General features: G+C 74.3%; 46 protein-coding genes, 1 tRNA gene and 2 pseudogenes (1 of these 49 only partly in view). 27 read left to right on the top strand and 22 right to left on the bottom strand.

The features are described from left to right. On the bottom strand, positions 1-976 hold the 5' portion of the coding sequence (locus IE265_RS25205; RefSeq protein ID WP_190037965.1) for a helix-turn-helix domain-containing protein. 368 nt of this gene lie to the left of the window's left edge; the window shows 976 of its 1,344 coding nt (coding positions 1-976); its start codon is at positions 974-976; the stop codon falls past the left edge of the window. Between the two features lie 546 nt (positions 977-1,522). Between IE265_RS25205 and IE265_RS25200 the strand changes: the two genes are divergently transcribed. Continuing rightward, entirely contained in the window at positions 1,523-3,685 is a 2,163-nt protein-coding gene (locus IE265_RS25200) for a TerD family protein (RefSeq protein WP_190037964.1), read from the top strand. On the opposite strand, the gene IE265_RS25195 is transcribed toward IE265_RS25200, so the two are convergent. From IE265_RS25195 to IE265_RS25180, 4 genes are read right to left on the bottom strand one after another with little or no spacing between them, the layout of a single operon-like run. Further along, positions 3,671-5,518, bottom strand: coding sequence for a SpoIIE family protein phosphatase (locus IE265_RS25195; protein ID WP_190037963.1), 1,848 nt, complete (start codon positions 5,516-5,518; stop codon positions 3,671-3,673). The two genes, IE265_RS25200 and IE265_RS25195, sit on opposite strands and share 15 nt — an antisense overlap. Beyond that, complete coding sequence (locus IE265_RS25190; RefSeq protein ID WP_190037962.1) at positions 5,508-7,220, bottom strand: transglycosylase domain-containing protein; 1,713 nt, start codon at positions 7,218-7,220, stop codon at positions 5,508-5,510. Before IE265_RS25190 ends, IE265_RS25195 begins: the two co-directional genes overlap by 11 nt. Next, the gene (locus IE265_RS25185) at positions 7,217-8,308 is read right to left on the bottom strand and encodes a sigma factor-like helix-turn-helix DNA-binding protein (protein WP_190037961.1); all 1,092 of its coding nucleotides are present in this window, start codon (positions 8,306-8,308) and stop codon (positions 7,217-7,219) included. The genes IE265_RS25190 and IE265_RS25185 overlap by 4 nt, the downstream gene beginning before the upstream one ends. 2 nt (positions 8,309-8,310) lie before the next feature. Further along, on the bottom strand, positions 8,311-9,282 hold the full coding sequence (locus IE265_RS25180) for a L,D-transpeptidase (RefSeq protein WP_190037960.1): 972 nt from the start codon (positions 9,280-9,282) through the stop codon (positions 8,311-8,313). A 116-nt stretch (positions 9,283-9,398) separates the two neighbouring features. Between IE265_RS25180 and IE265_RS25175 the strand changes: the two genes are divergently transcribed. Together IE265_RS25175 and IE265_RS25170 are read left to right on the top strand one after the other, a co-directional pair. After that, positions 9,399-9,908 (top strand): SigE family RNA polymerase sigma factor, encoded by a 510-nt coding sequence (locus tag IE265_RS25175; protein WP_190037959.1) that lies wholly within the window; start codon positions 9,399-9,401, stop codon positions 9,906-9,908. Beyond that, positions 9,898-10,671, top strand: coding sequence for a L,D-transpeptidase (locus tag IE265_RS25170; RefSeq protein WP_190037958.1), 774 nt, complete (start codon positions 9,898-9,900; stop codon positions 10,669-10,671). Before IE265_RS25175 ends, IE265_RS25170 begins: the two co-directional genes overlap by 11 nt. A 264-nt stretch (positions 10,672-10,935) precedes the next feature. Here the strand turns inward: IE265_RS25170 and IE265_RS25165 are convergent, their stop codons facing one another. The 3 genes from IE265_RS25165 to IE265_RS25155 form a co-directional block, all read right to left on the bottom strand. Further along, the gene (locus IE265_RS25165) at positions 10,936-11,364 is read right to left on the bottom strand and encodes a luciferase domain-containing protein (protein ID WP_190037957.1); all 429 of its coding nucleotides are present in this window, start codon (positions 11,362-11,364) and stop codon (positions 10,936-10,938) included. A 74-nt stretch (positions 11,365-11,438) separates the two neighbouring features. After that, entirely contained in the window at positions 11,439-11,939 is a 501-nt protein-coding gene (locus IE265_RS25160; RefSeq protein WP_190037956.1) for an SgcJ/EcaC family oxidoreductase, read from the bottom strand. Between the two features lie 126 nt (positions 11,940-12,065). Continuing rightward, positions 12,066-12,884: a hypothetical protein gene (locus IE265_RS25155; protein ID WP_190037955.1), complete on the bottom strand. Its 819-nt coding sequence runs from the start codon at positions 12,882-12,884 to the stop codon at positions 12,066-12,068. A gap of 189 nt (positions 12,885-13,073) precedes the next feature. Between IE265_RS25155 and IE265_RS25150 the strand changes: the two genes are divergently transcribed. Both IE265_RS25150 and IE265_RS25145 read left to right on the top strand, forming a co-directional pair. Beyond that, positions 13,074-14,912: a glycoside hydrolase family 15 protein gene (locus IE265_RS25150; RefSeq protein WP_190037954.1), complete on the top strand. Its 1,839-nt coding sequence runs from the start codon at positions 13,074-13,076 to the stop codon at positions 14,910-14,912. A 317-nt stretch (positions 14,913-15,229) separates the two neighbouring features. Further along, entirely contained in the window at positions 15,230-16,783 is a 1,554-nt protein-coding gene (locus IE265_RS25145) for a serine/threonine-protein kinase (RefSeq protein ID WP_190037953.1), read from the top strand. Between the two features lie 58 nt (positions 16,784-16,841). Here the strand turns inward: IE265_RS25145 and IE265_RS25140 are convergent, their stop codons facing one another. Continuing rightward, a complete protein-coding gene (locus IE265_RS25140; RefSeq protein WP_190037952.1) occupies positions 16,842-17,894 on the bottom strand; it encodes a PucR family transcriptional regulator in 1,053 nt (350 codons plus the stop codon). Between the two features lie 480 nt (positions 17,895-18,374). On the opposite strand from IE265_RS25140, the gene IE265_RS25135 reads away from it, so the two are divergent. The 4 genes from IE265_RS25135 to IE265_RS25120 all read left to right on the top strand — a co-directional run bounded on the left by IE265_RS25135 (position 18,375) and on the right by IE265_RS25120 (position 22,323). Beyond that, complete coding sequence (locus tag IE265_RS25135; protein ID WP_190037951.1) at positions 18,375-18,890, top strand: NfeD C-terminal domain-containing protein; 516 nt, start codon at positions 18,375-18,377, stop codon at positions 18,888-18,890. Positions 18,891-19,030: 140 nt separating this feature from the next. Then, positions 19,031-20,449, top strand: coding sequence for a flotillin family protein (locus IE265_RS25130; RefSeq protein ID WP_190037950.1), 1,419 nt, complete (start codon positions 19,031-19,033; stop codon positions 20,447-20,449). Positions 20,450-20,587: 138 nt separating this feature from the next. Next, positions 20,588-21,073 (top strand): cation:proton antiporter regulatory subunit, encoded by a 486-nt coding sequence (locus IE265_RS25125; RefSeq protein ID WP_190037949.1) that lies wholly within the window; start codon positions 20,588-20,590, stop codon positions 21,071-21,073. 5 nt (positions 21,074-21,078) lie between these two features. After that, positions 21,079-22,323 carry a cation:proton antiporter gene (locus IE265_RS25120; RefSeq protein ID WP_229916497.1) on the top strand — a complete coding sequence of 415 codons (1,245 nt, stop codon included), beginning with the start codon at positions 21,079-21,081 and terminating at the stop codon, positions 22,321-22,323. Positions 22,324-22,907: 584 nt separating this feature from the next. Here IE265_RS25120 and IE265_RS25115 read toward each other — a convergent pair. After that, positions 22,908-23,165 carry a twin-arginine translocase TatA/TatE family subunit gene (locus IE265_RS25115; protein WP_190037948.1) on the bottom strand — a complete coding sequence of 86 codons (258 nt, stop codon included), beginning with the start codon at positions 23,163-23,165 and terminating at the stop codon, positions 22,908-22,910. Between the two features lie 34 nt (positions 23,166-23,199). Next, positions 23,200-23,775, bottom strand: a complete 576-nt coding sequence (locus IE265_RS25110; RefSeq protein WP_190037947.1) for a TerD family protein — start codon at positions 23,773-23,775, stop codon at positions 23,200-23,202. 196 nt (positions 23,776-23,971) lie between these two features. Here IE265_RS25110 and IE265_RS25105 point away from each other — a divergent pair, with 196 nt between their 5' ends. Beyond that, the gene (locus tag IE265_RS25105) at positions 23,972-24,355 is read left to right on the top strand and encodes a BlaI/MecI/CopY family transcriptional regulator (RefSeq protein WP_229916496.1); all 384 of its coding nucleotides are present in this window, start codon (positions 23,972-23,974) and stop codon (positions 24,353-24,355) included. Positions 24,356-24,361: 6 nt separating this feature from the next. Continuing rightward, positions 24,362-24,954: pseudogene (locus tag IE265_RS39350) on the top strand (M48 family metalloprotease); the annotation flags it as partial. Positions 24,955-25,028: 74 nt separating this feature from the next. Here IE265_RS39350 and IE265_RS25095 read toward each other — a convergent pair. Continuing rightward, positions 25,029-26,096 (bottom strand): sporulation protein, encoded by a 1,068-nt coding sequence (locus tag IE265_RS25095; protein ID WP_190037944.1) that lies wholly within the window; start codon positions 26,094-26,096, stop codon positions 25,029-25,031. A gap of 352 nt (positions 26,097-26,448) precedes the next feature. Between IE265_RS25095 and IE265_RS25090 the strand changes: the two genes are divergently transcribed. Further along, the gene (locus IE265_RS25090) at positions 26,449-27,774 is read left to right on the top strand and encodes a hemolysin family protein (protein WP_190037943.1); all 1,326 of its coding nucleotides are present in this window, start codon (positions 26,449-26,451) and stop codon (positions 27,772-27,774) included. Further along, positions 27,771-28,811 carry a hemolysin family protein gene (locus IE265_RS25085; protein ID WP_190037942.1) on the top strand — a complete coding sequence of 347 codons (1,041 nt, stop codon included), beginning with the start codon at positions 27,771-27,773 and terminating at the stop codon, positions 28,809-28,811. Before IE265_RS25090 ends, IE265_RS25085 begins: the two co-directional genes overlap by 4 nt. A gap of 100 nt (positions 28,812-28,911) precedes the next feature. On the opposite strand, the gene IE265_RS25080 is transcribed toward IE265_RS25085, so the two are convergent. After that, complete coding sequence (locus tag IE265_RS25080) at positions 28,912-30,231, bottom strand: PP2C family protein-serine/threonine phosphatase (RefSeq protein WP_190037941.1); 1,320 nt, start codon at positions 30,229-30,231, stop codon at positions 28,912-28,914. A gap of 265 nt (positions 30,232-30,496) precedes the next feature. On the opposite strand from IE265_RS25080, the gene IE265_RS25075 reads away from it, so the two are divergent. After that, on the top strand, positions 30,497-32,095 hold the full coding sequence (locus IE265_RS25075) for a molybdopterin-dependent oxidoreductase (protein ID WP_190038053.1): 1,599 nt from the start codon (positions 30,497-30,499) through the stop codon (positions 32,093-32,095). Positions 32,096-32,235: 140 nt separating this feature from the next. On the opposite strand, the gene IE265_RS25070 is transcribed toward IE265_RS25075, so the two are convergent. Continuing rightward, positions 32,236-33,540: a lipase family protein gene (locus IE265_RS25070; RefSeq protein WP_190037940.1), complete on the bottom strand. Its 1,305-nt coding sequence runs from the start codon at positions 33,538-33,540 to the stop codon at positions 32,236-32,238. Between the two features lie 429 nt (positions 33,541-33,969). Between IE265_RS25070 and IE265_RS25065 the strand changes: the two genes are divergently transcribed. The 7 genes and pseudogenes from IE265_RS25065 to IE265_RS39140 form a co-directional block, all read left to right on the top strand. Beyond that, a complete protein-coding gene (locus IE265_RS25065; protein WP_190037939.1) occupies positions 33,970-34,704 on the top strand; it encodes a flavodoxin family protein in 735 nt (244 codons plus the stop codon). Positions 34,705-34,926: 222 nt separating this feature from the next. After that, positions 34,927-36,339 (top strand): FG-GAP-like repeat-containing protein, encoded by a 1,413-nt coding sequence (locus IE265_RS25060; RefSeq protein ID WP_229916494.1) that lies wholly within the window; start codon positions 34,927-34,929, stop codon positions 36,337-36,339. A gap of 236 nt (positions 36,340-36,575) precedes the next feature. Next, positions 36,576-37,007 (top strand): GntR family transcriptional regulator, encoded by a 432-nt coding sequence (locus tag IE265_RS25055; RefSeq protein ID WP_229916492.1) that lies wholly within the window; start codon positions 36,576-36,578, stop codon positions 37,005-37,007. Next, positions 37,004-37,903 (top strand): ABC transporter ATP-binding protein, encoded by a 900-nt coding sequence (locus tag IE265_RS25050; RefSeq protein WP_190037938.1) that lies wholly within the window; start codon positions 37,004-37,006, stop codon positions 37,901-37,903. The genes IE265_RS25055 and IE265_RS25050 overlap by 4 nt, the downstream gene beginning before the upstream one ends. Next, on the top strand, positions 37,900-38,856 hold the full coding sequence (locus IE265_RS25045; protein ID WP_190037937.1) for an ABC-2 membrane transporter-related protein: 957 nt from the start codon (positions 37,900-37,902) through the stop codon (positions 38,854-38,856). The genes IE265_RS25050 and IE265_RS25045 overlap by 4 nt, the downstream gene beginning before the upstream one ends. A gap of 270 nt (positions 38,857-39,126) precedes the next feature. After that, on the top strand, positions 39,127-39,933 hold the full coding sequence (locus tag IE265_RS25040) for a class I SAM-dependent methyltransferase (RefSeq protein ID WP_190037936.1): 807 nt from the start codon (positions 39,127-39,129) through the stop codon (positions 39,931-39,933). A gap of 18 nt (positions 39,934-39,951) precedes the next feature. Beyond that, a pseudogene (locus IE265_RS39140) lies at positions 39,952-40,617 on the top strand (glycosyltransferase family 39 protein); the annotation flags it as partial. Positions 40,618-41,556: 939 nt separating this feature from the next. Here the strand turns inward: IE265_RS39140 and IE265_RS25030 are convergent. After that, complete coding sequence (locus IE265_RS25030; RefSeq protein ID WP_190038050.1) at positions 41,557-42,468, bottom strand: RNA polymerase sigma factor SigF; 912 nt, start codon at positions 42,466-42,468, stop codon at positions 41,557-41,559. Between the two features lie 654 nt (positions 42,469-43,122). Here IE265_RS25030 and IE265_RS25025 point away from each other — a divergent pair. Together IE265_RS25025 and IE265_RS25020 are read left to right on the top strand one after the other, a co-directional pair. Further along, positions 43,123-43,569: a hypothetical protein gene (locus IE265_RS25025; protein ID WP_190037935.1), complete on the top strand. Its 447-nt coding sequence runs from the start codon at positions 43,123-43,125 to the stop codon at positions 43,567-43,569. A gap of 31 nt (positions 43,570-43,600) precedes the next feature. Next, positions 43,601-44,167, top strand: coding sequence for a hypothetical protein (locus IE265_RS25020; protein WP_190037934.1), 567 nt, complete (start codon positions 43,601-43,603; stop codon positions 44,165-44,167). Between the two features lie 115 nt (positions 44,168-44,282). On the opposite strand, the gene IE265_RS25015 is transcribed toward IE265_RS25020, so the two are convergent. Then, positions 44,283-44,356: transfer RNA gene (locus IE265_RS25015), tRNA-Gly, on the bottom strand. 319 nt (positions 44,357-44,675) lie between these two features. On the opposite strand from IE265_RS25015, the gene IE265_RS38550 reads away from it, so the two are divergent. The 3 genes from IE265_RS38550 to IE265_RS25005 all read left to right on the top strand — a co-directional run bounded on the left by IE265_RS38550 (position 44,676) and on the right by IE265_RS25005 (position 46,005). Beyond that, on the top strand, positions 44,676-44,837 hold the full coding sequence (locus IE265_RS38550; protein WP_229916490.1) for a hypothetical protein: 162 nt from the start codon (positions 44,676-44,678) through the stop codon (positions 44,835-44,837). Positions 44,838-44,917: 80 nt separating this feature from the next. Further along, the gene (dcd, locus tag IE265_RS25010) at positions 44,918-45,493 is read left to right on the top strand and encodes a dCTP deaminase (RefSeq protein WP_190037933.1); all 576 of its coding nucleotides are present in this window, start codon (positions 44,918-44,920) and stop codon (positions 45,491-45,493) included. 2 nt (positions 45,494-45,495) lie between these two features. Further along, positions 45,496-46,005: a phosphoribosyltransferase gene (locus tag IE265_RS25005; protein WP_373303006.1), complete on the top strand. Its 510-nt coding sequence runs from the start codon at positions 45,496-45,498 to the stop codon at positions 46,003-46,005. A 170-nt stretch (positions 46,006-46,175) separates the two neighbouring features. Here the strand turns inward: IE265_RS25005 and IE265_RS25000 are convergent, their stop codons facing one another. After that, a complete protein-coding gene (locus IE265_RS25000; protein ID WP_190037931.1) occupies positions 46,176-47,345 on the bottom strand; it encodes a sulfite oxidase in 1,170 nt (389 codons plus the stop codon). Between the two features lie 272 nt (positions 47,346-47,617). Here IE265_RS25000 and IE265_RS24995 point away from each other — a divergent pair, with 272 nt between their 5' ends. Continuing rightward, positions 47,618-49,009: an FAD-binding oxidoreductase gene (locus IE265_RS24995; protein WP_190037930.1), complete on the top strand. Its 1,392-nt coding sequence runs from the start codon at positions 47,618-47,620 to the stop codon at positions 49,007-49,009. A gap of 69 nt (positions 49,010-49,078) precedes the next feature. On the opposite strand, the gene IE265_RS24990 is transcribed toward IE265_RS24995, so the two are convergent. The 5 genes from IE265_RS24990 to IE265_RS24970 all read right to left on the bottom strand — a co-directional run bounded on the left by IE265_RS24990 (position 49,079) and on the right by IE265_RS24970 (position 56,586). Further along, positions 49,079-49,984, bottom strand: a complete 906-nt coding sequence (locus IE265_RS24990) for a Yip1 family protein (protein ID WP_190037929.1) — start codon at positions 49,982-49,984, stop codon at positions 49,079-49,081. 315 nt (positions 49,985-50,299) lie between these two features. Beyond that, positions 50,300-51,772 carry an FG-GAP and VCBS repeat-containing protein gene (locus tag IE265_RS24985; protein ID WP_190037928.1) on the bottom strand — a complete coding sequence of 491 codons (1,473 nt, stop codon included), beginning with the start codon at positions 51,770-51,772 and terminating at the stop codon, positions 50,300-50,302. Between the two features lie 494 nt (positions 51,773-52,266). Continuing rightward, positions 52,267-53,694 carry a VCBS repeat-containing protein gene (locus IE265_RS24980; RefSeq protein WP_190037927.1) on the bottom strand — a complete coding sequence of 476 codons (1,428 nt, stop codon included), beginning with the start codon at positions 53,692-53,694 and terminating at the stop codon, positions 52,267-52,269. Between the two features lie 157 nt (positions 53,695-53,851). After that, a complete protein-coding gene (locus IE265_RS24975) occupies positions 53,852-55,315 on the bottom strand; it encodes an FG-GAP and VCBS repeat-containing protein (protein WP_190037926.1) in 1,464 nt (487 codons plus the stop codon). Then, entirely contained in the window at positions 55,315-56,586 is a 1,272-nt protein-coding gene (locus IE265_RS24970) for an FG-GAP repeat domain-containing protein (RefSeq protein WP_373303014.1), read from the bottom strand. The genes IE265_RS24975 and IE265_RS24970 overlap by 1 nt, the downstream gene beginning before the upstream one ends. Positions 56,587-57,003 lie beyond the last annotated feature (417 nt).

Genomic DNA, 57,003 nt, shown 5'->3' with positions numbered 1-57,003 from the left:
GCTCCACGGCGACCTGGCTGGTGTAGAGCGCGGCCCGCTTGGCGGACAGCATCGCCTGGGCCTCGCGCAGTTCGCTCTCCGCGCGCTCCATGTCGCCGTTCTGGGCGTGGAGGTACCCGCGCATCCAGTGGCAGTTGGCGAGTTCCGTACGGATCTGGAGCTGCCGGTACAGCTCCGCGGCCTTCCCCAGCGAGACGTCGGCCTCGGCGATCCGGCCCTCCGCGATCATCGTGCGGGCGACGGACCGGTGCATTCGGGCCACCAGCGCGGGATCGCCGACCTGCGGGGCCAGTGTCAGGGCGAGTTCCGCGGCCTGGGCGGCCCGCGCGTGAGCCCCCATGTCCATGTACGGGGCGATCACCGCCGTGTACAGCAGCAGCAGCGCGTCCGGGTCGTGCAGCCCGCCCCGGTTCAGCTCGTCGAGCGCCGACTCCAGCAGGTAGCAGGCGTACCGGAGTTCGCCCGCCAAGTAGTGCGAGACGGCCCGGCCGCGCAGCGCGGGCACCCGCACCGGCAGCGGCTCGTCCGCGAGGCGCTGCTCGGACTGCTCGAAGCGCAGCCGTGCCGTGGCCAGGTCACCGGTGTCCAGAGCGCACTCGCCGAGTCCCAGCAGGGCGGCGGCGCACTCGGCGTCGAGGCCGTTCGCCTCGGCCTCCGCGAGCAGCGCGGTGTACTGCTCGGCGGCGACCTCCGCCTCGCCCGTCGCCAGCGTCCGCTGGGCGTCGGTGAGCCGCAGCCGCAGGTCCGTGGCGAGGTGGGCGGGCCGGCCGGTGGCCAGCTCGTCGTACGCGACTCCGAGGCGCTGGGCGATGTGCCGCAGCGCCTCCTCGGAGGGCCTTACCCGGCCCGCCTCCAGCGTGGAGACGTACGCGGGTGTGTAGGCGGGTTCCGCCAACTGCTTCTGTGTCAGCCCGCGTTCCGTACGCAGTTGCTGCACTCTGCGCCCGATGATTCCCGGGTCGTCGCGCTCGGCCATGGCGTAAGCATGCCAGTAAGCCGACTTACACCCGCGGGGTATCCAACTTCCGTCACGTAACAGCTCACTTGGCGCGCGCGGTGCGGCCGCCGAGTGGCTGAACTGCACTCTTGCCCCGGAGCCGAACTCGTCCTAGGTTAAGCGGCGCGTTAAGCGCACGATGACGCCGACTTAATACGCTGGCCTACGTTGACGATGCGAGGTTGCCGCCGTGATCCGACGCATTGCCGCGCGTTACCTCCCCGCTCGCTACGTGGCGGCCCTGGGTGCCGCGGTGATCGCCGTGGCCGCCCTGGTCAGCGCCGCGGCCGCCGGCCCGCACTAGCGCGGCCCGCGCCCTCGCGAGCCTGTCCTCCACACCCTCGCGCACCACGCCCTGCGCCCCTCGGCGGTCGGCCGGGGTATGCCGTTCCGGACCTGCGCCCCCGGTTCCGTCGCTACAGTTCCCCCAGATGCGCTGGGTGTCCGGCGCGTCACACATTGCGACGAACGGGCCGCTCGGGGATGCCCTGTGCGGCGGTGCATCCGGGGGGCCTCGTGCACGAGATGGTCAAGGGATCCAACGTCGGGCTCGCCTCGCTGAGCGAGGACGTGGGCTCGGTGATGGTGAGCCTGGGCTGGAGCAGTCCGACGGGCGAGGGGGACGCGGACGTGTCCGTGCTGTTGCTGGCGGCGGACGGCAGGGTCCGCAGCGACGCGGACTTCTACTTCTACAACAACCCCGTGGCGGCGGACGGTTCGGTGCACCTGCTGGGCAAGACGCCCACGGCGAACGGCAGCGAGGACCGCATCACCTTCGACCTGACGGCGATCCCCGCGGACGTGGAGCAGGTCGTCGTGGCCGCCAGCCGCTACAACGGAGCCCGGTTCGGCGACTTCGACGACGTCCGGATGACGCTCGCCGACGGCTCGGGGGAGAGCCTGCTCCGGTTCTCCATCGAGGACGCCGGGGCGGTCGGTGCCCTGCTCTTCGGCGAGTTCTACCGGCGTTCCGGGGACTGGCGGTTCCGCGCCATCGGACAGGGGTACGAGGCGGGGCTCGCCGGTCTCGCGCAGGACTACGGCGTCGACATCGACGACGACGCGGAGGAGGCGGAAGCAGCGGCTCCGCAGCCGGAGGGCCCGGCCCGGGCCGGGTACGCGGCGCCGGAGGCGGCATCCGCGGTGGAGGCCGCGGCCCCGCCCCTGACCGCGTCACGACCTGCGCCCGCACCCGCGTCGGCCCCGGTACCCGCGCCGGCGGTCGTGGCGGCGCCCGCCCCCGTCGCCGCGGCTCCACTGCCCGCCGCGGCCGCAGCGACAGCCGCGGTCTCCGCCCCGGCTCCCGCTTGCGCCCCTGCCGCACCCGCCGACCGGGAAGGCGGCGGGCCGTCCACCCCGGCCTCCGCGGCGGTGCCCCGCCCCAGGACCGCCAAGAAGAAGGTCACGCTGCCCAAGGTGGCGAGGAAGTCCCTCGCCGACAACGACACCTGGCGGGCCGCCCGGCTCTTCCCGGTGTCCGCGCTCAAGAACGACCGGGACCGGGAGACACGGGCGACCTCCGTGCTGCTGTCCGTGATGGCCCAGGTGCCGGAGTTCGGCAGGCGGCTCACCGCGGCGTTCGGCGCCCCCGCGGGACGGACCGAGACGTTCACGGAGGTCTCGCTGCCGAACGGCAACTCCCCGCGCAGGCCCGACGGGGTGATCCGCGTCGAGCGCGCCGGCAAGCTGTGGACCGCGCTGGTCGAGACGAAGACCAACGGCAACCCCCTCAAGTCCGAACAGGTGCAGGCGTACGTGGACATCGCGGCCCGGCGCGGATACGAGGCGGTGGTCACCCTCTCCAACGACGTGGAGCTGGAGGGCAGCCCGCTGGTGGAGGTGAAGGTGGACGGCCGCCGCAAGCACAAGGTGGCGCTCAGGCACCTGTCGTGGGCCGACGTCACCCACCAGGCCCGGATGCTGATCCGCCACGAGGGAGTGGGCAACGCCGCGCACGCCTGGCTGCTCCAGGAACTCCTGCACTACCTCCAGCACGAGAACTCCGGCTGCCACGGATTCCAGAACATGGGTCCGGCCTGGGTGCCCGTGCGCAACGGGATCGACGACGAGACCCTGTGCCAGGGCGACCGGCGGGCCGTCGACGTCGTCGAGAGCTGGGAGCGGCTCGTCCGGCAGGTGTGCCTGCGGCTCGGCGGTGAACTCGGGCAGAAGGTGCTGCCCGTCCAGCGGACGAAGCGCGGAACCGGCCCGAGCGAGCGCCGGGCCGAACTCGCCGACCGGCTCTGCCTGGCGGGCCGGCTGGACTCGGAACTCCGTATCGAGGGCAGCTCCGGCATCCTCGCCCTCGGCGCCGACCTGCGCACCGGCAAGCTTCGTACGTCCATCGGGATCGCCGCCCCCGAACAGGGCTCCCCGCTCACCTGGGCCAAGCGGCTGGTCCGCGACCTCTCGGACGCCCCGGCCGACCTGCACGTGGAGACGCTGCTAGCCGACGGGGCTGCGGGACCGCGCGGCACCCTGGAGCGGCTGCGGCGCGAACCGGGCGACATCCTCCCAAGGGACAACGCCGCGATCAGCGGGTTCCGGCTCTCCCTGTTCCGGGGCATGGGCAACACCCGGGGCAATGCCGAGTCCGGGTTCATCCGCAGCGTCGACGAGGCCGTGGACCGCTTCCACGACCACGTGGTCGTGCACCTCGACCGCCGTATCGGCTCAGTACGGCGGTGAGCCCGGCCAGTTGACCCAGCCCGCGGGGAGCCGGCTGGTGTCGTCCCGGTCCGAGCCGGGGGCCCTGGTGCGGGCCAGCAGGACGGCGACGTCGTCCTCGGAGGTCGACGGGTCGAGGTGGCTGATGACCGTGTCCAGGAGTGCCGGGAGCGGCTCCCCGGGGGCGAGGGGGAGCGTGGCGAAGGTGCGCAGGCCGGTCTCGATGTCGCGGTCGCGGCGTTCGACCAGGCCGTCGGTGCACAGCACGAGCAGCGACCCCGGCGGGAGCGGCACGGTGGTGGCCGAGAACGAGCCGAGGCCGACGCCCAGCGGCGGGGCGACGGGCAGGTTGAGCAGGGTGCGGGTGCCGTCGGGGGTGACGAGCAGCGGCGGTACGTGCCCCGCGTTGGAGAACGTGACGCGTTCCTGACGCGGGTCGAGGAGCGCGAGCAGGCAGGTGGCCACCCGGTCCAGCTCCAGGGTGAGGGCGGTGCGTTCGGCCTGGAGCAGGATGAAGTCGGGGCTGCTGCCCTGGATGGCCAGCGTGCGCAGCACCGAGCGGTACTCGCTCATCGCGGCCGCGGCCCGGATGCCGTGGCCCATGACGTCCCCCACCACCAGCAGCGTGCGGTCGTGCGGCAGCGCGAGGGTGTCGAACCAGTCGCCCCCCACCTCCGCCCCCGACCCCGCCGGGAGGTAGCGGCCCAGGGTCTCCACGCCCGGTCCTGTGACCGTGGGCGCGTTCAGGAACGCGCGCTGCATCTCCAGGGCCGTCTCGTGCTCGCGGGTGAAGCGGACCGCGTGGGCGATGCCCGTCGCGGCCCGGTCGGTGAGGTCGCCGAGCAGCCCGGTGTCCTCCGCCGTGAGCGGGGGCGAGTCGCCGACCCGGAAGACCATCACCGCGCCCACCAGGTCGTCACGGACCGCGAGGGGCAGGTAGATCCCCGAGTTCGCGCCCATCTGGAGGTAGTGCTCCTCCCCGCCGGACGACGGCGAGAACTGCCGCATCGCCTCGTCGTCGGGGTGGCTGAGGACGAGCGGGCTCCGGTCGGCCAGCACATGGGCCATGGGGGAGCCGGCCCGGTGCACGACGAACTCGCCGAGCCGGCCCATCCGGGACGTCGTCTCGGTCAGTTCGGGCGTCGTGGACAGCGCGATGCGGCGCAGCCTCAGCGGATAGCGCTCGGACGGGACCCGGGGGGTGCCCTCGGGGTCGACCACGTCCACCGCCGCGTAGTCCGCGAAGCGGGGGACGAGCAGGTCGGCGAGCGCCTGGCAGGCCCTTCCGAGGTCGAGCGTCGAGCCGGTGCTGCGGTTCGCCTCGTCGAGCAGCGCCATCCGGTTCCCGGCCCGTACGAGGTGCTCGCGGCCGCGCAGCGCCTCCGTGACCTCCAGGACGACACCGGCGACACCGAGGACCTCGCCGGACTCGTTGTCCAGCCGGTGGTACGCGCCCAGCCACCACCGCTTGTCCGGCGAGTCGACCGCCGGGGTCTGCCCGCCGACGGTGATGACCTGCGGCGCCCCGGTCCGCAGCACCTGGCCGAGGAGCTGCTCGGAGGACTCCAGGTCCGGCAGGATGTCCCGCAGCCTGCGGCCGAGGTGGTCCTCGGCGGGGAGGCCGTTGAGACGGGCGAGCGCGTCGTTGATGTACAGGTACCGCAGCTCGCTGTCCAGGACGGCGACGCCCGCCGGGCAGCCGTCCAGGAGCTGCCGGGTGAGCGTCAGCTCCGCGAGCAGCCGCTCCGCGTGCTCCTGGACGCCCTCGGAGCGCCGCACGGCCTCCGAGAGCGCCGCCAGGTCCGCCGGGGTGAGCAGGATGGGCGGCTGGGGCTGGACCTGGTCACCGGACACCACTCAACGGCACCACGGCACCGTCCCGCCCGCCACCCGGCGGGGTCCTCCCGGGGACGGCGGAACCGGCCGCCGCCCCGGGGACACCCGTCAGCCGCCACAGGTCCGAGGCCTCCCGTACCGCGTACTCGGCGGGACCGAGCCGGCCGGTGAGGCCCGCGACCCGGGCGGGTCGCCCGTTCCGCTCGGCGAACAGGGCGACGGTGAGCGCGAGCCGGGACGAGTAGAGGTGCTGCCAGACCGTGCGCGTGCCCGGACCGCTGCCCGCCCCCGCCGTGTGCGCGGTCGGCTCGCCGTCCTCGGCGGCGGAAGGTCCCGCCGCCGAGGACGGACCGCGCAGCAGACCGGTGATCACCGCGGCCTCCTTCTCGTGCAGCACCGTCCTGGTCGACGGGCGAGTGGTGTGGACGGTCCGGCCGCCGCGGGTGATCCTCGTGACGGTGTACGGGGCCGCGTAGCCGCCCCCGGCCGCCACCGCCGCGTACGCGGAGTTCAGCCGTACGGGAGTGGGCGCGCTCTCGCGCGGCAGACCGGCCAGCGGACCGCCGGGCCTGACGGCCGCGGAGGTGAACGGTTCGAGGGCGGTGCCCGCCTCGACGGCCCCGTCCACGGCGTCGTTGAACGGCTGGTGGGCGTAGTCAGCGCCGCCGTACAGCACCCGGACCGCGCCGTCGCCCGGGACCGTCGCGACGACCGCGGTGTGCAGCCGGGCGGCCTTCCCGCCGCCCGCGGGCGTACGGTCGCGCACCAGCTCCGCCGTCGCGTCCTGGAGCGAGAGGTCGAACGTGGTGCGCACGGTGTAGCCGCCGCGCGCCAGCTGGTCCTGCGTGATGCCGAGCCGGTCGGCGGCCTCCTCGGCGGCCACGTCGATCAGATACTGCCGCCGGCCGTCCGTGGCACCCGGCGGATAGAAGCGGAACGCCGGGAAGCGGGCCGCCGCGCGCTGCCGCGCGCCGATCGCGCCCGAGTCCTCCATCGCGTCGAGCACCCACGCCCAGCGCCGCTCCAGTGTCCTGGTCACCTTCGCGTCGGAGCCCGCCCGCTCGTAGTACGAGGGGATGTTGACGAGGGCTGCGAGGGCCGCGCCCTGGGAGACCGACAGGTCCCGTGCCCCGACCCCGAAGTAGTTCCGCGCGGCCGATTCGACACCGGCGGCGCCGCGGCCGAAGTAGACCGTGTTGAGGTAGCCCTCCAGGATCTCGTCCTTGGACCGTGTGCGGTCCAGCTTCACGGCGATGAGCGCCTCGCGGGCCTTGCGTTCCAGCGACTGCTCGGGGCTGAGCAGGGCGTTCTTCACGTACTGCTGGGTGATCGTCGACCCGCCCTGCCGCTCGCCGCCCGTCACGGCCGCGAGCGCGGCCCGCAGGACCGCGGTGGGCGCGACTCCCGAGTCGGTGCGGAAGGAGCGGTTCTCGGCGGCGATCACCGCGTCCTGGACGTGCCGCGGCACCTGCTTCAGCGGGACGTCCTGGCGGTCGACCGGGCCGCGCCGGCCCAGGTAGTCGCCCTCCGAGTCGACGAACACCGTGCTCTGGCTGACGGTCTCGGGGTGCGGCTCGGGGATGCCGGTCAGGCGGTACGCGACGACGACGGCCGCGCAGGCCGCGACGGCCAGCGACAGCAGGGCGGCGAGGACGCGGCGGACCAGCCGCGGCCTGATGCGGCGCAGATGGGTGCGCAGTGCGCGCAGGCGGGCGCTCACGGGGAGCCGCCCGTGCGCGCCAGGATCTCGCCGGAGACGCCGTAGGCCGTCACGGTCGCCCCGCCCGACGGCCCCTCGGACTGCCGGACCGGGGCGTCCACGTACCAGGCCGACCAGCCGGGGCTGCCCGCGAGTGTCACGACGCGCGCGGTGAACGTCCCTTCGCGCGTGGCGAGTTCGACGCGGGACGGTTCACGCGGGCTCCGCAGGACGCCGGTGAGGAAGCGGTGCCTCCCGGCGGCCGGCCCCGACCGCAGGGTCAGGGTGGCCTCCGCCCGTCTCCCGCCGGCCGGCTGGAACCGGTCCGGCCGCCGCGGCGCCGACCAGTGCGTGCCCTCCCTCGTGAGCCAGAGTTCGACCCCCGGCGCGGCGCCGACGTGCTCGCCGGGCGTCACGACGCGGACCGTCGTCCGAGCGACGGGAACGGCCTCCCGCCCGGCCCCGTCGGCCCCGCCGCGCACGGCTCCCAGTACCGGCGGCGTCAGGAGCAGGGCGCCCGCCGTCACCAGCAGGGCCGAGGCGCGCCTGCGCAGCCGTCGGTGGACGCGGTCCGCCGTGCGGAGGAAGGGCACGGGGAGCGGGCGGGACACCGGCGGGCTCCCGGGGAGGGCGGTGCCGGTGTAGGCGGGGTGGGCCCGCAGGGCCTTCACGGCCCGCCGCGCGTGCGCTCTGACCGCGCCGGGCGAGCAGACCAGGAGCGCGGCCGTCTCGCGGAGGGACAGGCCGTCCCAGTGGTGCAGGACGGCCACCGCCCGGCGCCGGGGCGGCAGGCCGGCCAGCACCTCGGTCAGCGGGTCGAGCGGATCGGGGGTGTACGCCACCGGGGCGCGTCCGGGGCGCCCGACGGGCAGCCGACGACGGCGGGCCCGGCGCAGGTGCCCCCGGACGAGGGCCCGCCGCACGTAGAACTCCGCGTCGTCCGCCGGGATCCGGCGCCGCCGCGCGTACACCCGCGCCAGCGCCGCCCGGGCCAGCCGTTCGGCCGCGTCGCCCCGGCCCTCGCCACGGTCCCCCGTGAGCAGTCGGGCGGTACGTACGGCGCGCGGCCAGAACTCCGCGGCGAGGGCGGTGAATTCGTCTTCGTCCATGGTCAGTCGAGCGCGCTGCCCGCTCGCCAGTCCTTCCAGCTCAGGTTCCAGCCGCCGTAGCCGTTGCCGGCGTCGACGGTCTCCGTGGAGCCGGTGACGCGGACGACGTCACCGGGTATCACCTCGTCGTAGAACCGCCGCGCGGTGCCGTCCGTCGCGAGGCCCACGCAGCCGTGCGTGACGTTCCGCCGGCCGGCGTACGTGTTCGCCTTCGGGTTCTGGTGGAGGTAGGTGCCCGAGGTGGTGAGGTGCACGGCGTAGTCGTAGTAGCCCGCGTACGCGTCCCCGTAGCCCACCGTGCGGGAGTCCATGAACACCCGTCGCTGCTTGTCCAGGACGACCATCGTGCCGTTCCAGGTGTCCATGCCGGGGGCGCCCGCGGTGATGGGGACGGTGCGCTTCTCGCCGCCCTTGTCGACCGTCATCGTGTGGGAGCGCACGTCGACGGTGGCGACGAGGGAGCGTCCGACGGTGAAGTGCCGGGTGATTCCCGCGCCGGCGCGGACGGTGACCTCGGTTCCGGGAGCCCAGTGTTCGCGCGGCCGGAAGTCGACGCGCTGTCCGTCGTGCAGGTTGCGGTCCCGGACCCAGCTCCACGAACCGCGCACACCCGCCGCCGTCACCTTCAACTGCCTTTCCACATCGGCCCTCTCGCCCGCGGGCACGGGTCTGTCGAAGGTGACGGAGACGGGCATCCCCACGCCGACGGTCTGACCCTCGGCGATGTTGACCCGTATCCCGTCGAGTGTCCTGGGCGGAGTCGCCGTGGGCTTCGGGGTCGGGCTCGTGACCGGCCGGTCCGTGTCCCGCGGCCCGGTCTCCCGCGGCTGCGGCGTCCCCCCGGCCGCCTGCGCCGTGCAGCCGGTGAGGGCGAGGACGGCGAGGGCCGCCGCGATCCCGGCCCGGCCGTGGCGCGGTCTGCGTCCGGCCCTGTCCCTGCGCCCGCCGATGACGGCTCCGGTCCCCGTGGTCATGGTCGTCCCCCTGGTCTGTGCTTCGATGTACGCGGCGTACGGGACCTGTACGCACGGCGGAGGCACCCGGGTTGCACGGGAGTTCGCGAAGATTCGGCGGGGGCGTGGCGGGGGGTATGACCGAGGAAGAGTTCGACACGTTCTACGCCGCCGCGTTCCCGCGGCTGACCGGCCAGCTCTACGCCTTCACCGGTGACCACGGGGAGGCGCAGGACGTGGTCCAGGAGGCGTTCGTACGCGCCTGGGACCGGCGGCGCGAGTTCCTGGCCGACGGGGCGCCCGAGGCGTGGATACGCACGGTCGCGATGCGGCTCGCGGTGAGCCGCTGGCGCCGGGCCCGCCGCTGGCTGGAACTGGTGCGGCGCAATCCGCCGCCGGAGCACACGCCCGGGCCGGGTCCCGAACGCGCGGTGCTCGTGGGGGCGTTGCGGGAACTGCCCGAGGCGCAGCGGATGGCAGTCGTTCTGCACCATCTGTGCGACTTGAGCGTCGAGCAGGTAGCCTCCGAAACCGGTGCGCCCGTGGGGACGGTCAAGGCCCGGTTGTCCCGTGGCCGGGCGGCTCTGGCACGGCGGCTGGGCGAGGCCGACGAACTGGGTGAGAGGGAGGACGACCGTGTCCGGTGAACCCACGCCCGGCCTGCCCCGGGAGTCCTCCGACGCCGGACTGACCGCCGCGCTGCGCGAACTGGCCCAGGAGCACGAGACACCGGTGCCGGTGCCCGGCGCGGAGATCCGCCGTCGCGCGGTGCGCCGCAGGGGACGCAGGCAGCTCTCGCTGGCCGCCGCCGGCGCCACCGCGGCGGGTGCCCTGGCCCTGGTCCTGGCGGTGGTCCTCGACGGCGGCGAGGAGACCGGGTCCGTTCCGCCCGCCGCGAGTCACGGGGTGTCCACGCCCGCGCCGACGACTCCCGCCGCGGACGGACCGAGCGCGGTCGCGGCGGTCACGGTCGACCTCGCCCGGCGTGAACTGACCTTCGACGGACGCAGCCTGCCGATCTCGTCGGGCGGGTACAAGACGCCCACCCCGACGGGGGCGATGACGGTCACAGCCAAGGCCGAGTCGAGCCCGCTGCCGGGTGGCGCGGTGGGCATCGAGGGCGGCTACGACGTGAAGGGGTCGTGGGTGATGGAGCTGCGGACCCCCGACGACCGTTCGACGTATCTCGTCGCGCTCACCTGGGACGAGAAGGCGCCCGGCAACTACGACCACACCGGCGGCGTGATCGGGCTGCGGTCCGGCGACGCGATGTGGCTGTACAAGCAGTTGAGGCTCGGCGCGGTGGTGGACGTGGTGGGAACGGCCCCGCCCGAGCCGACGGGGACGGCGGGCTCGGGGGAGCCCCCGACGGCGACGGGCTCCGGCGGGGCGGACGCCACCGGCCCTTGAGGCACCCCGCGGCCCGGACCGAGGGATCGGCGCCCCGGCCGTCGCGGCCCGGTCCGGAGGGCACCCGCGCGGCCCGGACTCCCGTCCGCCGTAGGGCCGTTCACGGACTGTACGGCCGTGACCTGCCCACCATGGGACGTCATCGGGCCCGAAGCGCCCCGCGGCCCGGCGGCCCGTACTCCCGTCCGCCGCCCCCCCATCCGCCGCCCCCCGCCACCCGCCACCCGCGGTCCGGGCGCGTCCGGCGGCCGGCCGGGCGCCGTGTCAGTGGCCGGGCGCCAGGAGGCGTTCCACCACCCTGCGGGCCGCGCCGCCCGGCCGCGGTCCGGGGGCGGCCGGCGGGCGCTCCCAGTCGCACGGCGGCGACGGGCGCCGCAGCGGCATCGCGCCGTCCTCCTTGAGCGCGACGCTCACCAGCCCGAGCAGCAACTGCACGTCGGCGTCGCAGTCGAGGAGCACGGTCACCCAGGAGGCGCCCTGCCGGACCCTTATGGCGCTGGCGTGCTGGAGTTGGGGGAGGAGCCGTTCGACCGCAGGACGGGTGAGATAGAGGTCGGCGGAATCGTCGGAATGGAAATGGACGATCTCGTGTCCTCGCGATGCGAAGGCTTGCCCGACGGTGCACCGGGGCGGGCCACTTACCAGGTTCGGCCAGGTCTCCAGGAGAGCCATGGCGCGATGGGCCGCGGTCATAACCCCATACTCGCGCACGCTTCACCTGCAGTACCAGACCTCGCCACCTCCGACTACGCCCCCCGCACGGCCGGTTACACGTCCAGTACCTCGGTGTTCTGGCAGGCGGTGAGCAGCCAGCGCCCGTCCTCCCGGGCGATCACGTACAGCGGGCTGCCCTCGGGCTGCCCGTCGACCGGGCCTCCGCCGGGTGCCGTGTACCGCTGGCGGACCTTCACGGCGGCCACGTCCGGCCGGACGAACAGCACGTGCGTGACCTCGTAGGTGGGCAACGCGCCCTTCATGGCGCCCGGCAGCACCCGGTGCGTGAACTCGGAGATCGCGTCCCGGCCGATCAGCCGCCTGCCGTGCCCGGTGGTCCAGATCGCGTCCTCGCGGAACAGGCTCACGAACTCGTCGGAATCCTCGGTCCGTTGGGCGTGCTGGACGGCGGCGACGACCTGCCGGACGGCCTCGATGTCGGCCGCGCGGTCCGCCCCGTCCGTGCCGCCGGTGCCGCCGGTGCCGTGCGTGCCGTGCTTGCCGGGCGGGTTGTGCGCGCCGCCCGTTCCCGTGCTGTCCGCCGTGATGTCCATGGGGCCAGTCTCGGACCTCCAGTGGACTTGAGGTCAAGGGCCGGCGGGAGCCCGAACCGGACACATTCCGGGGCGCGTCCGCACTCCGGCCCGGCGGGTTCCGCGCCCCGCCGGGCCCGCGGGGCGTCAGCCCTGCTCGACCGAGGGACGGGCCGCGGGTGTCCCTCCGTCGAGGACTTCCTGGAGCCGCCGCGTGCCCGCCTCCGTGGCCCGCAGCGTCGCGTCGGTGTCGGCGCCCGTGAGGCCGCCGTTGGTGAGGGAGAGAGCGCTGTCGCCCACCCGGACGGCGGCGAAGTCCAGGGTGAGTGCCGCCGGGACCTCGTCCGAGCCGCCGGTGACACTCACGTGCAGGCCCGCGCCCGCCTCGCCGACGGTGGGCGGGGCCGCAGCCTCGACCCGGACCGTGTACTGGTTGCCCGCGGCGTCCGTGGCGGTGAACTCGGGGCACGTCCGGGGGACCGCTGCCAGCCAGGCCAGCGACTCGTCCAGGGCGGCCCTGTCGTACGCGGCCGCCTGGTGGCGGAGCTGGGCTCCGCTGCCGGAGTTGTCGAACCCCAGGACCGCGCGGGCCCCGGCGGGCTCCCCCAGCAGGCTTTCCGTGTAGAGGCCGTCGAGCAGGCGCCGGCAGTCGGCCTCCTCCACGCGGCCCTTGAGGAGGGCGTCCCGCCAGGTGGCCGCGCCCTGCGTCCCGGCCCATCCCGGGCCCAGGTCGCCGGGGCTGATCAGCGCCGTCCGCACCTGCGCCTCGGTGAGCGTGCGGGCCACGGTGACCGAGGGGGAAGGCGGCGTGGGCTCCCCGGCCGCCGGGGCCGCCGAGCGTGCCGTGCCGCCCTGCGCGTCGCCGTCGTCGGCCGAGCATGCTGCCGTCGCCAGCAGCGCCGCCGCGGCCAGTGCCGGGGCCGCGACGCGGACACCGCGGCGGGTCGGGCGGGGCGGACGGTTCATCGCGTATGCCTCCTGAAGTCCCTGTGGTCCCTGAAGCCCCCCGAAGTGCCTGACGCCGAGGGACCTGCCCCAACGGCACCATCGGTCGCCGCGCGCCACCAGCGCACCGGGCCGACCGGGTGAGGCCGTCTCCCCCGGTGCCGCCCCGTTCGAGATGCCGTCCGCCCCGAGCCGTCCGACACTGACCCCATGCCGGGAAGGATCGAGGACTACGCCCTCGTCGGGGACCTGCTGACCGCCGCCCTCATCGGCCGCGACGGCAGCCTCGACTGGCTGTGCCTGCCCCGGTTCGACTCGCCCGCATGCTTCGCCGCGCTGCTCGGCGACGAGGACAACGGCCGGTGGCTCGTCGCCCCGGTGCCGGACGAGGGGAACACCGTCCGCCGCCGCTACCGGGGCGACTCCCTCGTCCTGGAGACCGAGTGGCAGACCCCGACGGGACGGGTCGCCGTCGTCGACTTCATGCCGCGCCGCAAGGGCGCCCCCTGCGTCGTACGCATCGTCGAGGGCCTGTCGGGCACCGTGGACCTGCGCATGGACCTGCGGCTGCGCTTCGAGTACGGCAGCGTCGTGCCCTGGATGCACCGTACGGAAGGGCAGTTGACGGGCATCGCGGGACCCGAGTCCGTGTGGTTGTCGACACCCGTCGAACTCCTTCCGGACGGCGAGTCCCACAGCGCCGTGTTCACGGTGTCGGCGGGGGAGAGCGTGGCCTCCGTGCTGACCTGGCAGGCCTCGCACCTGCCCGCCCCCGCCCCCGTGGACCCCTTCTACGCGCTGCGCCGCACCGAGGAGTACTGGCGCGAGTGGCTGAAGCCCTGGACGTACGGCGGCACCTACCGCGAGGCGGTCGTACGGTCGCTGATCACGCTCAAGGCGCTCACCTACGAGCCGACCGGCGCCATCGTCGCCGCGCCCACCACCTCGCTGCCCGAACTCCCGGGCGGGGTACGCAACTGGGACTACCGCTACTGCTGGCTGCGCGACGCCGGGATGACCCTGGAGGCCATGCTGCGCAGCGGCTTCACCACCGAGGCGGACGCCTGGCGGGGCTGGCTGGAACGCGCCGTGGCCGGACGGCCGCAGGACATCCAGATCATGTACGGGATCGCGGGCGAGCGCCGGCTCACCGAGTGGACGGCCGACTGGCTGCCCGGGTACGAGGGTTCGCGGCCGGTGCGGATCGGCAACGGCGCCGCCGCGCAGCAGCAGCTCGACGTGCCCGGTGAGGTGATGGAGACCCTCGCGCTGTCGGTGCGGTCGGGGCTGCGGCCCGAACGGCACCTCCTCGCGCTCCAGCAGACCGTCCTCGACCACCTGGAGAAGGTGTGGACCCGCCCCGACCAGGGGCTGTGGGAGACACGCGGGGCCCCTCGGCACCACGTCCACTCCAAGGTCATGTGCTGGGTGGCGTTCGACCGGGCGGTCCGGATGTCCGAGGAGCACGGGCGCCCCGGTCCCGTCGCCCACTGGCGCGAGGTCCGGGACCGCATCCACCGGGAGGTCTGCGACCGGGGCTTCGACCCGGTCCGGGGCACCTTCACGCAGTTCTACGGCTCGCGCGCGCTCGACGCCGCACTCCTGCTCATCCCGCAGACCGGCTTCCTGCCGCCGGACGACCCGCGGGTGGTGGGCACGGTCGCCGCCGTGGAACGCGAACTCACCACGGACGACGGGCTGGTGCGCCGCTACTCGACCGGCGGCCACGACAGCGCGGACGGCCTCGCCGGCGGCGAAGGGGCCTTTCTTGCCTGCTCGTTCTGGCTGGCCGACGCCCTGCTGATGACCGGCCGCGAGGACGACGCGCGGGCCCTGTTCGAACGGCTGCTGCTCCTGCGCAACGACGTCGGCCTCCTCGCGGAGGAGTACGACCCGGTGGCCGGACGCCAACTGGGCAATTTCCCGCAGGCGTTCACCCATGTCCCGCTCGTCCGCGTCGCGTACGAACTCGACGGGCACGCACCCGAGCACGCCCGAAGTCCCGTGGGAGCGCCCGGGAGATCGGTGCCCGGGGGCTCGACGGGTTGAGGGAGAAGGTACTTGACGGCCTGACCGCCCCCGGCCCCACCTGAGGATGGACGCCCAGGGGTACGACCCGGAGGTGTTCGCCGGGGTGGGGGGACATGTACCCGGTGGCCCGGGAGGGGCCGACGGGGCGGGTCGTGGCGTTCGACCGCGTGATGATGCGGCCCGAGGCGGGCGGCCGAGTACGGGCGATCATGAGGGGCCGCCCGGGTCGGTAGTCTTGGGCTGCTGCGGATCCCCCCGCCTGCGCTTCCGCAGAGGCTGAAGTGCTTTTCGCGGCAGTCGTGTTGGCCCACTGCTGTGGTGAGGATGATTCGCTGGTGCTCGTCGCGGAGCGGTATCGGTTGCAGGCGTCCATCGGCCGTGGCGGCATGGGTGAGGTGTGGCAGGCCACCGACGAGGTGCTCGGCCGGGCCGTGGCCGTCAAGCTGCTGCTCGGGGACGAGGCGGACAGCGCGTCCTCCGCGCGGTTCCGGCTGGAGGCGCAGACGGCGGCGCGGCTGAGCCACCCGTACGTCGTCGCCGTGTTCGACTTCGGCGCCTGGGACGACCGCTTCTACCTGGTCATGGAGCTGGTCGAGGGCCGCAGCCTCGCCCAGGAGCTCACCGAGTCCGGCACCCTGGGGACCGAACGGGTCGCGGCCGTGGCGACCCAGGCCGCGGCGGGACTCGCCGCCGCGCACCGCGAGGGGATCGTGCACCGGGACATCAAGCCCGGCAACCTCCTCTCGGACGCCCAGGGCACCGTGAAGATCGGCGACTTCGGCATCGCCCGCTTCGTCGACGACCCGTCGTCGGCCCTCACCACCGCCGGGCAGATCGTCGGCACCAGCCTCTACCTCGCGCCCGAGCGCGCCCTCGGCCGCCCGGCCTCGGCCGCCTCGGACGTCTACTCGCTGGGCTGCGTGCTCTACCAACTCCTCACCGGACGGCCGCCGTTCCAGGCCGAGTCCGCGACGATCACCCTGCACCAGCACATCGACATGGCTCCGGTGCCGCCGCGCGAGCGGGGCGTGCGGCTGCCGCCCGCCTTCGAGAACTACCTCCTCGGCCTCCTCGCGAAGCAGCCCGAGGACCGGCCCACCGCCCAGGAGGTCGCGGACTGGTTCGGCGCGGGCGCGTGGCGCGGCCACGCCGAGCCGCTCCCCCAGGCGGCGGGTCCGGCACCCCGCAGGGCGGAGCAGCCCTCCGGCTCCCGCCGGGCCCAGCAGCAGTCGTCGTCGGGCTCGCACCGCGCCCAGCCGCAGTCCTCCTCCGGGTCGCACCGGGCCCAGCAGTCGTCGTCGGGCTCGCACCGGGCCCAGCCGCCGCACGCGCCGGGCCAGCAGCGGCCCGGGACGGCCGACAACGGCGGCCCCACGACCTACCGGCTGCCCGCCGCCGCGCCCACCGCCGCCCGCGGCACCCGTGCCGCGCCTTCGCGCCGAGGGCGCTCGGGTGGCGGGGACACGGCAGCCCGGCGCTCGGGGGCGCTCGCGGTGCTCGCGGGCATCGCGCTCTTCGCGCTGGCGGTGTGGGCGGGCATGACGATGTTCTCGCCGGACGACACCGGGCCGGAGAACGGACGGCAGGAGACGCCGTCCAACAGCGCCCCGGCCACCGGAACGCCCGCGCGGGGCTCGGGCGACGGGTCGGGCGAGGCACCCGGCGGCGAGCCGGGCACCGGGACGGTGGCCCGGACCGTCGAGCCCGCCGCGACACCGCCGGCCGACGCCGGTACGGCTCCGCCCGCCGCGCCCGTGGACTCCGGGCAGACCGCCGACACCATCCCCGCCGACGGGGGCGACGAGGTGGGAGAGCCCGGCGGGGACGACCGGGGCGGCCGGGGCGACGAGGGCGAGGGCGACGACGGCGAGGGCGACGAGGGCGAGTGAGTGCGCGGGCGCCGCTGCCTGCCCCGGGGGTCCCCCGGGGGAGTGGGCGGCGCGTGGCTCAGAGGTCCTTGTCGGGCCAGTCCAGCAGCCGGGCCCCGATGACCGCGGTCTGCAGCGTGTACCGGTGCACCGGATCGGCGGGGTTGGACCCGGTCAGCTTGTGGATGCGCTCCAGCCGGTAGGTGAGCGCGCGGACGCTCAGCGACAGCCGCCGCGCGGCCTCCGCGGCGACGCAGCCGGAGTCGAAGTAGGCGACGAGTGTGTCGAGGAGCGGCTCGGGGCCTCCGCGCGCCGAACGCAGCGGTCCCAGCGTGTTGGCGACCAGGTCGGCCATGGCCTGCCGGTCGCGGGTGAGGACGGGGTAGACGAGGAGGTCTGCGGTGTACAGGACGGGCGCGTCGAACCCCAGGCGGTCTGCGAGGCCGAGCGCGTTCAGGGCCTCCTCGTAGGAGTGGACGACACCGCCGGGACCCGGCTGCGAGCGCCCGACGGCGACGCGACCGCCGTCGGTCGCCGCGTGCGCCTGCTTCGCGAAGAACGTGAGCACGTCCTCCTGGTCGCCGGGCGCGATGCACACGAGGCGTCCGTCCTTGGTCGTCACCAGGATGCTGCGGTCGCCGAAGCGGGTGAACAGCGCGCGCTCCACGTCCCGGGGGACCGCGTCCCCCTCGTCGTACCCGGTGGCGCCCTGGGCCACGGCGACGGCGTGCGCGTGCGACAGCCGAAGCCCGAACCGCTCGGCGCGCTCGGCGAGCAGACCGAGGTCGCTGCGGCCGTGCAGGAGGTCGTCGATGAACTCCCGGCGGACGGCCTCCTCCTGGCGCACGGCGAGGAGCTGGGCCCGCTCGTAGCCCTCCGCGAACGCGTCGACGGTCTGCTCCACGGCGGCGAGCGTGCTGTCTCCCGCGCCGGCCGGCCAGTGCGCGCGCGCCGCCGCGAGATGGGCGCCGACCAGCGCGCGGAGTCCGAATCCGGCCTCGGCGGCCCGTTCGCCCAGCGCCCGCCGGGAGTCGAGTTCGTCGCGGGTGAGCCGGCGGCCGGTGGCGGTGGTCTCCGCGAGGATGTCCGCGTACCCGGTCAGGTACTCCTCGGGTATGTCCCGCCCCGTCATCCGCGCCCCCCGTGCCGTGTCGAGCCGTCGGGGTCTTTCTAGCGCATACGGGCGCGGCAGGGGCCGGCGAGGGCGGAACTCGCTGCCGGGGTACGGCAGATCCATCTGGGGTCGTCCGATCCCCTCGGCGCGGAGGAAGTCCGAGGAGGGGCGTGCGGGGGAATGAGGATCGACCCCGGTACCGGGCGCCCTGAGGCGGTGCTCCGGTTCCGGGGCCTGTCCGTCCCCCGTGCTCCCCCCGTTTCTGCCCGGCCATCGTGACCCGGCGCCGGGTGCCGGCGCACTGCCGGTTCCCGGCAGTCTTTACGCCTTCTTGATGCCGGTCGCCGCCCGGCGGACCGCTCCGGGCCGTTCCGCCGTGCCACTGCAGCATCAAGAACGCGTAAAGATTGCCGGACCACGGCAATGTGCACAGGCGTACGAAGCTGACACAATGCCCGTCGGCCGAGGTGATCGGCGCGTGAGGGGGAGGTGGACCGGTTGACTCTGTTTCTGGGTCTCGGCATCGCGGGAATCGTCCTGCTGGCCCTGACGCTCGTCTTCGACGGTGTCCTGGAGGGGCTGTTCGGCGGGGCCGGCTTCCTGGACGGCCTCTTCGACGGGCTGCTCTCGCTGCCGGTCATCGCCGGTTTCGTGTCGATGCTCGGCTTCGGCGGGGCCCTGGTGCTCGGCACCACCGGGCTCGGCACCGGACCCGCCACCGCGGCCGGCGTCGTGGCCGGTGTCGCGGCGGCCTGGCTGACCTGGCGGTTCAGCCGCGCCCTGATGCGCGACGAACCCTCGGCCACCCCGCGCGGCACCGACCTCGTGGGCAGCTCCGGCTCCGTCGTCACCCCGATCCCGGTCGGCGGCTACGGCGAAGTGCTCGTGTACCTGGCGGGCCAGCCGGTGAAGCTGGCGGCCAGGAGCCCGGAGCCGGTGGCCCGGGGGGCCGAGGTCTGGGTCGAGGAGTCCCTGTCGCCGACGTCGGTGGCGGTCCGTCCCGTCCGGAGCTGAACACCCGCGCGGGCGGGGCGTCTTCTCGCCGGTCCGCCGTCCGCCCTCGCGGCCGTACGGCACGTGTCCGTACGGCCGGCACAGCCCGAATCCGTTCCAACTGATCTGCCGCCTGGGGGGCGGCAGGGGGGAATCACATCATGAGTCCAGTTCTCGGTGCCGTCGTGGGAGTCGTCGCACTCCTCGTGCTGCTCGCCCTCGTCGTCGTCACCCGCTACAAGGTGGCCGGGCCCAGCCAGGCGTTCATCGTCACCGGCCGGCGCGGCAAGAAGTCCACCGACCCGAACACCGGTCGCGTGTTCACCGACAACAGCGGCCAGAAGGTCGTGGTCGGCGGCGGTGTCTTCGTCGTGCCGTTCGTGCAGCAGAAGTTCACCCTCGACCTGTCGTCCCGGCACATTCCGATCTCGGTGCGGGGCGCGGTCACCCTGCGCGGCGTCAAGGCGAACCTCGAAGGTGTCGCCATCGTCAAGGTCGGCGGCACGGAGGACTCCATCCGCGCCGCGGCCCAGCGGTTCCTGATGCAGCAGGACGGCATCGTCGGCTTCACCCAGGAGGTGCTCTCCGGCGCGCTGCGGTCCATCGTGGGCCGGATGTCGGTGGAGGACATCATCCGGGACCGCGCCGCGTTCGCGGGCCAGGTCGCGGAGGAGGCCGAGGCGAGCCTGTCCGGGCAGGGACTGGTCCTCGACGCCTTCCAGATCCAGGACATCACCACCGAGGGCTCCTACCTGGAGGACCTCGGCAGGCCGGAGGCCGCCCGCGCCAGGCAGGAGGCCGACATCGCCGAGGCGGTGGCCCGGCGGGCCGCGGAGCAGGCCCGGCTGAAGGCCGAGGAGGAGATCGCGATCGCCCAGCGGACCTTCGCCCTCAAGACGGCGGAGATCAAGGCCGAGACCGACGAGGCGGCGGCGCGTGCCGACGCCGCCGGTCCGCTGGCCGAGGCCGCGCGGCGCCAGGAGGTCCTGGCCGAGCAGGAGAAGGTCGCCCAGCGGCAGGCCGCGCTGACCGACCGCGAGCTGGACACCAAGGTCCGCAAGCCCGCCGACGCCGCCCGCTACCAGGCGGAGCAGGAGGCCGAGGCCCGTCGCGTCGCCCTGGTCAAGCAGGCCGAGGCGGACGCCCAGCGGTCGCGGCTCACCGGTGAGGGCGAGAAGGCGCACCGCGCCGCGCTCGCCGACGCCGTCCGCATCGAGGGTGAGGCCGAGGCCGCCGCGATCGGCGCGAAGGGCGCCGCCGAGGCCGAGGCGATGCGCAAGAAGGCCGACGCGTTCGCGCAGTACGGCGACGCGGCCGTGCTCCAGATGCTCGTCGAGGTGCTGCCGCAGGTCGTCGCCAAGGCGTCCGAGCCGCTCAGCGCGATCGACAAGATGACGGTGATCTCGACGGACGGGGCGAGCCAGCTCGCCCGTACGGTCGCGGACAACGTCGCGCAGGGCGTCGAACTGCTCGGCTCCACCACGGGGGTCGACCTTCCGGCGCTGCTCAAGAGCATCACGGCTCCGAAGGCGGGCACCGCCGCGGTCGAGGTCAACGGCAAGGTCGAAGTGACCGACTGACCGGGGGAGGCCGTCCGCGGGCCGTCGAGCCCGCGGACGGCCCGTGCCCGCCACCCGCACAGGCGTCGAACGCCTGAACCATGGCCCCGTCGGTAGGGTGAACGGACATCGAGATCGACATCGGACAGGGGACCAGCCATGGGCACTCCACGCCTCAGCAGTACGCCGTTGCCGGGAATCGGGGTGCGGTACGACCTGACGACCCGCGAGCAGCGCCGTATCTCCGTGGTCGCGCACCGGGACGGCGGCCGGACGCTGAGCGCCTACCGGAAGGACGACCCCGACGCCTGCGCCCTGTCGGTACGGCTCTCCGCGGGCGAGTCGGCGGCGCTGATCGACGCCCTGCTGCCCGACCACCACAGTCCGAGCCTGCTGTCCACGACGGAGCTGGGGCTGGTCGCCGAGCGCATCGAGCTGTCGTCGGTCTCCCACTGGAACGGACGGCTGCTGGGTGACACCCGCATGCGGACCGAGACCGGCGTGTCGATCGTGGCCGTACTGCGCCGGGCCGAGGCCATCCCCTCGCCGACGCCGGACTTCCGGCTGGCCGGCGGGGACACCCTGATCGTGATCGGCACCCGCGAGGGCGTGGAGTCGGCCGCGACCATACTCGGAAGGGAGTGACACCTGTGCACTCATCCGCGGTCTTCCTGATCGAGTTCGGCGCGATCATCCTCGGTCTCGGGCTGCTCGGCCGGTTCGCCGGACGGTTCCAGTTCTCCCCGATCCCCCTCTACCTGCTCGCCGGACTCGCGTTCGGCGAGGGCGGGCTGCTGCCGCTGGGCACCAGCGAGGAGTTCGTGGCGATCGGCGCCGAGATCGGCGTGATCCTGCTGCTGCTCATGCTCGGCCTGGAGTACACGGCGTCGGACCTGGTCTCCAACCTCAAGACGCAGTACCCGGCGGGCCTGGTGGACGCGGCCCTGAACGCGGTGCCCGGTGCGCTGATGGCGCTGCTGCTGGGCTGGGGCCCGGTCGCCGCCGTCGTGCTGGCCGGAGTCACCTGGATCTCCTCCTCCGGGGTCATCGCCAAGGTCCTCGGCGACCTGGGACGGCTCGGCAACCGCGAGACCCCGGTGATCCTCAGCATCCTGGTCCTGGAAGACCTCTCCATGGCGGTCTACCTGCCGATCATCACGGCCCTGCTGGCCGGGGCCGGCATCGCCGCCGGCAGCCTGACCCTGGCCATCGCGCTCGGTGTCGCCGGGCTCGTCCTCGTCGTCGCCGTCCGCTTCGGCCGCCACATCTCCCGCTTCGTCTCCAGCGACGACCCGGAGAAGCTGCTCCTGGTCGTGCTGGGGCTGACCCTGCTGGTCGCCGGAGTCGCGCAGCAGCTCCAGGTGTCCGCGGCGGTCGGCGCGTTCCTGGTGGGCATCGCGCTGTCGGGCGAGGTCGCCGAGGGCGCGCACGGTCTGCTCTCCCCGCTGCGCGACCTGTTCGCGGCCGTGTTCTTCGTCTTCTTCGGCCTGCACACGGATCCGGCGAGCATCCCGCCCGTGCTGCTGCCCGCCCTCGCGCTGGCGGTCGTCACCGCGGGCACGAAGATCGCCACCGGCTACTGGGCGGCGAAACGCGCCGGGATCTCCGCCAAGGGCCGCTGGCGCGCGGGGGGCACGCTGGTGGCGCGGGGCGAGTTCTCCATCGTCATCGCCGGACTCGCGGTCACCTCGGGCATCGAGCCCGCGCTCGGTCCGCTGGCCACGGCGTACGTGCTGATCCTGGTCATCCTCGGTCCGCTGACCGCCCGGTACACCGAACCGCTGGCCACGCTCCTGACGGGCCGCCGGAACCGCGGGCCCGCCCCGGAGCCGTCCGCGGCGGCCGGGGAGCCCGTACGGGAGTCCGTGTCCGAGACCCCGCACGAGGTCGCCTGACCCACCGGCGTCCACCCGGTCCCGGTCGGCCCGGCGGAGGCTCTCCGGGCTTCGGTACGCAGGGTGTTCGGGGCGCGTGCGCCGACGTGAGCCGTGCCGTTTCCGCCCGGGCGCCCGGAGTTGGCGCGGACCCCGCCCGGTGTTCCGGCGCGGCGGGGGCCGTGGCCCGCTTCCAGGGGGGCGACCGGTGCCTCGGTGAGCCCGGGCCCCGGTCCGGTCACGGGTCGGACGGGCCGGGGCGTAGGTGCTCGTCCCCCGGGCCCCAGCGGTGCGCCTGACGGCGCGGGTCGGCGCGGGTCGGTCGCAGACGAGGGCGGCGGCTCTCCCGCCGGGCGCGCCCGGCGGTGCCGTCCCGGTCGCGCGGGGCGTGGGGCCGGCCACTCGGCCCGGCCCCGGTCCGCCCGCCGTGCGCGCCCGGCGCCCGGCCGGGGGTCCGTCCGGGCCGTCCGCCCGCGCGGGACCACGGCTCGCGGGCGGCAGGCACTCACGGGGCGCCGCCCGGGCCACCGCGGCCGTCCGCCCCGGTCCGGCGGAGGAACGGCCGGACGGGGCCGCCTACCGGCGGGGGACGGGTGCCCCGGAGGTCACCCGTCCTTCGCCTCGTCCCGCACGGGACGGGCCGCCGCTTCGCCGGCCGGCGGGAGTGTCTCGCCCGTGACGACGCGCGGGCCCGGGACCGGCTCGGGCGCGGTGCCCTGTCCGGCCTCCTTCGCCGCCCTTGCCTCGGCCTTGAGGATGCGGGCCGACTTGCCGGCGGAGCGGGCCAGGTCCGGGCCCTTCCTGATGGCCAGGACGACGATGACGACGACGAGCACGACGGCGAGTTCACTCAGCCCGAACATGCGGTTCCTGTCTTCTCGGCGGAGCCGGACGCGGTCAGACGCTGACGCCGAAGTCGGCGGCGATGCCCGCCAGTCCGGACGCGTAGCCCTGGCCCACCGCGCGGAACTTCCACTCGGCACCGTTGCGGTACAGCTCGCCGAAGATCATGGCGGTCTCGGTGGCGGCGTCCTCGGACAGGTCGTAGCGGGCGAGTTCGGCGCCGCCGGCCTGGTTCACGACCCGGATGAACGCGTTGCGGACCTGGCCGAAGCTCTGGCCGCGGTTCTGGGCGTCGTGGATGGACACGGGGAAGACGATCTTCGCGACCTCGGCGGGCACGGCCGCCAGGTTCACCTTGACGGACTCGTCGTCGCCCTCGCCCTCACCGGTGAGGTTGTCACCGGTGTGCTCCACCGAACCGTCGGGGCTCTTCAGGTTGTTGTAGAAGATGAAGTGCTGGTCGGAGAGGACCTTGCCCGCCGCGTCGACGAGCAGCGCCGAGGCGTCGAGGTCGTAGTCGGTGCCCGTCGTGGTGCGCACGTCCCAGCCGAGACCCACCAGCACGGCGGTCAGTCCGGGCGCCTCCTTGCTGAGCGAGACATTGCCGCCTTTGGACAGGGAAACTCCCACGCTGATCTCCTTGTTCGGTGCGTACGGTCGGGGCCCGCGGTGCGGGACCACGGGCCCGGGACTGAAAAACTACAGCACTGTAGAAAATGTGGAAGGGGGTCAGGTCGTACGGACGGCCCGGGGCACCGCGGCTTCTACGATGGGGCGCTCGGCCACGGACTCGGTGACGGACTCGGCCACGCAAGGGAGACAGGACGTGACGGACCGGCGGCGTTCCCGGCGGCGGGGGCAGGGGGAGCTGGAGGCGCAGGTCCTGTCGGCCCTGCGCGAGGCCGACCGGTCCGCGACGGCGGGCTGGGTGCAGGAGCGGCTCGGCGGCGACCTCGCCTACACGACCGTGATCACGATCCTCACCCGGCTGCTGGACAAGGGCGCGGTGACCCGCCAACGGGAGGGCCGCTCCTTCGCCTGGACCCCCGCCTCCGACGAGGCGGGCCTCGCCGCGCGCAGGATGCGCAAGGTGCTGGACGGCGAACCCGACCGGGAGGCCGTGCTCGCCAGCTTCGTGACGTCCCTGGAGCCGGACGACGAGCAACTGCTGCGCGAGCTGCTCGGCCGGTCGGCGGAACGGGAAGTCTGAGCGCGCCTGGGGGTGTTCGACCTCCGGCCGCTGCCGCTGGTGCTGCCGCTCGCGGCCTGGCCGGTCGCGGGGCCGGCCGAGATCCGGCTGCGTCCGCGGACCGCCACCCGGCTGCCGACCGGCGTGGCCGTGGTCGGGGCGTGTGCGGCACCGTGAGTCCGGGGCTGCCGGTGGTCGTCGGCAGCGCGCAGCCGCCGGGCAGTCCGCTCCCGACGGCCGGCCGGACCCGCAGGTGCGGCGGGCCTGCCCGGCACGCAGGTGGCGGTGCTGCCGGACGACGGGCCGTACGCGTACGCGCTCCCCGGCGTCGCGCGCCGCGACCGGCGCCGGACTGTCGTGGGCCGGCACCCGCGGGAGCCCGGCGGGGGGACGGGGACGGACGGCCGTGCGCGGGCACGGACTCGCGGGCACGCGCGGCCGGGTCGTGGTCTCCACGGGCATGCTCTCCCGGCTTGAGCCGGTCGAGTGCCGGTGCGCTGTTCGCCCCTGAGCGGCCGCATCTGGCGGCCGGGCGCCACCGGTACCTGCTCGCGGTGCGCCTGGCGGCGCACGCCGGCCCGCTTCTGCGGCCGCTGCGCACCGCGGTCGGCCGCACGGCCACGACGGTCCTGATACGGCGCGCCGCGACGCCCTGGTGAGCCCGCGGGCCGAGGCGGGGCGGCCGCCCCGCGGGCTACCCCTCGGCTCCCCCGAGGCCCGGACCGCTCTCGAAGAAGTCGCCCGCCTCGTCGAGGAGCACGGCCGCCGAGAGGCCGCCGGCCGGACCCGCCGCGAGTGCCGGGGCGGAGACTCCGCGGCCTCCGGCCCCGGCGTGCTGCCGCGGGCCGTCGTGCCCGTACGCGGCGTCGGGGACGTACGCCTCCCGGTGCTCGACGAGCTGCCGTATCCATCCGTCGACCAGGGTGCTCCAGTCCTGCCGGCCGACCCCCTCGTGGGGGACGGTGAACCGGGCCAGCGCGTCGTCGGCGGAGGAGAGGGGGCCGCCGCGCTTGTCCGCCTCCAGGACCACCTCCGTGCCGGCGGGGCCGGCGAGGAAGGTCAGCTCGATCTCGTTGACCGCGTGCGCGTACGCGGCGGACGGCGTCAGCTCCAGCTCCTGCCGGAAGGGCAGTTGCTGGCCCGTGCCGCCGACGCGGCCGGGTTCCAGGTGCGCGGAGCGGAAGCCGAAGCCGAGCCGTCCGAGTGCCTCCGTGACCGCCTCCTGGACGGGCAGCGGCCCGACGTCCAGCCGGGCGGGGCCGCCACGGTCACGCTCCCCGCCGGCCGACACCTCCGTGCGTACCCCGAGGGCGATGCCCAGGTCCCGTCCGTACAGCTCGGTGACCGGGGTCTCCCACGGCAGCGCGACCCGGAACGGGATCGCGTGCTCCGCGCCCGCCGCGAGGCGGAGGCCGCCACCGACCGCGATCCGGCCGAAGACGACCGCGCGGGCGCCCCGCTCCCTCGCGTGCTCCCCGCCGCCCCGGCGCCCCGGTGCTTCCCCGGCCTCTCCCGACTCCCGGGAGCCCCCGGCCTCTCCGGCTTCCCGGGAGTCCCCGGAGCCCTCGGAGCCCTCGTGCTCGTCCCCGGCGCCCGCCACCAGTTCCAGCGTGAGGTGCTCGATGTCGAGGTCCGCCCCGCCGCCCCGGAGCCGGACCCGGCCCGACAGGGTGCCGCCGGGCCGGGCCGCACCCGCGTCGAGGAGCGTGTCCACCGTGGGTCCGCCCACGCCGAGCGGTGCGAGCAGCCTTTTGAACGCCATCGAGGGGTCCACTCCTTCGTGTGCGGGTACTTCAAGTTCTACGTATGTGTAGAAGGTTAGGCTGCGTGATCATGACCGGCCCCCGCGGTCCCGTCGTCCCGGGGCCGCGCGGTCCCGCCCTCGTGCGCCCGGCCCGCTGAACGCGGCCCCGCGGGAAGCGCGGGCGGACCGGGCCGCCGATTCCCACCGCGCCCCTGTCCCCACTTTGCGATTCCTTTACACTGGACGGGACGTATCGGAACGATCTTCGAAGACGAGTGAGGAGCGACGGTTCCGCGATGGGTGAACCTCCCAGTACCAGCCGTGCCATTCCCTGCCCGAGAGCGCTGACCGGGGAGACGGGGGTGGCACGGTGACCGAGGTCCTGCTGCTCCTGCTGGCCCTCCTGCTCACCCTCGCCTGCGCGCTGTTCGTCGCGGCGGAGTTCTCACTGACCACCGTCGAGCGCGGTGATCTGGAGCGGGCCGTCGAGGCGGGCGAGCGGGGCGCCGACGGAGCGCTGAGGGCCGTGCGGCGGCTGACGTTCCAGTTGTCCGGGGCGCAGCTCGGCATCACGGTCACCTCGCTGGTGATCGGCATGCTCGCCGAGCCGTCCCTCGCCACGCTCCTGGAGGGCCCGCTGACGGCGGCCGGCCTGGGTGCCACCGCGTCGGTCGCGGCGACCGTGCTGGGCGTGGTCGTCTCCACCGTCGTCCTGATGGTCGTCGGCGAGCTGGTCCCCAAGAACTGGGCGATCTCGCGCCCGCTGGCCGTGGCCAAGGTGGTCGCGGGTCCGCAGCGCGGCTTCACCGCCGCGTTCGGGCCGTTCATCCGGCACCTCAACAACACGGCGAACCGCTTCGTGCGCCGCTTCGGCCTGGAGCCCGCCGAGGAACTGGCCAGCGCCCGCGGCCCCGAGGAACTGGTCGCGCTGGCACAGCACTCGGCCGCGCAGGGCTCGCTGGAGCCGGACTCCGCCGAGCTGTTCGTCCGTACGCTGCACCTGGGCGAGCTGACCGCGCAGAACGTGATGACGCCCCGCGTGGACGTAAGGGCGCTGGAGGCGCGGGCCACGGCCGCCGACGCCGCCAACCTCACTCACGCCACCGGCCTGTCCCGCTTCCCGGTCTACCGCGACAGCCTGGACGAGGTCATCGGCACGGTCCACATCAGGGACGTCCTCGCCCTGGAGCCCGCCCGGCGCGCCGTCACCCCCGTCACCGCGCTGGCCACCGGCCCGCTGCTGGTGCCCGACAGCCTGCCCGCCGACCGGCTCCTGGAGCGGATGCGCACCGCCCGCACCATGGCCGTCGTCATCGACGAGTACGGCGGCACGGCGGGTGTGGTCACGGTGGAGGACATCGTCGAGGAGGTCGTGGGCGAGGTCCGCGACGAGCACGACCCCGTCGAGGCCCCCCACCTGCTGCCCGCTCCCAGCGGGCCGGACGGCCGCGCGGCCTGGGAGGCCGACGGCGCCGTACGGCTCGACGAGCTGGCCGGCACGGGCCTGCGCGCGCCGGAGGGCCCGTACGAGACCGTCGCGGGACTGGTCGCCACCCGGCTCGCGCGCATCCCGGCCGAGGGCGACGTCCTCGACGTCGACGGCTGGAGCCTCGCCGTCCTCGGGGTGGAGCACCACCGCGCCGACCGGGTCCGCATCACCGCCCCGCCCCGCCCGATCACGGAGGAGGCCCGATGACCACGCTGCACCTGGCCATCGGCGCCCTGACCCTGCTCACCAACGCGTTCTTCGTCGGCGCGGAGTTCGCCCTGATCTCCGTCCGCCGCAGCCAGATCGAACCGCGCGCGCAGGACGGCAACAAGCGCGCCCGCATGACCCTGTGGGGCCTGCGGCACATCTCCGCGATGATGGCGACGGCCCAGCTCGGCATCACGGTCTCGTCGCTGGTGCTCGGCGCGGTCGCCGAGCCGGCCATCGCGCATCTGCTGGAGCCCGTCTTCGAGGCCGCGAGCGTCCCCGACGCGCTGGTCCATCCGATCGCCTTCGTGATCGCGCTGACCGTCGCGACGTACCTGCACATGCTGATCGGCGAGATGGTCCCGAAGAACCTCGCGCTCGCCGCGCCCGTGCCGGCCGCGCTGCTGCTCGGCCCGCCCCTGGTGGCCCTCACCCGGGCGCTCAAGCCGTTCGTCTTCGGCATCAACGCCTTCGCCAACGTCCTGCTCAGGCTGCTGCGGGTCGAGGCCAGGGACGAGGTGGAGTCGGCGTTCACCGACGACCAGCTCGCCCGCATGGTCGTCGACTCCAGCGAGGCGGGACTGCTGACCGCGGCCGACGGCGAACGGCTGCGCGACGCCCTGGAGCTGGGCACCCGCCCGGTCGGCGAGATCCTCGTGCCGGCCCAGCGGATGCGCACCGTCGGCCACGACGTCACCCCGGCGCGGCTGGAGCGCGCGGCGGCCGAGGCGGGCTTCTCCCGCTTCCCCGTGACCGGCGAGGACGGCACGCTGCTCGGCTACCTGCACATCAAGGACACCCTCGGCGTCACCGACCGGGACCGCCCGTTCCCGCGCGGCGCCCTGCACCCCGTCACCCGCGTCCGCATCGACACGCCTCTCGACGACACCCTCACCGCGCTGCGGGCCACGGGCAGTCACCTCGCGGCGGTCACCGGCGAGGCGGGCAAGGTGCTCGGCTTCGTCACGATGGAGGACGTCCTGTCCGAACTGGTCGGACCGGCGCCGGCGATGGCCTCGGGCTCCGGGGCCGTGTGAGGCCCCGGGACTCCGCGCGCCTCCCCGCGGGCCGGACGGCCGCACGCGTCCGGCGGCCGTTCCCGCCGGGAGGCCGGGGCCGCACGCGTCCGGCGGCCGTTCACAGCCGGATGACCACGAGCGCCGTGTCGTCGTCCGGTCCGTCGAGCCCGTCGAGCCCGTCGAGCCCGCCGAGTCCGCCGGGCCCGTCCGGGGAGTCGGGGAGCAGGTCGGCGAGCACGGCGTCGGCGAGCTGCTCCGGCCCCAGCGCGTGGTGCCGCCCGACGCTGTCGCAGAGGCGGCGCAGGCCGAGGTCGATGTCCTCGTCACGGCGCTCGATCAGTCCGTCGCTGTAGAGCACGAGGGTCGACCCGGCGGGGTAGGGCACGGTCGCCTGCGTCCTCGGCAGTGTGTCGTCGCCCGCCCCGAGGGGCGGATCGACCACCGCGTCGAGCACGTCGACCCCTCCGTCGGGACGGGCCAGCAGCGGCGGTGGATGGCCGGCGCGGCTGTACGTGATCGTGCGCCCGGCACGGTCGATGACGGCCTGCACGACGGTCGTGGCGAGTGCCCCTTCGACGGTGTGCGCGTGCTGAGCCAGCGTGGTGAGCGCGGCGGCCGGCCGGCCGGTGGCGCGGACCGCGGCGCACAGCGCGCTGCGCAGCTGGCCCATGACCCCGGCGGCCTCCAGCCCGTGCCCCACGACGTCGCCCACCGCCGCGGCCAGCCGGTCCGTGCCCAGGTCGAAGAGGTCGTACCAGTCGCCGCAGACGTTGAGGAAGCCGGCCGCCGGCCGGTACCGCACGGCGGCGAAGGGGTGCGGGAGCGCGGTGCCGGGCAGCATGGCGCGCTGGAGGATGACGGCGACCTGGTGCGTACGGGCGTGGGCCGTGCGCAACTCCTCGTTGATCTCCTGGAGTTCCAGCGACCGGGTGAGCAGGTCGGCGGCCATGGCGTCCTTGCGGCTGAGGACGCCTCCGGGTCCCGCCGCGGCGGCCGCCTGAGCGTTGACCAGGGCGGTGACCTCCTCGACCCGGTGGACGACGAGGACCACCCGGCCCTCGTCGTCGAGGACCGGGATGTTGACCGGGCTCCAGTAGCGCTCCGCGAACACCCCGGGCCGGCCGGGCACCTCCACGTCGTACTTCTGGAGGGCCATGCTGTCCCGCTCCCCGGTGGCCAGCACCCGTTCCAGGGACGCGCGCAGGCTCCGGGCGCCCTTGGTCCGGCCGTCGGGGTTGTCGGGGAACACATCGAAGATCATCCGTCCGCGCAGCTCGTCGACGCCGCGGCCGCTGACCGCCACGTACGCCCGGTTGGCGTCGATCATCACGAGGTCGGGGCCGAGCAGCAGCACGGGACTGGGCAGGGCCTGGAAGACCTGACGGAAGTCGATCTCGATGCCGCCGGGCCTGCCACCAGGCGCATCACGGTCGTTCATGTCCTTATGTCTACTCCGGTGGCCGGTCCCGTGCGACCCGGTTCGGGACGCGGCACTCCGGGGTCGCGAAGGAAACCGGGCGGTTTGTGCCGCCTGTGCGAGACGGCGTACGCGCGTACGGGTCCGGTGCCCGGGCGGGGCCTGCCACCGGCCGGAGGGCAGGAGGGTTCGTTCCGTGGGGTGAGAGGCCAATCCGGGAGGCGTCCGGACTCGGATTCCCGGTGTGACGGACGTACCGAACGATCCTCGAAGGCACCACGACCCGATGCGCCCCGTGCGGGCCGCGCTGAGCGGAGTCCTGGCGGGCTGCGCGTCGCTCGCCGTCGCCGAGCTGGTGTCGGCGGCGGTGCGGCCCGAGGCCGGGCCCCTCGTCGCCGTGGGCGGCGCGGCGATCGACCGCACGCCCGCCGCCGTGAAGGACTGGGCGATCCGCACGTTCGGCGCCGACGACAAGCTCGTCCTGCGGCTCGGCATCCTCGCCGTGCTGGGCCTGCTCGCCGTCGTGCTCGGGCTGGTCGCCCTGAGGCACCGGCGCGCCGGCTCCTGCGGTGTCCTGCTCCTCGGGCTGGTCGGCGCCGCCGCGGCCACGAACCGGCCGGACTCGACGGGCCCGGGCGACGCCGTGCCCTCGGTCGCGGGCGCGCTCGCCGGCGCGCTGGTCCTCCATGTACTCGTGGGCCGCGCCGGCGTCCCGTCCCCCGGCCACGACCCGGCCCCGTCGGTGGACGGGCCGCAGGCGCCGGAGGACCCCGGACCGTCCGCGGGGCGCGGGGGCTGGGACCGCCGGGGGTTCGTCGCCGCGGCCGGCGCCGTCGCGGCGGCCTCCGCCGGCGCCGGGGCGCTGGGACGGGCCCTGAACGGCACCCGGGCCCGGGACGCCGTCGCGTCCCGCGGCAGGGTGCTGCTGCCGGCCCCGGACTCCCCGGCGCCGGCGGTGCCCCGGGGCGCGCGGCTCCGGGTCCCGGGGATCAGCCCCTTCGTGACGGCGAACAAGGACTTCTACCGGGTGGACACCGCCCTGGTGGTGCCCCGGGTGGACGCCGCGGCGTGGCGGCTGCGCGTCCACGGCAGGGGAGTGGCCCGGCCGGTGACCCTCTCCTTCGACGACCTGCTGCGCCGCGGACTGATCGAGCGCGACATCACCCTGACCTGCGTGTCCAACGAGGTCGGCGGCCCGTACGTGGGAAACGCCCGCTGGATCGGCGTGCCGCTGGCCGACCTGCTGGCCGAGGCCGGGGTCCGGCCGCCCTCCGCGGGTGGCCGTGCGGACCAGCTCGTCGCCCGTTCCGTGGACGGCATGACGATCGGCAGCCCCGTGGAGGAGCTCATGGACGGCCGGGACGCCCTGCTCGCCGTCGGCATGAACGGCGAGCCGCTGCCCTTCGAACACGGCTTCCCCGTACGGATGGTGGTGCCCGGCCTGTACGGCTACGTCTCCGCCTGCAAGTGGATCGAGGACATCGAGCTGACCTCGTTCGACGCCTACGACGCGTACTGGGTGAGGCGGAAGTGGGCGCGCAGGGCCCCGGTCAGGACGCAGTCCCGGATCGACACGCCCAGGCCCTTCGCCCGTCCCGAGGCCGGCACGGTGATGGTCGCCGGGGTCGCCTGGGCCCAGCACCGGGGCGTCTCGAAGGTCGAGGTCCGCGTCGACGACGGCCCCTGGCAGCGGGCCGGGCTCGCCGCCGAGGACACCCGTGACACCTGGCGGCAGTGGTCCTTCCCCTGGCGGGCGACCAGGGGCGGCCACACCCTCACGGTCCGCGCCACCGACGGCACCGGCGAGGTGCAGACCGCCCGGCGCACCCGGACCGTCCCGGACGGCGCGAGCGGCCGGCACTCGGTGGTGGTCACGGTGGAGTGACCGCCGTACGCCGCGGCTGCCGGGCCCGGTCCGCACCGCGCCCGGAGCCTCCCGGGCCGTCCCGGACGGGCCGGCCCGGGAGCGGGCGTCCGCGGCCCGGGACGGCCGGCGTGGCCACCGTCCGCCCCGGGCCGCGGCGGTCAGGGCTGGAGGGGCATGCTCCAGCAGTTGGACGAGGCCCGCTTGCCGGACAGCCGGTCGGTGAGCCAGGAGACGGCTTCGCCCTGGTCGGTGAGGAGCGGCGCGAAGTGGTTGAGCAGGGCGCTGCCGACACCGGGCAGCACGACGGCCTCGTACGTCACGTCGGCGCCCTGGCGGCACCAGTCGACCGCGAGGCGACGGGCCTGGCCGTGCGGGACGAGGTCGTCGGCCGTCCCCGTGGCCACGCGGACCGGTCCGGACGGCCTCATGGTGCCGATGCGCTGGCTGTCCAGGAACGCCCGGAACCGCGGGGTGGCGGCGATGATGTCGCTGACGGACCGTCCGTCGGCCGTCCACGCGGTGCTCCTCGCGTACCCGTGGGCGAGGAGGGCGTCCCCGACGCACATGGTGGACAGATCGGCCAGGGCCGCCCTGCCCCTGGCGTTGAGACTCGCCTCCGCGAGGGGCCGCAGGGACGGGTCGGACTGGAGGAAGCCGGTGAGCGACCAGCCCAGCGCACCGGCCAGTTCACTGCCGTCGATGGCCTTGGTGACCGGGGTCAGGTCGGCGGGCGGTGCGCCCGCGTAGGTGCCGGCGAGCGTCACGTCGGGGGCGTAGGACGGCTGGAGTTCGGCGGCGGCGGCGGTCGCCCCGCCGCCCTGGCTGTACCCGAACAGACCCACCCGGGACGCGGAGGTCACGGACGCGCCGTCGAGCGAACGGGCCGCGCGTACGGCGTCCAGCACGGCGTGGGCCTCGTCGACCCGGTTGACGTACGTGTGCACCCGGTCGGTCGTGCCGAGTCCCGCGTAGTCCGTGACGACCACGGCGGCGCCGGTCGCCAGCAGCCGGTGGATCGCCACGTCCTCGTAACCGACCGACACCGTCGTGCCGTTGAGGGTCAGCGGGTGCTCCAGCCCGAGGGACGCTGCGCACTGGTCGCCCTGGCCCATGGTGCCGGGTGCCACCACGACGAGGGGCCGGGAGCCGCCGCCCCGCCAGGCGGCGCTCGGCTCGATGTAGGCGCCGGTGACGGCCATGGGCCCGCCGGCCGAGTCGGTGGACTTGTACATCAGCCGGGTGGCCCTGCCGGGCAGCCCGGCGGCCTGCTTGAGCGGTTCGGTGCGGACGAGGGCCCCGTCGGCGGCGGGCAGCTCCGCCGGCGGGTCGTAGAAGGCGGGGACGGTGACGCCCCGGGACACCACCTCGTCCGCAGCGAGTGCGGTGGTGGCCGGGAGGGCCTGGGCGCCGAGGCAGGCGGCGGCGGTGACCGCCGCCGCCAGCAGTCGTCTGCGTACGGGCATGGCGAACCTCCTGTGGAGCGGCTGGCAGGAAGGGGCCTCCCCGTGCCGCCCCCGGGCTGTCCCGGCCCGGGGGTACGCGGAGGTGAAGGAGTGCGACGGCGTGCTGCCGCTCCCGCGTCCCACGGGTCGGCCTAGCCGCTTGAAAGTAGTCCGGACCGTACCTACTGGTGAGTTACCTCGGGTAGCGGCCAGTAGGTTACGGTTCAGTAATTTAACTGCGTGTCAAATCTCGGCCCCGGACGGTCACGCCCCGAACGCCCCGTGCCGCCCCCTCTCCTCCCGAACGGGGTCACGCCCGGGCCCGCCCCGTGGAACCCCCCGTCCGCCGGTGCGTCGCGCCGCCCCGCGCGCGCGGCCGCGCGGGACGCTGCCCGGGAGCCCGTGCCGTGTGCCGGCAGGGCCCGCCCGCCGATCTGTGAAGGAGTTCCCATGCCCGCCGAATCCGGCCCCGCCGACGACCCGTTCCGGTTCGACGACCTGCGCGCCCTCTTCGTCAACTGCACGCTCAAGAGGTCGCCGGAGCGCAGCCACACCGAGGGCCTGATCGCCAGGAGCAGGGGGATCATGGAGGCGCGGGGGGTCGCCACGGACCTCGTGCGGGCCGTCGACCACGACCTCGCCCCCGGCGTCCAACCGGACATGACCGAGCACGGCGCACCCTCCGACGACTGGCCGGAACTGTACGAGCGGGTGATGGCCGCCGACGTCCTCGTGCTCGCCGGACCGATCTGGCTCGGCGACAACAGCTCGGTCACCAAGCGGGTGATCGAGCGCCTCTACAGCTGTTCCGGGCTGCTCAACACCCAAGGCCAGTACGCCTATTACGGCCGTGTCGGAGGCTGCCTCATCACGGGCAACGAGGACGGGGTGAAGCACTGCGCGATGAACGTGCTCTACAGCCTCCAGCACCTGGGCTACACGATCCCTCCGCAGGCCGACGCGGGCTGGATCGGTCCGGCGGGCCCGGGGCCCTCCTACCTGGACCCCGGTTCGGGCGGACCGGAGAACGACTTCACCAACCGCAACACCGCCTTCATGACCTGGAACCTGATGCACCTCGCCGCCCTGCTCAAGCGTGCCGGGGGCGTGCCCGCGTACGGCAACCAGCGCTCGCAGTGGGACGCGGGCTGCGACCCCGACGACCCCAATCCCGACTACCGCTGACACCGTCCGGCCGCCTGCTCCGGGCCGGCGGTCGGCCGACGGCCGGCGGGCGGCGGTCCCGTGGCCGCCGCTCGCCGCTGCCGCCCGCCGGTCACGGTTCGCCCGCTGTTCGCCCGCCCGTCCGACCCGTGCCCGCTCCCGTACAACCCTTCGTCCGCCCTCGGGGTCGTACGTCACCGAAGCCTTCGACCGGCGCCGGTTCCTCAGACAGGGAGCATCACCTTGCGCATACGTACTCTGGCCGTCGCCGCGGCCGCCGGCCTCGCCGTCACAGGGCTCGGCGCCCCGACGGCGGGCGCGGCACCGGCGGTGCTGTCCTACGACTTCAACGGGGACGGCTACCGGGACCTCGCCATCGGCACCCCCAAGGCGGACGGGGGCACGGTCACCGTCGTCTTCGGCTCGGCCTCGGGTGTCGGCCCCGCGCGTTCGGTGAACGTCACGCAGAACACGGCGGGCGTGCCCGGAGTCTCGGAGTCCGTGGACCGGTTCGGCGAGAACGTCACCAGCGGCGACGTCAACGGCGACGGCTACGCCGACCTGATCGTCGGCGCGCCCGGCGAGGAGGTCGCGGGCAAGCCCCGGGGCTCGGTAACCGTCGTGTGGGGAGGGGCGCGCCCGTTCACGTCGGGCGGTACGGCGCTCACCGCCCCGTCCGAGGAGGCCGTCGGTTTCGGTGAGGGCACGGCCTTCGCCGACCTCGACGGCGACGGTGCGGAGAACCTGGTCGTCGTCGGGCAGGACACCTTCTGGTACTACGGCGAGGGCCCCCTGTCCCAGGACGGCGCCATCGCGCCGGAGGTCGACTTCCTGCCCGACGGCGTGGAGCTCGACGGTGTCGTCGCCGGCCACTTCTCCGGGAGCGCGGGCGCGTCGTTCGTGGTGCACGGCCGGGCCTCGGTCGGCGGCGGCAGCCACCTGGGCCTGCTCCGGGGCGGCCCGGGCGACCTCGGCCACCACTACACCGTGCTGGCCGAGGGCGCGGCCGTCGGCGGAGCCACCTTCTCGTCCGCCGTGGCGGCCGGTGACATCAACGGCGACGGATACGACGACCTGGTCACCGGCAACACGGCGGGGGGCCAGGGCGGTTCGTTCACCGTGCGGTACGGCAGCGGGACCGGGCTGCCCGCCACGGGCAGGACGTACACCCAGGCCAGCGCGGGCGTCCCGGGCACCGACGAGCCGTACGACTCCTTCGGATGGGCCGTCGCGGTGGGCGACGCGACCGGTGACGGACGCGCGGACGTCGCGATCGGCGCGCCGTACGAGACGGTGGGCAGCCACCGCAACGTCGGCAACATCGTCCTCCTGAAGGGCAGCGCGGGCGGCCTGACCACGAGCGGCGCCCAGTCCTTCCACCAGGCCACCGCGGGTGTGCCCGGCGCCGCCGAGGCGGGCGACCACTTCGGCTCCTCGCTGCGGCTGCGCGACATCAACCGCAACGGGCGCGCGGACCTGGCGGTCGGGGCGTTCGGCGAGGACATCGTGCCCGGCGGGTACGACGACGGCGCTGCCTGGGTCCTGCGGGGCACCACGTCGGGCCTGACGAGCGCGTCCTCGACGGCGTTCGACGCGAGGGACTTCGGCTACCCGACCGTCGAGGGGCGCAGGTTCGCGGACACCTTCGGCCGCTGACGCGGACACCCCGGCCCGGGGGCGCGCACTCGCGGTCCGCCCGCGCGGCCGTCCCCTCCGGATGACGAAGGCCCAGGTCAACGACCTGGGCCTTCGTCATGGGCGGGTGCCGGACGAGGGTCCGGCGGGTACGGCGACCGGACCGTGGGGGCGGGTCGTTGTTTGACATCCCCGCATCTCTTCACCATGCTTGTATTAATTCATTAATGGAAGCACGCTGAAACCTGGAAGGTGACGTGGTCGAGTACCGGATCGACCGGAGCAGCGGCGTACCGGCCTACGTGCAGATCGTGGAGCAGACCGAACGGGCGCTCCGGATGGGCACGCTGCGGGTCGGGGACAAGCTGCCGACGGCCCGGGAGGTGGTGGCGGCGACCGCCATCAACCCCAACACCGTGCTGCGGGCCTACCGCGACATGGAGCAGGCGGGTCTGGTCGAACTGCGCCGCGGACTGGGGACCTTCGTGACCCGGTCGCTCGCGCGGCCCGGCGCGGAGGACGACTCCCCCCTGCGCGCGGAACTCGCCGACTGGACGGCGCGCGCACGGGCGGCCGGCCTTGAGAGGGCCGACATCCTCGCCCTGGTCACCGCCGCCCTGGACACCCACGACGACACGAAAGACAGCCGCGCCCCGGGCGACCCGGAGCGGGCGGAGGAGGACGCATGACCGGGCCCGACGCGCCGGCCGCCCTGCGGGCCACAGGACTCGGATTCCGGTACCGGAGACGGGCCGCGTGGCCTCTGCGTGACTGCGGGTTCACCGTTCCCACCGGCCGGGTCGTCGCCCTCGTCGGGCGCAACGGCGCGGGCAAGACGACCCTGCTCCACCTGGCGGGCGGCCTGCTGCGGCCGAGCGCGGGGGAACTCCGTGTGCTGGACGCCGAACCGGGCTCGCCCGAGGCGCGCACCCGGGTCGCCCTGCTCACCCAGGACAAGGCGCTCTACCCCCGGTTCACCGTGGCGGACACGCTGCTGATGGGCGAGAAGCTGAACCCGCGGTGGGACGGGGCGACCGCCGAGCGGACCGTCCGCGAGGGCGGCATCCCGCTGCACGCCCGCGTCGGCGAGCTGTCGCCCGGGCAGCGCACCCGTGTCGCGCTCGCCCTGGCGCTCGGCAAGCGGCCCGAACTGCTGCTGCTCGACGAGCCGATGGCCGACCTCGACCCCGTCGCACGGGGCGGGATCATGGCGGCCCTGATGGCCGACGCGGCCGAGCGCGGCACCACGATCGTGCTGTCCTCGCACGTGCTGCCCGACCTGGAGCAGACCTGCGACTGGGTACTCCTCCTGCGGGACGGGCGCATCGAGCTGAGCGAGGACGTCGACGCGCTGCGGGGGGATCACGTCGTCCTGACGGGCCACGCCGACCGGGCCGACGAGCTCGCGGCACGGCACACCGTCGTCGACCGCAGGGACGGCGGCCGGCAGACGACTGCCCTGGTCAGGCGGCACGGACCGCTGAGCGGTGACTGGCACGTGGAGCGGCCCAGCCTGGAGGACATCCTGGTCGGCCACCTCCGGACCGGGTCCGATCCCGGCGGACGGACGGAGGAGGCGGCGTGAACGGCACCCTCTGGCTCGCGTGGCGGCAGCAGCGCGTACTCGTCGGCGTGGCCTCGGCCGTCCTGGCCGTCGTCGCCGCCCTGGCCGCGTACCACCGCGACGGCATCCTGGCCGACCTGGACAGCGGCCTGTTCGACCACTGCGGCCCCGGCCCGCTCCACTGCACCAGGGACGACATCGGCTCGGTCCTGCTGCTGGACATCGAGCCGCTGCGGTATCTCGGGGCGCTGAACATGGCCCTGCCCCTCCTGATGGGCGTCTTCTGGGGAGCCCCGCTCCTGGGCCGCGACCGCGAACTGGGCACCCACCGCACGGTCCTCACCCAGGGAGTGGGCCGCGGACAGTGGTTCGCGTCCCGGTTCGCCCTGGCCGCGGTGGCCACGACGGCCCTCTCCGGCCTGTTCGCGGGCGTGTTCGCGTGGTGGTGGCAGCCCGCCGCCGACCGGAGCTACGGCCTGTTCTGGTACGAGGCCCCGGCCCTGAGCGGCTCCGGACCGCGGGTCGTCGCGGCCGCCCTGTTCGGCCTGGCGGCCGGCACCCTGCTCGGTCTGCTGGCCCGCCGGGTGCTGGCCGCGATGGGCCTGACCCTGCTGGCGACCGGAGCCGTGACGCTCCTGCTGGAGTGGGCGCACAGGGCGCGCCTGATGGTTCCGCCGCACGTCTACACCAGTCCCGGCAGCGTCCCCAAGCCGCTGATGGGCGACAAGTGGTCGACCGGGAACTACGGCCTGACCACCGCCTCCGGCCGCAAGGACGACGTACTGAACTGCCCCTTCCCGTCGGGCAACCGGCTGGAGGAGTGCATGGCGGACAAGGGCTATGTCGCCCGCTTCTACGAGGCGAACCCGGCGAGCGACTTCTGGGCCTTCCAGTGGACCGACACCGCGGTCCTCGGCGGACTCGCCGTGCTGTGCGTGGCCGCCACTGTGCTCCTGCTGCGCCGCCGCGTCTGACCCGAGGGCGCACCGGAGCCGCGGCGGTCCTCCCGCCGGCTCCGGCGCGCCCCCCGATTCCCCCCGGCCTGCCCCACCACCGGGCCCCATCACCCCGGGCCCCTGAACCCCCGGACCCCACCACCACCGGGCCTTGTGCACCCGGCACCCCTCACACACCTTCACCCCCCTGACCCCCCATCCCCCCTTCACCTCGCTCGCCGAGGACTCCCATCGGTTCCCACCCGGACCCACCGTTCCGGGGCCCTTTCGCACGGAGGTCGCTTCGCCATGCCCGCCGACGCCAAGTCACCGAAGAAGCTCAGCAGCAACCGCGCCGCCCTCACCCACAAGATCGGCTACGCGTTCCGCCATCCCGGCCGCGTCACCCCGTACGTCCGCAGGGCGGGCAGGGACGCCTGGCTGCGGCTGAAGCACCCCGACCACATCGGCTACTACCGGGCCGTGATGGCCTCGGACACCCGCCGCGACCCGGAGGCCGCGGTCGGCAGCCGGAGCCACGACCGCTGGCTGGCGCTCGGCCGGATGCAGTTCGACTACCTCGTCGAGCACGGACTGCGGCCCGAGCACCGCATGCTCGACATCGGCTGCGGCAACCTGCGCGGCGGCTGGCGCTTCATAGGCCACCTCGACGCCGGCAACTACTACGGCATCGACATCTCGCCCGACATCCTGATCGCCGCCAAGGAGACGCTGGCCGAGCGCGGGCTCCAGGACAAGCTGCCCCACCTCACCATCACCGGCGACCTCACGCTGGACTTCCTGCCCGACGACCACTTCGACGTCATCCACGCGCACAGCGTCTTCTCGCACTCGCCGCTCCACGTGATCGACGAGTGCCTGGGGCACGTCGGCCGGGTGCTGGCGCCCACCGGGTTCTTCGACTTCACCTTCGACCGCACGGAGGGCGCCGAACACCAGGTGCTGCGCGAGGACTTCTACTACCGCACCGAGACACTGCTCGCCCTGGCACGGGGGCACGGACTGCACGCGTCCTTCATGGAGGACTGGGAGGAGCGACCGCACGGCCAGTCGAAGATACGGGTGAGCCGCTCGCCGCTGCCCGCCACCGCCTGAGCCGGCACGGGACCACGCATGCCGACCCGCGCGGTGTCCCGGGGCACCCCGCCCCGCCCGCCGGTCACCCCGCCCCGCCCGCGGGCGACCGTGCCCGGGCCGTCCGGGCGACCGGGTGCCGCCCGGCCGGTGCCGGGCCGGGCGCTCACGGCGGCCGTGCCGGCGGGCCTCGCGCTCGCCCTCGGCCTGTGGGGGATCACCCGCCAGGACAGCATGTGGCGCGACGAGGCCGCCACCTGGCAGGTCGCCCACCGCGGCCTGCCCGAGATCTGGCGCCTGCTCGGCCACGCGGACGTCGTCCACGGCCTGTACTACGCCTTCATGCACCTGGTGTTCGAGGTGTTCGGCGACAGCCTCACGGCCCTGCGGATGCCGTCCGTCCTCGCCATGGCCGCGACGGCCGCCCTCACCGCGGATCTGGGCGCCCGGCTCGCGGGCCGGTGGGCCGGACTCGGGGCGGGCCTGGCGCTCGCGCTGCTGCCCGCCCTCCAGACGTACGCCCAGGAGGGCCGCCCGTACGCGATGGTGACCGCCGCCGTCGCGCTGGCCTCCCGGCTGCTGGTGGCCGGGCTGCACCGCCCGCGCCGCCGGACCTGGGGCGCGTACGCCGCCGCCGTCCTGCTCGGCGCGCTGCTCAACTGGTTCTCCCTGCTCGTGCTGCCGGCCCACGCCGTCACGCTCGCCCTCGCCCGGCCCCGCCGCCGGGTCGGGGCGGGCTGGCTCCTCGCGGCCGGCGCGGCCGTCCTCGGAGCCCTGCCCCTCGTCCTGGCCAGCCGGGGCCAGTCCGGGCAGGTCGCCTGGATACGGCCCACCTCCCCCGGCGCGCTGTGGGCCGTCGCCGCCACCGTCCTCGCGGCCGGCGGCTGCGCGCTCCCGCGCCGCGCGCGCGAACCCGCGGGCCCGACCGGGGCCGCGACGCGCGGGCCGAGCCCGGCCTCGGTGGCCGTCCCGCTGTGCGTCGTCCCGCAGGCGGCGCTGCTCCTCGTGTCGCTGACCTGGCAGCCCCTGTACGTCGGCCGCTACGTGCTGTTCGCGTACGTCGGCCTCGCGCTCCTGCTCGGCGCACCGCTGTCCGCGCTCGCCACGCGCCGCGGTGTCCGGCGCCCCGCAGTTGCGCTCGCCGCCGTGACCGCGGTCGCCTTCCTCGCCCTGCTCCCCGTCGAACAGCACGTCCGCGACGCGCGCAGCCGTGTCGACGACGTCCTGGCGGCGGCGGCCGCGGTCGAGGAGGTACGGGGACCGGGCGGCGCGGTCGTCTTCCTGCCGGCGGCCCGGCGCGACACCGCGCTGGTGGCACCGGACGCCTTCCGGGGGCTGCGCGACGTGGCGCTCGCCCGGAGCGCCACCGGGTCCGCGACCCTGCACGGTGTCGAGGCGGACGCGGCCGGCGTCGCCCGCGCGCTGCTGGCGGAGCGGCGTGTCGTCCTGGTCGGCGACGCGGCGGGAGGAGCCGCCCGCAACGCCCGCGACCGCGCCAAACTGCGTGTCCTGCGCGACCACTTCACCGAACGCTCCACCACGGTCCGGCGCGGTCGCAGCGTCACCGTCCTCGAACGCGCCACCACGGTCCGGCGCGGGGCGACCGCCGGGTGCTCCGGCGGCGGGTGCTCAGGCGGCGGGTGCTCAGGCGCTGGTGAGCATGCCCTCGCGCAGCCGGGCGAGCGTCCGGTTGAGCAGACGGGAGACGTGCATCTGGGAGACGCCGAGGCGTTCGCCGATCTGGGCCTGGGTGAGTTCCTCGATGAACCGCATGTGGATGATGCGCCGTTCCCGTTCGTCGAGTCCGGCGATCAGCGGGGCCAGGGCGTTGAAGTCCTCGACCAGTTCGAGGGCCGTGTCGTCGGCGCCGAGGAAGTCGGCCAGCGCGGTCTCGCCGTCGTCACCGGTGCTGATGGCGGCGTCCAGCGAGGACGAGGCGTAGCCGTTGGAGGCCAGCCGGGCCTCGTTGACCTCTTCCTCGGTCAGGCACATCAGCTGGGACAGTTCGGCGACGGTGGGGGTGCGGCCGAGCCGGCTCCGCAGTTCCTCGGTGGCCTTGGCGAGCGCGATCCGGGCCTCCTGGAGGCGCCGGGGGACGTGGACGGCCCAGGACGTGTCGCGGAAGAACCGCTTGATCTCGCCGACTATGTAGGGGATGGCGAAGGAGGTGAACTCGACTTCGCGGGTGAGGTCGAACCGGTCGATGGCCTTGATGAGGCCGATGGTGCCGACCTGGACGACGTCCTCCATCTGACCGGAGTCCCGGTTGCGGAAGCGCGCCGCGGCGAAGCGGACGAGCGAGACGTTCATCTCGACCAGGGTGTTGCGCGCGTACTGGTACTCCGGCGTGCCCTCCTCCAGGACGGCCAGCCGGTCCAGGAACATCCTGGTGAGCTGCCTGGCGTCCTTCGGGGCCACCTGTGACGGATCGGCGATCTCCGGCAGCTCGGCCGCCCGCCCCGGCGCCGCTCCCGTCGCCTCCGCGGCTTCCGCGGCGCGTGCCGCGGCCGTTGTGCCTGTCGTGCCCGTTGTACCTGTCGTCTGGGTCGCCGTCATGGCGGATCCCTCCCCGGTCGTCCGACCTCCGGCCGATGCCGGCTTCTGGAGCCCGACAGGAGGCGCGTACCCCCGCCCGCCGCCCGTACGCGGATATCGGGCGCCCGGTTTTCCGGAGCCGGGCCGAACCGCGGTCCCGGGACCCGGCGAAGTGCTCGCGGGCGGCCCGCAGGGGCCCAACGGCGGTCCGCCGGTGAGCGGTTCCTCGGCGGTGCCGCCGGCGTGGCGGACCGGGGCCGTGCGCGGCCCGCCCGGGGAGGGGAGCCAGGGGCGGGCCGGCGCCGCGTCACGGGCGTGCGGGACGGCGGTCAGCGGCGGCGCAGCATCATGACGACGGCGACGACGACGATGATCAGGACGACGGTACCCAGGCCTATGTACACGGGGTTCTCCTAGCTTCGGGTGAGGGGCACCACCGGTGCCGTGAGGTCCGGGTGCCCCCGCCGCCGCGTTCCAGCGCCCCGGCCCGCCTCCTTTGCCGCCCCGTGACCCGCCCGGAGCACGCCGATCGGGGGCCCGCGACCTGAACGTCCATACGGTCAGAGGGGATTCGGGACCACCCGTCGACGGCGGCGGAACCGTTTCACCGGGCGCCGTGTCCTTCTCCGCGGAAGGCGGTTCCACGCCACGAACCGCCTGTGAAGGGGGGCAGCCGTGGGGCTGGTACGCGAGGGGGCACGGGTAGGGGCCTGGGCCGTCGGCGGGGTCGTCGGCCTGGCACTGCTGTACGTGGTCGGGGTGTTCGCCTTCGGGGGCGCGGGGTGGATCACCGCCCCGTTCCGCGGTGAGGCGGAGCGGCGCGAGGACACCGTCGGCTCGGGCGAGTTCCGGCAGACCACGTACGAGGAGTTCTTCGACCTGTGCGAGGCCGCGCAGAACGCCGAGGGGACGATCGAGGCGCTCCGGGAGGAGCGGGAGAACGCCTCGGAGACCCGCACGACGCAGATCGACCAGTCGATCACCGCTCTGAAGGCCACGCGGATCGAGTCGGTCAACGCCTACAACTCGAAGGCCGCGCAGGAGCACCGCGCGCCCTTCCGCGACAAGGACCTGCCGTACCGGCTGGACGCCGGCGACGAGCGCACGACGTGCACCGACTGACCTGTCCCACCCCGGAGGAGGGCGGCACCGCATGAGGAAGACCGCACGCACGGCCCGGGCCACCGTCGTCGCGCTCGTCGTGGGCCTCGCCCTGGCGTCCTGCACCGACGACTCGAGCCAGGACAAGGAGAACAAGGCCAAGCAGGCCGGCTACGACCGTCTGGTGGCGCAGCAGCCGGCGGGCCGCATGGAGTACTCGCCGACCCGCGAGGCCATCAACCAGTGGGTCGAGACGTGGGGGAAGCGGGGCAAGCTCTCGTACGTCTACATCCAGAACGCCAAGGGCGAGTACGGGTACTTCGTGATGAAGGGCCTGCCGGTGCCGCGCTGCAAGATGCTCACCCCGACCGAGAAGGTGGAGTCCCACAACGGGGCCATCGCGGTCCTCCCCCAGCCCGGCATGGACGGCACGTACACGACGGGTTCCACGTGCAACGCCTACTACGGCTTCGACGCCACGACGGGCGCCTACATGGAGTTCACGGTCGGCACGAACCAGTCGTTCTTCCTGTTCGACAAGCCCATGACGATGCCGGAGTACGCGAGCGCCCGGCAGCTCGGGCCGACCTCGGTGAAGGACGTCGGGAAGCAACCCTGAGCGCTCGCGGGCCGGTTGGCGGCGCGGTCCCCGCCCCACGCGCGGGACACGGGCGCGGCCCGCGTCACGGCCCGGACAGCAAAGAACCCCCGGGCCGTCCGGCCTGGGGGTTTCATGGAGCGGGTGACGAGAATCGAACTCGCGCTCTCAGCTTGGGAAGCTGATGTTCTACCATTAAACTACACCCGCGCGAGACGACCGGTCGGGGTGTCCTGACCGATGTCACAAACGCGGATTCACCATACCCCATGCCAGGCCCCCGGCGCTGAAGCCGCGGGGCCGCCGCTCGTTCCGGTGCCCGCGGCGGCGTTCGGCCCGTTGTTCGGCCCGCTGCCCCACGGGGGGTGGACGGGGCTGCGGGAGGCGGGAGTTGAGGCGTACGGTGGGGGCGCTGAAGAGGGGCCCGGCGGGATCGGAGTGCCGCCTGGAGGGCCGTCCCTTTCATCCCGTAATGTGGCTTTCCTCGTCAGTCAGACGCGGCTCTTGGGGAAGGGACTCTGAGGACTTGATGGAACGCAGCACCGTCGTCCGTTGTGCCGAGGGGCACGTGTTCAGCACCGCATCGCTTCCGATGCAGCAGGCCGAGCGGCTCGGCCCCGGGCGGTTGATCCGCTGCCCTCGCTGTGCGCGGCTCCGCAATGTCGTACCCGTGGAGTTGGAGAAGCACTGACCACGCCTTGCTGAGAGCGTGCGGGCCCGCCACGATGACCGGATTGTGGCGGGCCCGCACGCTCTGCGTATCCTCGGGGCGTGCTTCTCTCTGACAAGGACATCCGGGCCGAGATCGACGCCGGACGGGTACGGATCGATCCGTACGAAGAATCCATGGTGCAGCCATCGAGCGTCGACGTGCGGCTCGACCGCTACTTCCGGGTGTTCGAGAACCACCGGTACCCCCACATCGACCCGTCGGTCGAGCAGGCGGACCTGACCCGGCTCGTGGAGCCGGAGGGTGACGAGCCGTTCATCCTGCACCCCGGGGAGTTCGTCCTCGCCAGCACCTACGAGGTCATCTCGCTCCCCGACGACCTCGCCTCCCGCCTGGAGGGCAAGAGCTCCCTCGGGCGGCTCGGGCTCGTCACGCACTCCACCGCCGGGTTCATCGACCCCGGGTTCTCCGGGCACGTCACCCTCGAACTCTCCAACCTCGCCACGCTCCCCATCAAGTTGTGGCCGGGCATGAAGATCGGGCAGCTGTGCATGTTCCGGCTCAGCTCGCCGGCCGAGTTCCCGTACGGGAGCGACCGGTACGGGTCCCGGTACCAGGGCCAGCGCGGACCGACCGCCTCGCGCTCCTTCCTCAACTTCCACCGGACCCAGGTGTGAGCGTGGCCCAGGAGCGCGAGAACCTCACGTACGAGGGCTTCGGCACCGCGGTGCGGGAGCTGGCCCAGACCATCGCCGACGACGGGTACGTCCCCGACGTCGTGCTGTCGATCGCGCGGGGCGGTGTCTTCGTCGCGGGCGGGCTCGCCTACGCCCTGGACTGCAAGAACATCCACCTGGTGAACGTCGAGTTCTACACGGGCGTGGGGACCACCCTGGAGATGCCGGTGATGCTGGCACCCGTGCCCGACGTCATCGACTTCTCCGACAAGAAGGTGCTCATCACCGACGACGTCGCCGACACGGGCCGGACGCTGAAGCTCGTGCACGAGTTCTGCGTCGACGCCGTCGCGGAGGTCCGCAGCGCCGTCGTCTACGAGAAGCCGCAGTCGCTGGTGAAGTGCGAGTACGTCTGGAAACGCACCGACGCCTGGATCAACTTCCCCTGGAGCGTGCTGCCTCCGGTGCACCGGTCCGGCGACGCGGCCAGGGCGAACAGGGAAGCGCTCTGAAGCGACGCCGTCCCTGACGGAGGGCGCGCGTTCCCGTCCGGGGCCGCGGTCCCGCCGCCGCCGCCCGTGTCCCGGCTTCCCTCAGCGGGTGATGTTTCACGTGAAACCGGCCTTTCGGCCGCGCTGCACGGGGACGCCCCCCCCGGCGGTCCTGCCGCCGTCCCGCACCCCTAGCGGCAGAGCACCGGGACCCGCTGGACCTCGTTGTTCGCGAAGCCGCCCCGGTTCCAGGGCTGGGTGAGGGGCTGGGCCGTGCCCTCGGCGTCCGTGGCGCGGGCCGTGAGGACGTGGTGGCCCGGGGTCGCCGTCCACTCCGTGTGCCAGGAGCGCCAGGACCAGGGGTGGCCGTCCGGCGGGGCCAGCGAGGCGCTCCGCCAGGAGGCGCCGTCGTCGGTGCTGACCTCCACGGCCGCGACGGGCGCGCGGCCCGACCAGGCCCGTCCCTCCAGGCGTACGACACCGGCCTCCACGACCCGTGTGCGGGACATGAAGTCCGGGAAGCCCGGCGGGATCATCAGGGCGCGCGGTGCGATGCGGTTCACGGGTTCCCCCGGTTCGTCCGGTGAGAGGCGCAGACGGTACGCCTCGGCCTGCTGGAACCCGGTGAACGGGGTGTCCGTGAGCGTGATGTCGCGCAGCCACTTCACATGGGCCATGCCGTACCAGCCCGGCACCACCAGGCGCAGCGGGTGCCCGTGCTGCGGGGGCAGCGGGGCGCCGTTCATCGCGTACGCCACCAGGACCTCCGGATCACCGGACGAGGCGTCGGCGAGGGGCAGGCTGCGCCGGTAGTCCTGCTCGACACCGCGCTCCACACCGTGGTCGGCCCCCGTGAACACCGCCTCCACGGCGTCCGGCTCCACCCCTGCCCGGGCCAGCAGCGTCCGCAGGGGCACCCCCGTCCAGTCCGCCGTGCCCACCGCCTCGACCAGCCAGGGCTGGCTCACGGGCCGGGGCGCCAGCCGGGCCCTGCCGTTGCCCGCGCACTCCATGGTCACCCGGTGGGTGACGGACGGCAGTGAGCGCAGGGCGGCCAGGTCCAGGGCCAGCGGCTCCCGGACGCGACCGCCCAGCGTGAGGGTCCAGGAGTCCGCCTCCGCGGCCGGGACGTCGTAGTGGACCAGGACGTAGTGCAGTCCGGGCGGGGTGACGTCGTACCGCAGGGCCTCCAGGGGCAGGCCGTGGTTGCGGGCCGCCAGGGCGAGTTCGTCCCGGCCGATGCCCTCGCCGGGGTCCGCGAGGCGTGCCGGCGTACTGATGCCGCGCAGCGCGCCGCCGGCCTCCCCGGCGCCGGCCCTGCCGCCGTTCCCGGTTCCGCCCGGCCCGGCCCGACCGTCCATGCCCCCATGGTGCGCCCGCCCTCCCGCTCGGGCACCCCGGGTGCCGGAGGGCCCGGGATTGCCGACCGCGCCGAGCGGCGGGACCCTGGACTGGTCAGCCCTGTGGCGCGTGTGCGCCCGTGGCACGCGACAGGTCCACGGTGACGGCGGCGGTGACGCAGGGGAACGACCGGTCGGGTCGTGCACGCCGGGCAGGTGCGTCCGAGGGGCGCGGACCGCCGAGTGCGTCGCCGAGGGAACCCGGACCGGGCCTCGCGAGGAGAGCGATCGCCATGGGCAGCAGACTGGACGGCACCACTCTGGAGGGGATGCGGGCCGCGCTGCGCGGGCCCGTCGTCGCCCCCGGGGACGCGGACTACGACGAGGCCCGCACGGTCTACAACGCGATGATCGACCGGCGGCCGGCCGCCGTCGTGCGCTGCGCGGACGCGGGGGACGTCATGAACGCGGTCGACTTCGTCCGCGACCACGGGCTCGAACTCGCCGTGCGCGGCGGCGGCCACAGCGGCGCGGGGCTCTGCCTGGTCGACGACGGCGTCACGCTGGACCTGTCACCGATGCGCGGGGTGCGTGTCGACCCCGTCGCGAGGACCGCCCAGGTGGGCGGCGGCGGCACGATCGGCGACCTGGACCACGCCTCGCACGCCTTCGGCCTCGCGACCCCCGCCGGGATCATGTCGACCACGGGTGTCGGAGGGCTCACCCTCGGCGGCGGTCACGGCCACCTCACCCGCAGGTACGGGCTCACGGTGGACAACCTGCTCTCGGCGGACGTCGTCCTCGCCGACGGCGGGTTCGTCACGGCCGACGAGCACGCCTACCCGGACCTGTTCTGGGCGCTGCGCGGGGGAGGCGGCAACTTCGGCGTGGTCACGTCCTTCACCTACCGGCTGCACCCGGTGCACTCCGTGGGTGTCGGCATCACGGTGTGGCCCGTCGACCACACCCGTGAGGTGCTGAGCTGGTACCGCGACTTCCTGCCGCAGGCACCGGACGACCTGAACGGGTTCTTCGCGATCCTGTCCGTGCCGCCGGCGCCGCCGTTCCCGGAGGAGCTGCACGGGCACCGGATGTGCGGTGTGGTGTGGTGCTGGACCGGTGACCTGGCCGAGCTGGACCAGGCGCTCGCGGGGGTGGAGGACGCGGGCCGGCCCGCCTTCCACTTCACGGCTCCGATGCCGTACCCGGCGCTCCAGACGATGTTCGACGGACTGATCCCCGCGGGCCTGCAGTGGTACTGGCGGGGGGACTTCTTCGACCGGATCACGGATGCCGCGGCCGACGTCCACCTCAAGTACGGCGAGAACCTCCCCACCGACCTGTCGACCATGCACCTCTACCCGGTCGACGGTGCCGCCGCCCGGGTCGCGGGCGACGCCACGGCGTGGAGCCATCGCGACGCCGTCTGGTCCGGCGTGATCGGCGGCATCGACCCGAGCCCGGACAACGCGGGGCTCGTCAAGCAGTGGTGCGCCGACTACTGGTCGGAGCTGCACCCGCATTCGATGGGCGGCTCGTACGTGAACTTCATCGGCGAGGACGAGGGGCAGGACCGGGTCAGGGCGACCTACCGGGACCACTACGACCGGCTCGCGGAGGTCAAGAAGACCTACGACCCGGGCAACCTCTTCCACGCCAACCAGAACATCGGGCCCGCGAGCTGACCCGGTGGCCCCGGGCCTGCCCGGCCGCGGGGCGGCGCGCCGGCCGGACGGCCGGCGCGCGCCGGACCGCTAGAACGTGCCGAGCTTGATGATGGACAGCAGCGCGACGAGCTGGATCGCCGAGGCCCCCAGCGCCTTCGGCCACGGCAGGTCGTGCGACTTGCCGACCATCAGCGTGAACAGCGCGCCGGCCGCGACCCAGGTCGCCCAGCCGAGGATCCGCACGAACGGGGCGTCGCCGCCCGCGAACATCGCGACGACCAGTCGCGGGGCGTCCGTCAGCGACATGATCAGCATGGAGAGGCCGACCGTGGGCTGCCAGGCGCCGTCGCCGCCGAGCTGGCGCGCGAGGGTGTGGGTGACCACGCCCAGGATGAACGAGCTGAGGACGATCGCGACGGCCGTCGTCAGGACGATCGGCACGGCCGAGGACAGCGTCGCGTTGATCGCGTCCGAGCGGGCGCCGTCGAAGCCGAAGACCGCGAGCAGCCCGTACAGGAACGTCACGACGAGGGCAGGGCCCCACATCGTGTAGTCCCGCATCTGCAGGAAGGTCTGGTTCGGGCGCAGGACCACGCCGCTGAGCAGGTCCTGCCAGCCCAGCCGCGGGCCCACGGGGGGCGCCTGCGTCTGTCCGGCCCGGTAGGTCCCGCCCTGGCTGTACGGGTCCTCGCCGACGGCGAAGGCAGCCGTGTGACCCGGCTGGTTCGCCGCGTACGGGTCAGGTCCCTGGGCGTGGTGGTCGCCGAAGTACTCCGGTTCGCCGTGTCCGCCTCCATGGGGCCACTGCTGCGAGCCGTTGCCGCCGCCGCCGTACGGCTGCTGCTGCGGGTAGGGCTGCTGCGCAGGGGGGTAGCCGTACGACGAGCCGCCCTGGGGGGCCTGCTGTCCGTACGGCTGCTGCCGCGGGTGTTGTTGCGGACGGGTTTGCCGAGTGCGGTTGTCCCGGCCGCGTCCGATCCTGAATCCAGCCACGTAATCGAACGTACCTGGTCCCACTGAGTGACGTGCCGGGCCCGGGCAACGGACCCGGCTTTGCTGCCGAGCTGTGACATCCCCTAGGGGGTCTGCCAGGCGTTCTTCGGGGGATTCTCGGAGGTTCCCCGGGATTGCCGCGGCCTCCCCGGGCAGCTCGGGACCGCAGGGGCCACCCGTGGGCCATCCGGGGGGCGCCGGGGGGTGCGCCCGGGACGGGGACCGTACCCGGCGGCACGGCGCGGGACGTGCGCGGGCACGACAGGAGCCCGCGTCCCCGGGGGCGCGGGCTCCTGCGAGGGGAGGAGGGGCGGGTCAGTCGGCGGCGTTGGCTCCGAAGTACGGGGAGGCGTCCGTCGAGACGCCGATCGAGGACGGGGAGATGGAGCGCGCCCCGGTCGTGGTGATCCGCGTGCCGTTGGAGGGCAGGTACACCAGCGCGCCGTTGCCTTCGTTCTCGCCGAACGCGCCGACGGTCAGGTCCGCCCTGCCGTCACCCGTGACGTCGGTGAGCTTCATCTCTCCGCCGAAGCGGTCGCCCTTCTCGTCCGTCCCGGGGACGCCCGCCGTGGACTGGGCGAGGAACTGGTACCCCGACATGGTGTTCACACCCGAGGCGGAGCCGTACAGCACGGTGACCGTGCCCGTGTCGACCACGCTGCCCAGGTTCTTGCCGGGGGCGCCGACCACCAGGTCCGCCATGTCGTCGCCGTTGATGTCGCCGAGGGACAGCTCGCCGCCGAACCAGTCGCCGCGCTCCGAGGTGCCGGGCACGTTGCCGCTGTTCTGGGTGATCGAGACCGTGGCGGCCGGGCCGGCGGCGGAACCGTGGACGATGTGCACCTTGCCGCCGGCGGTGGACTCGGGCACGGTCGGGCCGCCGTCGTCGGCCGGGTCCTCGTTCTGGCCGGTGACGATGTCGCCGTAGCTGTCGCCGTCGATGTCGCCGATACCGCTGATGAGCCCGGACTTCACCTCTCGCGCCATACCCGAGTCCAGGCCGGAGGCCGTGCCGGGCACGTACCAGTTGATGTTGTAGGCGTAGCCGCCGCCGTTCTTGTAGCCGTCGACGACCAGGTCCGTGCGCCGGTCCCCGTTGACGTCGCCCGCGGCGAGCATCTTCGTGCCGCCGCCCCCGCCGGCGGTGATGTCCGTGGTCAGCGAGTAGCGGCCGCCGTAGGTGCCCGCCTTGGTGATGCCGCCCTTGAAGACGTACACCCGGTTCGACGAGGAGCCGACCGCGAGGTCCTCCGTGCCGTCCCCGTCGAAGTCGCCCGCGGCCAGCGCGGCGCCCCAGCGGTCGTGCGACGAGGGCGCCGCGTCCTTGACCGTCGTCGCGCCGGACAGGCCCCTCGCCGAGCCCCACACGATGGCGACGGTGCCGCCGTCGGTGTCGCCGTTCACGTCCTCGCGCCTCGCCGCGACCGCGAGGTCGTCGTAGCCGTCGCCGTTGAAGTCGCCGTAGGCGCTGATCCAGCCGAAGCCGTCCTCGGTCTCGGCTCTGCCGGGCACACCGGCGGTGTTCTGGCTGATCGTGGCGCGCTTCTTGGACGTCACGCCGCTCGCCGAGCCGTACAGGGCGACGATCTGGCCGGCGCCCTTCTTGCCGCCGACGGTGGACCAGCCGGCGGAGAACGCCACGTCTCCGTAGCCGTCGTTGTTGAAGTCCGCCACCGGGTGGTGGACGGAGTCGGCCGCCGTCGCCGTCACGGCCGTGAAGGAGAGCAGACCACCCGCCAGCGCGGCAGCGGTCGCCGTCGCGAGGGTCGGTCGCAGATGCTTGTGCATGCGGGATCTCCTGCTGCATGCGTGAGCGCCTCTCGGGCGCCCACACTCCATTGGGTGCGTCCCGGCCGTGTTCGCCCGGAGTTCTCCCGGGCGCCACCGGCGGTCGGCGATCAGGAGACCGCCCGGACGGGGCGGGGGTTGTACGCGGGACCCGGATTCCTTCGCCGACTCGCCTGTCCTGCAAGGCGATCGGGGCGCATGCGACGCGACCGGACGCCGTGCGCCCGGTCCGCCGCCGCCGCTCCTCGCGAGCACGCCGCCGCGGCTCGGGCCCGAGCACCGGGTGCCGCCCGCCGGGCCGGGCCCCCACCGCACGGACCCGCGTCCCGAGCACCGGGCCGCCCGCCCAGGCCCCGGGAGCCCCCGCCGCGAAGTCCGTCACCCCGCCGACCCGTGCCGCGAAGACCGGGCCGTCTGCCGGGCACCCCGTTCCGCGCGACCCGCGACCCGCGTCCCGGGGGTCAGGGGCCGCGTCCCGGGGGTCAGGGGTCGGGCTACCTGGCCAGCACTCCGCCGTACGCGACCGCTCCCGTGGCGCCGAGCCTGCCCGGGGTCAGTGAGACGGCCGGCGGCCGGGGCGCGGTGCCCGCCGACGGCCGGTACCAGACGCCGCCGCGGAGGTCGTCCGCGGACACCGCCTCCCCGGGTGCCCCGACCGCCTGGTCCGCATGGGCCGACCCGCTGTACGGGCCCGCCGACAGCGCCGCTCCGAAGAGGTCCCCCGTCTCGGCCGTCCCGGCCACCCCGGCGGAGTCCTGGTTGACGGCCGGACCGGTCAGGGCGCCGTCGCCGCCGGTCCGCAGCTCCCAGTAGGCGCCGGCCCGCTCGGCCGTGCCGATCGCCTCGTGGCTCGCGCCGACGAGCAGCGCGTCCGAGCCGTCGCCGTCGAGGTCGGCCGCCGCCAGCGCGGCGCCGAAGTTGTCCTCGGGCTCGGCGGCGCCGCCCACGGACGGGGACGACTGCGTGGTGCACGAGGCCGGGCCGCCGAGGGTGGTCCCGGCGGCGCCCAGGACCGTGGCCACGGCCCCGCCGAGGCGGTCCTCGCAGTACGTGCCGTCGGCCTCGGCGTCGGGTTCGACCAGGCCGATGGCGAGGTCCGCCGTGCCGTCGCCGTCGAAGTCGCCCGCGGCGAGCGCCGAACCGGAGTCGGACGCGGTCCAGATGTCCTTCCAGGAGCCGGAGGCGAGGCTCCTGACGTGCGTGCCGCCGATCTCCAGGCCGCTGTATGCCGCCGCGAGGTCGTCCGTGCCGTCCCCGTCGAAGTCGCCGGTGGCCAGGGCACGGGCGTCGCCGAAGCCGTACGCGGAGACGAGCGTGGCGTCCGTGGAGGTGCCCGGCGCGAGCGGGCCCGGCCGCAGGACGGTCGCACCGCCCTCCTCGCCGTTCTGCGCCAGGGCGAGGTCGGCGGTGCCGTCGCCGTCGTAGTCGCCGACCGTCAGGAGCCGGCCGAGCCGGACGTCACCGCGGCCCTTCGCCGCGGTGAAGCCGGACCTCAGGCCGTCCTCGGAGCCCCACAGCACGTAGGCGGCGCCCTCGTGGGCGCTCCCGCCGCCGGTCTGCTCGCCGGGGGCGGTCACGGCGAGGTCCCCGTACCCGTCGCCGTTCAGGTCCCCGGACTGCACGGCGAACCCGAACTGGTCGCCGGTCTCGGGCGTGCCCGGTATCCCGGAGGCGGCCTGGCCGATCCTGGACGCGGAGCCGCCGAGCCCGTCGACCGAGCCCCACAGGACGCTCACGAAGCCGGCCCGGGCCTTGCCGTCGGCCGTACCGCCGGGCACACCGACGGCGAGGTCCGCGTAACCGTCGCCGTTGAAGTCGGACCGTACGGTGGGCGCGGCCGAGGCCGGGGGCACGGCGAGCACCGAGCCGCCGATCGCGGCACTCGCGCACAGCACGACGGCGGAGAGGGTCTTCCTTCGCACGAGGGTGCTCCAACTCTCTTGCAGGAATGGGGGAGTGGCCCTCGGGAGGCCACGGGTGCCGCTGAGCCGGTCATGGGTGTGACCGCGCGGGCGAACGGAAGGTTGCGCCCGCCCGGCCGGAGGGCGAACCGCCGGAGGGTGAACCGTACGGGCTCGGTCACCGGAGCCGAAGAGGTGTGCCGAGATCGTCGGGTGTGAACAACTGCACGGCGCCGGGGTCGAAGCCGTCGTCCGTCCCCCGCAGCACGAGGAACGCGCCCTTGCGCTTCTCGTACAGCGGGCCGAAGACGACGGCGTCGTCGTGGTCGTCGCCGTCGACGTCGAGCAGCGGCGGCTCGAAGCCGAAGGCGTTCCAGTAGTACGGGTTGGGCGTGCCAGGCAGTCCCTCGGTCTCGGCGTCGACGGTCTGCTCGCCCTCCGCCGACGGCACACCCCCCTCGCCGCCCCGCAGCAGCGTGACCTTGCCGTCGTGGCGCCGGAAGTCGGGGGTGTTCACGACGACGTCCGGCCTCCCGTCGCCGTCGACGTCGCCGACCGAGGGCGAACTGCCGAAGTCGATCCGCCGTTTCGCGCCGTTCTCGCCCTCGATCAGCGAGGCGGCCCGGCCGCTGCCGAGTCCCGTCCTCGCGCCGTACAGGACGGTCAGCGCGCCGCCCTCCCCGGGCATGTCCGCCGGGGCCACGGGCAGTTGGGTGGGCAGCAGCAGGTCGTCGATGCCGTCGCCGTCCGCGTCGCCGGTCCGCGGCGTCCTCGGTCCGTCGAAGGTGCTCACGGCCCGTTCGATGCGCTCCTCCTGCCGCTCGTCGCGGACGAGTCCGTCCGGGGTGCCCTCGTGGACGCGCACGACGCCCAGGCTCTCGGGCGCGCTCTCGTCCTCCTCGGCGTCGAAGTCGTACGTGAACACGACCTCGGCGCGCCCGTCGGCGTCGAAGTCGCCCGTGGCCGCCGAGTCGGGGGACGCGTAACCGTGCTGGTCGACGTCGAGCACGGTCCGGCGCTCCGGGGTCCCCGAGCGGTCGAAGGGGCCGTACAGCAGCGCGCCCTCGGTCGGGGCGGAGTCGCCCTTCCCGTCGTTGCCTCCGTCGAGCAGGTCGGTGGAGCCGTCGCCGTCGAAGTCGGCGGCGGCGAGCGGCCTGAAGCCCTCGGGCAGGGCGAGCTCCTCGGCGCCGCCGAGGCCGCGGGGGCCGCCGAAGAACGCGAGGGCCTTCAGCGGGACGCCGGCCCTGCCGCGGCCGACGACCAGGTCGGTGAACCCGTCGCCGTCGAGGTCGGTGCGCAGCGGGCCGGGCGCGAAGTAGGCCCACTTCCCGCCCGCCCCGGTCCGTTGCGCCGTGGACGTGACGAGCCCCTTCGGCGAGCCGTACGCCACGACCAGCGTCTCGGTGGAGCGCGAGCGGTCCTTGGACTGCCCGGTGACGAGGGTGGTGAAGTCGTCGTAGCCGTCGCCGTTGAAGTCGCCGGGGTCGGGGTTCTCGGCGGCCTTCCCCACGGCGGGCCTCTGCGGGGCGGCCTTCTCCGGGGCGGCGCCGCACCCGGCGGCGAGGGAGCCGCCCGCGACCGCCAGCGCGATGCCGAGGACCCAGGAGCGCCCGCCCCGCAGGCCCGGGACGGGGCGCCGCATCAGCCCTCCAGGCCCAGGAAGCCCGAGGTGGAGAAGGTGACCGAGGGCTCACGGGCGATCAGGCCGCGCTTGGTTCCCGGATAGACCGCGACCGTGTCCTTGGTGTCCCCGCGGTACGTCCGCACCGCGAGGTCGGCCCGGCCGTCCCCGTCGAAGTCGCCGACGGCCAACACCCGGGTCGTGCCCCGGGCGGGCGGCGGCACGGTCACCATGCCGGACACGGACGGACCCGCCGCCCGCCCGGGGAACACCCGCAGCTCCGATCCGCTGGAGACCAGTTCGCTGACGCCGTCCCCGTCGAAGTCCCCGGAGTCCAGCACGGTGCCCGCGACGTCGAGCGTGCCGCGCCGGGTGCCGGGCACGTCGTAGCGCAGTGCCGTGCCGCGCAGCGAGCCGATCGCCGCGTCGAGGCCCGCGCCCTTGCCGAAGCGCCCGAACACGACGTCCGTACCGGCCGGGAGGGCGATGGCGGCGCCCTTCGGTCCCGCCGGGCCGCCCGGCACCAGGAAGGTGGCCGTGGAGTTCTCGGACTTGCGGACGAGGAGGTCGTCGTACCCGTCACCGGTGACGTCCACGGCCGGGGGCGTGGGCACGTTCCCCGGCGAGGCGAGGGGGGCGCCGGCGGCCTTCGGGGCCCCCTTGCGGGTGAACGGCCCCCGCAGCAGGCTGAGCTGCCCGTCGGTGGCGTGCACGACGAGGTCCTCGGCGTCGTCCCCGTCGAAGTCGCCGCACACGGGCTGGTCGGGCCAGTCGTTGCCGAAACGTGCCTGCGGGGGGATCACGAGCTTCACGGCCGTGCCCGACAGCCCCCGGGACGACCCGAACAGGATCTGCAGCGGCACGGGCGGCTGCCCCTGGCCGTCGTACGGCGGATCGGTCGAGACGACGAGGTCGGTGAATCCGTCCCCGTTCAGGTCGCACCTGGCCTCGGCGTCGAAGAGGGCTGGCAGCTGTCCCTTGGTGGCGGCGGCGTGCCGTGCGGGGCTGAGCAGCTGCCGGGCTCCCGGGACGAGCCCGCGCGCCGACCCGTAGACGATGCCGATGCCGGCGTCGTCGCCGTGGCTGTCCCGCTTCACCAGGTCGTTGAGCACGAGGTCGCGGTGCCCGTCGCCGTTGAAGTCGTCGGCGGTGCGGCTGCCCCTGCCGAGGGGGACGGGGACCTTGGCGGGAGCCTTGGCGACGGTGACGGGCTCGGGTCGCGCGGCACCGGAGCCGTCCTGTCCGTTCCCCCCGAGGCCGCAGCCGGAGAGAAGCAGCGCGCAGCCCGCCAGGGCGCCCGCCGCACGTATTCCGCTCTTCCCCTTGGTCACATCAACCCCGGCCACATCGTGAGACAACAACTCGCACATGATGCGTCCCGGGAAGCCATAAGTCACCAGGTACGACGGTCACTTGGACCGAGGTCACATCGGGTGCCGTCCGCGGGCCCGCAGCGCGGAACACCCCGTGGCCCTGAGCGGATCAGGGCCACGGGGTGGTGCCGTCGGCGGCCGGGCGGGGTCCGTCAGGACCCGGGTGTCACTTGACCGGTTCGGGTTCCGGGGTGTTCTCGGTCTCCGCGGTGCCGGCGGGCGGTTCGCCGTCGTCGGCACCGCCGTCGCCGTCGCCGCCGTCGTCGTTGCTGTTGCCGTCGTCGTTGCCGTCGGTGGTGGTGGGGGTGGTGGTGACGGATTCGAGGAGGAGTTGGG

Origin of the sequence: Streptomyces fructofermentans, from assembly GCF_014651055.1 — a bacterium.
Lineage (GTDB): Bacteria > Actinomycetota > Actinomycetes > Streptomycetales > Streptomycetaceae > Streptomyces > Streptomyces fructofermentans.
Note: the sequence above shows the minus strand (reverse complement) of the source record. Positions and strands in the feature narration are given on the sequence as shown.

Bases quoted from the DNA above. Each gene is read 5' to 3' on its own strand.
- IE265_RS25200 (WP_190037964.1), top strand. From the start codon at position 1,523: ATGGTCAAGGGATCCAACGTCGGGCTCGCCTCGCTGAGCGAGGACGTG.
- IE265_RS25185 (WP_190037961.1), bottom strand. From the start codon at position 8,308: ATGGACGAAGACGAATTCACCGCCCTCGCCGCGGAGTTCTGGCCGCGC.
- IE265_RS25180 (WP_190037960.1), bottom strand. From the start codon at position 9,282: ATGACCACGGGGACCGGAGCCGTCATCGGCGGGCGCAGGGACAGGGCC.
- IE265_RS25175 (WP_190037959.1), top strand. From the start codon at position 9,399: ATGACCGAGGAAGAGTTCGACACGTTCTACGCCGCCGCGTTCCCGCGG.
- IE265_RS25165 (WP_190037957.1), bottom strand. From the start codon at position 11,364: ATGACCGCGGCCCATCGCGCCATGGCTCTCCTGGAGACCTGGCCGAAC.
- IE265_RS25160 (WP_190037956.1), bottom strand. From the start codon at position 11,939: ATGGACATCACGGCGGACAGCACGGGAACGGGCGGCGCGCACAACCCG.
- IE265_RS25155 (WP_190037955.1), bottom strand. From the start codon at position 12,884: ATGAACCGTCCGCCCCGCCCGACCCGCCGCGGTGTCCGCGTCGCGGCC.
- IE265_RS25150 (WP_190037954.1), top strand. From the start codon at position 13,074: ATGCCGGGAAGGATCGAGGACTACGCCCTCGTCGGGGACCTGCTGACC.
- IE265_RS25140 (WP_190037952.1), bottom strand. From the start codon at position 17,894: ATGACGGGGCGGGACATACCCGAGGAGTACCTGACCGGGTACGCGGAC.
- IE265_RS25130 (WP_190037950.1), top strand. From the start codon at position 19,031: ATGAGTCCAGTTCTCGGTGCCGTCGTGGGAGTCGTCGCACTCCTCGTG.
- IE265_RS25125 (WP_190037949.1), top strand. From the start codon at position 20,588: ATGGGCACTCCACGCCTCAGCAGTACGCCGTTGCCGGGAATCGGGGTG.
- IE265_RS25115 (WP_190037948.1), bottom strand. From the start codon at position 23,165: ATGTTCGGGCTGAGTGAACTCGCCGTCGTGCTCGTCGTCGTCATCGTC.
- IE265_RS25095 (WP_190037944.1), bottom strand. From the start codon at position 26,096: ATGGCGTTCAAAAGGCTGCTCGCACCGCTCGGCGTGGGCGGACCCACG.
- IE265_RS25085 (WP_190037942.1), top strand. From the start codon at position 27,771: ATGACCACGCTGCACCTGGCCATCGGCGCCCTGACCCTGCTCACCAAC.
- IE265_RS25080 (WP_190037941.1), bottom strand. From the start codon at position 30,231: ATGAACGACCGTGATGCGCCTGGTGGCAGGCCCGGCGGCATCGAGATC.
- IE265_RS25075 (WP_190038053.1), top strand. From the start codon at position 30,497: ATGCGCCCCGTGCGGGCCGCGCTGAGCGGAGTCCTGGCGGGCTGCGCG.
- IE265_RS25070 (WP_190037940.1), bottom strand. From the start codon at position 33,540: ATGCCCGTACGCAGACGACTGCTGGCGGCGGCGGTCACCGCCGCCGCC.
- IE265_RS25065 (WP_190037939.1), top strand. From the start codon at position 33,970: ATGCCCGCCGAATCCGGCCCCGCCGACGACCCGTTCCGGTTCGACGAC.
- IE265_RS25050 (WP_190037938.1), top strand. From the start codon at position 37,004: ATGACCGGGCCCGACGCGCCGGCCGCCCTGCGGGCCACAGGACTCGGA.
- IE265_RS25040 (WP_190037936.1), top strand. From the start codon at position 39,127: ATGCCCGCCGACGCCAAGTCACCGAAGAAGCTCAGCAGCAACCGCGCC.
- IE265_RS25030 (WP_190038050.1), bottom strand. From the start codon at position 42,468: ATGACGGCGACCCAGACGACAGGTACAACGGGCACGACAGGCACAACG.
- IE265_RS25020 (WP_190037934.1), top strand. From the start codon at position 43,601: ATGAGGAAGACCGCACGCACGGCCCGGGCCACCGTCGTCGCGCTCGTC.
- IE265_RS38550 (WP_229916490.1), top strand. From the start codon at position 44,676: ATGGAACGCAGCACCGTCGTCCGTTGTGCCGAGGGGCACGTGTTCAGC.
- IE265_RS25000 (WP_190037931.1), bottom strand. From the start codon at position 47,345: ATGGACGGTCGGGCCGGGCCGGGCGGAACCGGGAACGGCGGCAGGGCC.
- IE265_RS24995 (WP_190037930.1), top strand. From the start codon at position 47,618: ATGGGCAGCAGACTGGACGGCACCACTCTGGAGGGGATGCGGGCCGCG.
- IE265_RS24985 (WP_190037928.1), bottom strand. From the start codon at position 51,772: ATGCACAAGCATCTGCGACCGACCCTCGCGACGGCGACCGCTGCCGCG.
- IE265_RS24975 (WP_190037926.1), bottom strand. From the start codon at position 55,315: ATGCGGCGCCCCGTCCCGGGCCTGCGGGGCGGGCGCTCCTGGGTCCTC.